The sequence below is a fragment of the Methylobacterium sp. E-046 genome (assembly GCF_022829625.1).
GTDB classification, from domain to species: domain Bacteria; phylum Pseudomonadota; class Alphaproteobacteria; order Rhizobiales; family Beijerinckiaceae; genus Methylobacterium; species Methylobacterium longum.
Genome location: NZ_JAKSYP010000277.1, coordinates 1 through 56680 on the forward strand (window position 1 = coordinate 1; position 56680 = coordinate 56680).

General features: G+C 66.2%; 52 protein-coding genes and 2 pseudogenes (1 of these 54 cut by a window edge). 35 read left to right on the top strand and 19 right to left on the bottom strand.

Annotated elements, in window-relative coordinates:
- The 3 genes and pseudogenes from MKK82_RS29830 to MKK82_RS29840 form a co-directional block, all read left to right on the top strand.
- Positions 1 to 125 (top strand): annotated as a pseudogene (locus MKK82_RS29830) (IS630 family transposase); the annotation flags it as partial.
- Positions 126 to 610: 485 nt separating this feature from the next.
- Positions 611 to 1843 carry an HWE histidine kinase domain-containing protein gene (locus MKK82_RS29835; RefSeq protein ID WP_243987700.1) on the top strand — a complete coding sequence of 411 codons (1233 nt, stop codon included), beginning with the start codon at positions 611 to 613 and terminating at the stop codon, positions 1841 to 1843.
- Positions 1844 to 1998: 155 nt separating this feature from the next.
- Entirely contained in the window at positions 1999 to 2460 is a 462-nt protein-coding gene (locus tag MKK82_RS29840) for a low affinity iron permease family protein (protein WP_243987701.1), read from the top strand.
- A gap of 17 nt (positions 2461 to 2477) precedes the next feature.
- Here MKK82_RS29840 and MKK82_RS29845 read toward each other — a convergent pair whose 3' ends face one another.
- On the bottom strand, positions 2478 to 3062 hold the full coding sequence (locus MKK82_RS29845) for a phospholipase A2 family protein (RefSeq protein WP_243987702.1): 585 nt from the start codon (positions 3060 to 3062) through the stop codon (positions 2478 to 2480).
- Positions 3063 to 3585: 523 nt separating this feature from the next.
- Here MKK82_RS29845 and MKK82_RS29850 point away from each other — a divergent pair.
- The 19 genes from MKK82_RS29850 (at position 3586) to MKK82_RS29940 (ending at position 16615) form a co-directional block, all read left to right on the top strand.
- A complete protein-coding gene (locus tag MKK82_RS29850; RefSeq protein WP_243987703.1) occupies positions 3586 to 5076 on the top strand; it encodes a PAS domain S-box protein in 1491 nt (496 codons plus the stop codon).
- Positions 5077 to 5204: 128 nt separating this feature from the next.
- On the top strand, positions 5205 to 5384 hold the full coding sequence (locus MKK82_RS29855; protein ID WP_243928206.1) for a hypothetical protein: 180 nt from the start codon (positions 5205 to 5207) through the stop codon (positions 5382 to 5384).
- A 90-nt stretch (positions 5385 to 5474) separates the two neighbouring features.
- Entirely contained in the window at positions 5475 to 5732 is a 258-nt protein-coding gene (locus MKK82_RS29860) for a GlsB/YeaQ/YmgE family stress response membrane protein (RefSeq protein WP_243987704.1), read from the top strand.
- 49 nt (positions 5733 to 5781) lie between these two features.
- A complete protein-coding gene (locus tag MKK82_RS29865; protein ID WP_243987705.1) occupies positions 5782 to 6768 on the top strand; it encodes a PhnA-like protein in 987 nt (328 codons plus the stop codon).
- The gene (locus MKK82_RS29870) at positions 6765 to 7271 is read left to right on the top strand and encodes a YsnF/AvaK domain-containing protein (RefSeq protein ID WP_243987706.1); all 507 of its coding nucleotides are present in this window, start codon (positions 6765 to 6767) and stop codon (positions 7269 to 7271) included. Before MKK82_RS29865 ends, MKK82_RS29870 begins: the two co-directional genes overlap by 4 nt.
- Complete coding sequence (locus tag MKK82_RS29875; protein ID WP_243987707.1) at positions 7268 to 8200, top strand: YsnF/AvaK domain-containing protein; 933 nt, start codon at positions 7268 to 7270, stop codon at positions 8198 to 8200. Before MKK82_RS29870 ends, MKK82_RS29875 begins: the two co-directional genes overlap by 4 nt.
- A gap of 51 nt (positions 8201 to 8251) precedes the next feature.
- Complete coding sequence (locus tag MKK82_RS29880) at positions 8252 to 8554, top strand: hypothetical protein (RefSeq protein WP_192710947.1); 303 nt, start codon at positions 8252 to 8254, stop codon at positions 8552 to 8554.
- A 51-nt stretch (positions 8555 to 8605) separates the two neighbouring features.
- Positions 8606 to 8905 carry a hypothetical protein gene (locus tag MKK82_RS29885; protein ID WP_243928201.1) on the top strand — a complete coding sequence of 100 codons (300 nt, stop codon included), beginning with the start codon at positions 8606 to 8608 and terminating at the stop codon, positions 8903 to 8905.
- Between the two features lie 40 nt (positions 8906 to 8945).
- A complete protein-coding gene (locus MKK82_RS29890; RefSeq protein ID WP_243987708.1) occupies positions 8946 to 9446 on the top strand; it encodes a YidB family protein in 501 nt (166 codons plus the stop codon).
- Positions 9447 to 9543: 97 nt separating this feature from the next.
- The gene (locus tag MKK82_RS29895; protein WP_243987709.1) at positions 9544 to 9741 is read left to right on the top strand and encodes a hypothetical protein; all 198 of its coding nucleotides are present in this window, start codon (positions 9544 to 9546) and stop codon (positions 9739 to 9741) included.
- A gap of 74 nt (positions 9742 to 9815) precedes the next feature.
- Positions 9816 to 10178 (top strand): CsbD family protein, encoded by a 363-nt coding sequence (locus tag MKK82_RS29900; RefSeq protein ID WP_243987710.1) that lies wholly within the window; start codon positions 9816 to 9818, stop codon positions 10176 to 10178.
- A gap of 82 nt (positions 10179 to 10260) precedes the next feature.
- On the top strand, positions 10261 to 10563 hold the full coding sequence (locus MKK82_RS29905; RefSeq protein ID WP_243987712.1) for a hypothetical protein: 303 nt from the start codon (positions 10261 to 10263) through the stop codon (positions 10561 to 10563).
- A 30-nt stretch (positions 10564 to 10593) separates the two neighbouring features.
- The gene (locus tag MKK82_RS29910; protein ID WP_243987713.1) at positions 10594 to 11766 is read left to right on the top strand and encodes a chromosome partitioning protein ParA; all 1173 of its coding nucleotides are present in this window, start codon (positions 10594 to 10596) and stop codon (positions 11764 to 11766) included.
- Positions 11767 to 12136: 370 nt separating this feature from the next.
- Positions 12137 to 12436, top strand: a complete 300-nt coding sequence (locus MKK82_RS29915; protein WP_243953213.1) for a hypothetical protein — start codon at positions 12137 to 12139, stop codon at positions 12434 to 12436.
- Between the two features lie 97 nt (positions 12437 to 12533).
- Positions 12534 to 13748, top strand: coding sequence for a transaldolase (tal, locus tag MKK82_RS29920; protein ID WP_243987715.1), 1215 nt, complete (start codon positions 12534 to 12536; stop codon positions 13746 to 13748).
- Between the two features lie 61 nt (positions 13749 to 13809).
- On the top strand, positions 13810 to 14187 hold the full coding sequence (locus tag MKK82_RS29925) for an acyl-CoA thioesterase (protein WP_243907806.1): 378 nt from the start codon (positions 13810 to 13812) through the stop codon (positions 14185 to 14187).
- 153 nt (positions 14188 to 14340) lie between these two features.
- Positions 14341 to 15624 carry a cation:proton antiporter gene (locus tag MKK82_RS29930; protein ID WP_243987717.1) on the top strand — a complete coding sequence of 428 codons (1284 nt, stop codon included), beginning with the start codon at positions 14341 to 14343 and terminating at the stop codon, positions 15622 to 15624.
- A 300-nt stretch (positions 15625 to 15924) separates the two neighbouring features.
- Positions 15925 to 16278, top strand: coding sequence for a hypothetical protein (locus MKK82_RS29935; protein WP_192710972.1), 354 nt, complete (start codon positions 15925 to 15927; stop codon positions 16276 to 16278).
- 52 nt (positions 16279 to 16330) lie between these two features.
- A complete protein-coding gene (locus tag MKK82_RS29940) occupies positions 16331 to 16615 on the top strand; it encodes a hypothetical protein (protein ID WP_192710956.1) in 285 nt (94 codons plus the stop codon).
- A gap of 485 nt (positions 16616 to 17100) precedes the next feature.
- Here MKK82_RS29940 and MKK82_RS29945 read toward each other — a convergent pair whose 3' ends face one another.
- The 4 genes and pseudogenes from MKK82_RS29945 to MKK82_RS29960 form a co-directional block, all read right to left on the bottom strand.
- Positions 17101 to 17571, bottom strand: coding sequence for a regulator (locus MKK82_RS29945; protein WP_243987719.1), 471 nt, complete (start codon positions 17569 to 17571; stop codon positions 17101 to 17103).
- A 76-nt stretch (positions 17572 to 17647) separates the two neighbouring features.
- Positions 17648 to 18826 (bottom strand): zinc-dependent alcohol dehydrogenase, encoded by a 1179-nt coding sequence (locus tag MKK82_RS29950; protein WP_243987721.1) that lies wholly within the window; start codon positions 18824 to 18826, stop codon positions 17648 to 17650.
- Positions 18827 to 19204: 378 nt separating this feature from the next.
- A pseudogene (locus MKK82_RS29955) lies at positions 19205 to 20010 on the bottom strand (transposase); the annotation flags it as partial.
- Between the two features lie 233 nt (positions 20011 to 20243).
- Complete coding sequence (locus tag MKK82_RS29960; RefSeq protein ID WP_243987723.1) at positions 20244 to 22529, bottom strand: FdhF/YdeP family oxidoreductase; 2286 nt, start codon at positions 22527 to 22529, stop codon at positions 20244 to 20246.
- A 1549-nt stretch (positions 22530 to 24078) separates the two neighbouring features.
- On the opposite strand from MKK82_RS29960, the gene MKK82_RS29965 reads away from it, so the two are divergent.
- From MKK82_RS29965 to MKK82_RS30005, 9 genes are all read left to right on the top strand, one after another.
- Positions 24079 to 25470 carry a sodium:solute symporter family protein gene (locus tag MKK82_RS29965; RefSeq protein ID WP_243941785.1) on the top strand — a complete coding sequence of 464 codons (1392 nt, stop codon included), beginning with the start codon at positions 24079 to 24081 and terminating at the stop codon, positions 25468 to 25470.
- Between the two features lie 60 nt (positions 25471 to 25530).
- Entirely contained in the window at positions 25531 to 26388 is an 858-nt protein-coding gene (locus MKK82_RS29970; protein WP_243987725.1) for a helix-turn-helix transcriptional regulator, read from the top strand.
- A 128-nt stretch (positions 26389 to 26516) separates the two neighbouring features.
- Complete coding sequence (locus tag MKK82_RS29975) at positions 26517 to 29492, top strand: xanthine dehydrogenase family protein molybdopterin-binding subunit (protein WP_243987727.1); 2976 nt, start codon at positions 26517 to 26519, stop codon at positions 29490 to 29492.
- Positions 29489 to 30352, top strand: a complete 864-nt coding sequence (locus MKK82_RS29980) for an FAD binding domain-containing protein (protein WP_243987728.1) — start codon at positions 29489 to 29491, stop codon at positions 30350 to 30352. The genes MKK82_RS29975 and MKK82_RS29980 overlap by 4 nt, the downstream gene beginning before the upstream one ends.
- Positions 30340 to 30873, top strand: a complete 534-nt coding sequence (locus MKK82_RS29985) for a (2Fe-2S)-binding protein (protein ID WP_243987729.1) — start codon at positions 30340 to 30342, stop codon at positions 30871 to 30873. The genes MKK82_RS29980 and MKK82_RS29985 overlap by 13 nt, the downstream gene beginning before the upstream one ends.
- Positions 30866 to 32419, top strand: a complete 1554-nt coding sequence (locus MKK82_RS29990) for an AMP-binding protein (RefSeq protein ID WP_243987730.1) — start codon at positions 30866 to 30868, stop codon at positions 32417 to 32419. The genes MKK82_RS29985 and MKK82_RS29990 overlap by 8 nt, the downstream gene beginning before the upstream one ends.
- 35 nt (positions 32420 to 32454) lie before the next feature.
- Positions 32455 to 33261, top strand: coding sequence for an enoyl-CoA hydratase/isomerase family protein (locus MKK82_RS29995; protein ID WP_243987731.1), 807 nt, complete (start codon positions 32455 to 32457; stop codon positions 33259 to 33261).
- Positions 33262 to 33435: 174 nt separating this feature from the next.
- Positions 33436 to 34785: an MFS transporter gene (locus tag MKK82_RS30000; protein WP_243987732.1), complete on the top strand. Its 1350-nt coding sequence runs from the start codon at positions 33436 to 33438 to the stop codon at positions 34783 to 34785.
- 31 nt (positions 34786 to 34816) lie between these two features.
- On the top strand, positions 34817 to 35284 hold the full coding sequence (locus MKK82_RS30005) for a TIGR02444 family protein (RefSeq protein WP_243987735.1): 468 nt from the start codon (positions 34817 to 34819) through the stop codon (positions 35282 to 35284).
- A gap of 7 nt (positions 35285 to 35291) precedes the next feature.
- Here the strand turns inward: MKK82_RS30005 and MKK82_RS30010 are convergent, their stop codons facing one another.
- Positions 35292 to 35864, bottom strand: coding sequence for a UbiX family flavin prenyltransferase (locus tag MKK82_RS30010; RefSeq protein WP_243987737.1), 573 nt, complete (start codon positions 35862 to 35864; stop codon positions 35292 to 35294).
- Between the two features lie 108 nt (positions 35865 to 35972).
- Positions 35973 to 36896 (bottom strand): LysR family transcriptional regulator, encoded by a 924-nt coding sequence (locus tag MKK82_RS30015; protein ID WP_243987739.1) that lies wholly within the window; start codon positions 36894 to 36896, stop codon positions 35973 to 35975.
- A 176-nt stretch (positions 36897 to 37072) separates the two neighbouring features.
- Here MKK82_RS30015 and MKK82_RS30020 point away from each other — a divergent pair, with 176 nt between their 5' ends.
- From MKK82_RS30020 to MKK82_RS30030, 3 genes are read left to right on the top strand one after another with little or no spacing between them, the layout of a single operon-like run.
- Positions 37073 to 38458: a UbiD family decarboxylase gene (locus MKK82_RS30020; RefSeq protein ID WP_243987741.1), complete on the top strand. Its 1386-nt coding sequence runs from the start codon at positions 37073 to 37075 to the stop codon at positions 38456 to 38458.
- A gap of 4 nt (positions 38459 to 38462) precedes the next feature.
- Positions 38463 to 40169 (top strand): GMC family oxidoreductase, encoded by a 1707-nt coding sequence (locus MKK82_RS30025; RefSeq protein ID WP_243987743.1) that lies wholly within the window; start codon positions 38463 to 38465, stop codon positions 40167 to 40169.
- Positions 40166 to 40960: an alpha/beta fold hydrolase gene (locus MKK82_RS30030; protein WP_243987744.1), complete on the top strand. Its 795-nt coding sequence runs from the start codon at positions 40166 to 40168 to the stop codon at positions 40958 to 40960. The genes MKK82_RS30025 and MKK82_RS30030 overlap by 4 nt, the downstream gene beginning before the upstream one ends.
- A gap of 734 nt (positions 40961 to 41694) precedes the next feature.
- Here the strand turns inward: MKK82_RS30030 and MKK82_RS30035 are convergent.
- The 5 genes from MKK82_RS30035 to MKK82_RS30055 all read right to left on the bottom strand — a co-directional run bounded on the left by MKK82_RS30035 (position 41695) and on the right by MKK82_RS30055 (position 47281).
- Positions 41695 to 41943, bottom strand: a complete 249-nt coding sequence (locus MKK82_RS30035) for a hypothetical protein (RefSeq protein WP_243987745.1) — start codon at positions 41941 to 41943, stop codon at positions 41695 to 41697.
- A gap of 118 nt (positions 41944 to 42061) precedes the next feature.
- Positions 42062 to 43363: an MFS transporter gene (locus tag MKK82_RS30040; protein WP_243987746.1), complete on the bottom strand. Its 1302-nt coding sequence runs from the start codon at positions 43361 to 43363 to the stop codon at positions 42062 to 42064.
- Between the two features lie 89 nt (positions 43364 to 43452).
- Positions 43453 to 44904, bottom strand: a complete 1452-nt coding sequence (phnY, locus tag MKK82_RS30045; protein WP_243987747.1) for a phosphonoacetaldehyde dehydrogenase — start codon at positions 44902 to 44904, stop codon at positions 43453 to 43455.
- Positions 44905 to 44909: 5 nt separating this feature from the next.
- Positions 44910 to 46160, bottom strand: a complete 1251-nt coding sequence (phnA, locus tag MKK82_RS30050) for a phosphonoacetate hydrolase (RefSeq protein WP_279603357.1) — start codon at positions 46158 to 46160, stop codon at positions 44910 to 44912.
- Positions 46161 to 46171: 11 nt separating this feature from the next.
- Complete coding sequence (locus MKK82_RS30055; protein WP_243987748.1) at positions 46172 to 47281, bottom strand: phosphonoacetaldehyde reductase; 1110 nt, start codon at positions 47279 to 47281, stop codon at positions 46172 to 46174.
- Positions 47282 to 47385: 104 nt separating this feature from the next.
- On the opposite strand from MKK82_RS30055, the gene MKK82_RS30060 reads away from it, so the two are divergent.
- Entirely contained in the window at positions 47386 to 48291 is a 906-nt protein-coding gene (locus tag MKK82_RS30060) for a LysR substrate-binding domain-containing protein (RefSeq protein WP_243987749.1), read from the top strand.
- A 740-nt stretch (positions 48292 to 49031) separates the two neighbouring features.
- Here MKK82_RS30060 and MKK82_RS30065 read toward each other — a convergent pair.
- The 7 genes from MKK82_RS30065 to MKK82_RS30090 all read right to left on the bottom strand — a co-directional run.
- Positions 49032 to 49769 (bottom strand): metallophosphoesterase family protein, encoded by a 738-nt coding sequence (locus MKK82_RS30065; protein ID WP_243987750.1) that lies wholly within the window; start codon positions 49767 to 49769, stop codon positions 49032 to 49034.
- Positions 49766 to 49891: a hypothetical protein gene (locus MKK82_RS34110; RefSeq protein ID WP_279603358.1), complete on the bottom strand. Its 126-nt coding sequence runs from the start codon at positions 49889 to 49891 to the stop codon at positions 49766 to 49768. The genes MKK82_RS30065 and MKK82_RS34110 overlap by 4 nt, the downstream gene beginning before the upstream one ends.
- A 550-nt stretch (positions 49892 to 50441) precedes the next feature.
- The gene (locus MKK82_RS30070) at positions 50442 to 51698 is read right to left on the bottom strand and encodes a D-amino acid dehydrogenase (protein WP_243987824.1); all 1257 of its coding nucleotides are present in this window, start codon (positions 51696 to 51698) and stop codon (positions 50442 to 50444) included.
- A gap of 13 nt (positions 51699 to 51711) precedes the next feature.
- Entirely contained in the window at positions 51712 to 52884 is a 1173-nt protein-coding gene (gene alr / locus MKK82_RS30075) for an alanine racemase (protein WP_243987752.1), read from the bottom strand.
- Entirely contained in the window at positions 52884 to 54590 is a 1707-nt protein-coding gene (locus MKK82_RS30080) for a Na/Pi cotransporter family protein (protein WP_243987754.1), read from the bottom strand. Before MKK82_RS30080 ends, alr begins: the two co-directional genes overlap by 1 nt.
- Before the next feature lie 79 nt (positions 54591 to 54669).
- On the bottom strand, positions 54670 to 55977 hold the full coding sequence (locus tag MKK82_RS30085; protein WP_243987756.1) for an aspartate aminotransferase family protein: 1308 nt from the start codon (positions 55975 to 55977) through the stop codon (positions 54670 to 54672).
- On the bottom strand, positions 55974 to 56680 hold the 3' portion of the coding sequence (locus tag MKK82_RS30090) for a putative 2-aminoethylphosphonate ABC transporter permease subunit (RefSeq protein WP_243987757.1). The gene runs 1018 nt beyond the window's last position; the window shows 707 of its 1725 coding nt (coding positions 1019-1725); the start codon falls outside the window, past its right edge; it ends in the stop codon at positions 55974 to 55976. The genes MKK82_RS30085 and MKK82_RS30090 overlap by 4 nt, the downstream gene beginning before the upstream one ends.

Genomic DNA, 56680 nt, shown 5'->3' on the forward strand with positions numbered 1-56680 from the left:
TGCTGCGCAGGGCCGCCGAGCGCACCGTTGAAGGGCTATGGTCGGCCATCGGACAGCTCATCGACACTGTCACCCCAGACGAGTGCGCTAACTTCTTCGCCGCGGCAGGATACGACCCAGATTAAACCGAAAACGCTCTAGGCGGCGGTGAAAGACATCCTTCGTAAAGCGTGACAGCATCCACACCGTCTAGCTGAGTCTGCGACGACGCAACGCGTGGTTTGAGAGTACCGCCAAATGATCATCAAGAGAGTCTGAGAGGAGACGCGATCTGGCAGCGCAGCGACGTCCGCTTTTCAGGTTTCTAGTCCGGAAGCGGACCAGCGGCGTTCGGCTAGTCCACGTCACGCCGGGTCCTCAGCGCGCACAGAACCGGACTTTCCACTTTGCGCCCAATTCAGCCATTCAGGGGCATCTGCCGACATCTCCGAAGCGGACATCGGCGCGGAGCGAGTCAGATGTCACAGTTACGTCGCTTCCGAACCTTCATCTGTGGCCAGCGGATGCTCGCTCGTGACCTGACGGTTATAGCGGATGCGGGAGGCAACCGGGCCTGCAGCAGCCTCGATGCGTGGGCCAGGCATGAGCGACACGCCGCTTGTTCAGTTCGATGCCCGATCTCAGTTACAGCCCCATGGCCACTCAGTTCGACGTCATCATCATAGGCGGAGGCCCGAACGGCGTCCGCCTAACCCCACGCAAGAGCTTCGAGGCGTGGCGCGAGGTCGTGCACGGCCGCTCGCTCCCCTGGACGGATGCCGAGGCCCGCACCGCGGAGGCGCTGAGGGTCACGCTCCTGGAGGTCATCCTCCGCCTCAGCGATACGGCCGAGCGCGAGCGCAAGGAGGCGCAGGAGCGGCAGGAGCTCCTCATCGCCGAGTTGAACCACCGGGTCCGCAACATCCTCAACCTGATCCGAGGCGTGGTCACCCAGAGCCGGGCCAGCGCTGGCGAGGCGGAGGACTTCACTGCCGTCGTTGGCGACCGCATCCAGGCGCTCGCCCGGGCCCACGACCAGGTCACCTCAGCCAACTGTGGACCCGGCTCGCTCGCCGAGCTCCTCACGGTCGAAGCCTCGGCCTACCTCGGCGCCAAGGCCGACCGCGTCGTCCTCGACGTCCTGCTCGAACCGCAAGCCTTCACCACGATGGCGCTCGTCGTGCACGAGCTGATGACCAACTCCGCCAAGTATGGGGTGCTCAGCGACAGCGGTGGCCGGGTCGACGTGCGCTGGGAACGGGACGAGTTCGACAGCCTCGTTATGCACTGGGCCGAAACGGGCGGTCCCGCCGTTAAGGCCCCGACCCGACGCGGGTTCGGCTCTACGATCATCGAGCGTTCCGTGCCCTACGAGCTCAAGGGCGAGGCCGAGGTTCGCTACGCGCTGACCGGCCTGACCGGGCGGTTCTCGATCCCGGCCGCGTTCGTCCGCGCCGCGCCGCCGCGGGCGGTCCGCGCCGTACAGTTTGAAGCGGTCCCGTCCTTTTCCTTCGGCGGGACGGCGCTGGTGGTCGAGGACAACATGATCATCGCCCTGGAGGCCGAAGAGGCGCTCACCGCGCTTGGGGCCGACACGGTCGACATGGCGGCCTCGGTCCGGGAGGCGCTCCGCCTGATCGATGTCTCGCCGCCGGACCGGGCTCTCCTCGACGTGAACCTCGGGTCCGAGACGAGCGTCGCGGTGGCGCGGCGCCTGGCCGAGCTCGGCATCCCGTTCGCGTTCGCGACAGGGTACGGCGAGAGCTTCCAGGTCCCGCCCGACCTCGGCGACGTGCCGGTGATCAAGAAGCCCTACGGGGCGGACAGCCTGCGGCAAGCCTTCGGCCGACCTCGGACCCATTGAACCCGAATGGTGGTGAGCGGACGCTGGGCCCGAGCCCTTGGACGCCTACGCGTTGAAGCCCTCGGGCTTGTAATGCAACGGTGCAGGCGGGTTCGCCGTATCCGGCGTGAGCCGGGGGGGCCTCCCGGAGGCGTTCGCGGACGGAGGCGAGAGCAGTGAGGACGCCGAAGGGTTTCGCCGAATTCTCTTCCCGGGTCGCCCGAGCGGCAGGGCGGCCTTCGACCTTTGCGATCAGCATCGGGCTGATCGTCGTCTGGGCGGTCACGGGACCCCTGTTCGGGTACTCCGACACCTGGCAGCTCGTGATCAACACCGGCACGACCATCGTGACGTTCCTGATGGTGTTCTTGATCCAGAATACCCAGAACCGGGACGGGGCCGCCATCCAGGCCAAGCTCGACGAGCTCATCAGGGCGAGCGCGGCGCAGAACCGCTTCATCGGCATCGAGAACCTGACGGAGGAGGAGCTCGACGATCTGCGCGCCCGCCTCGCGTTGCACAACGGTGCGAGCCCCGGCGCCATCGTAGAGGCGGCCGACCAGGCGGAGGCTGCGGCCGATGCCAAGGCCCGCGAGGCGGCGGCGCGGGTCGCAGGCGCCCCGAGCTACCCGAGCTGACGAGCCCGGCGCGCCGGCTACGGCGCGCGGCAGTCCATGGCGGCGATCGCCGCGACGACGCTCAGGGCCCGGCGCCGGACCTCCAGCGAGGCGGTAGAGCCATCCGCGACGACGGTCGCCTCGCGCTTGAGCGCCGCGTTGCAGGCGCAGGAATGGTCTCCGGCGGTGTCGTAGCAGGCGTCGTGGCGCATGCAGACGGCATCGAGGGCGTCGGTCGGGGGTAGGCCTTCACCGCGCTGGCCCTTGCCGCAGTAGCTTCCGTGGAAGAGCTCCTTGCTGGCGACGACTTGGCCGAGGTCGCCCTTCGGCGGGGCCGGCGCCTCGGCCCGGCCGCCGGGCTTGAGTTCGTTGGCCGGGCCGCCGGCCCGGGACCCGGAGGAGCGCAGAGCCTTCGGGATGCCGGATCGCTCGCCGGGCTCGTTCAGGGCCTCGCCGGCCTTGCTGTTCGGATCGAAGAGATCGGGCAGCGGCGGGGGAGGCCCCGGGCGGGGCTCCTCGACCTCGACGGTCTCGGCAGGCGCCTTCTGGACGCCTTGCGCCATGACGGCGTGCGGGCAGGCCACGAGGAGCAGCCCAAGCAGTGCGAGAAGAGATAGTTTCAACGACGACCTCTTGGTCAGCGGCCCTAAACTCGAAGCTCGGGTTTCCCGTTCCGGGTCGGGCTTCGCGACGCTTCCGGAGATCCTGCGGCGGCGGGAAGGCGCCGGAACAGGCCCCGGAGGATGCGGAACTGCAGGAAGCGAGCTTCAGGACGGCCCGGGCGAGCGGGACCGCCAGCAACGCGAGGACGGCCAGGAAAGTGTTGAGCACCGCCGACGACCACCGACGCCTGGCCCGGAAGGCCGACCGGGTCATTCGGAAGGGGGGATTCTTCCTATCGGACCTGGCGGATGCGGTCAGGCCGTTCGTCATGCCCGAGCCCGAAGTGGTCGAGAGCCGAGGGTCGGATCACAGGGGTGTCCAAGTCCGGAAACGCGTGTCAGGCCGAGGCGACGACCTTCCCGACGAAGGCAAGGATGTCGGCCGGCAATGTCCGGGGTACTGCCCGACCCATCGTTTGGGACGTTGGCACCCATGCGTGGTTGCGAGGCGGCCACTGACGCCCTTCGAACGAGCCGAGCCATCATGACCCAGTTCGAGCAGCGGCAACTGGCACAGGTCGTCGCCGGCCTCGCCGAGGGCGTGATCCTGATCGGGCCGGATCACACCATCGCCTACGCCAACGACGCCGCCCTCGCGATGCATGGAGTCGCCGAGATCGGCGACCTCGGAGCCACGGTCGCCGAGTACCGGGCCAACTTCGTCCTGCGCTACCGCAACCACCGCGAGGTCGGCCCCCTGCAGCATCCGGTCGAGCGCATCCTGGCCGGCGAGGCGTTTCGCGACGCGGTGGTCGAAGTCCACAATTTCCGGGATCCCGCGAGGATATGGACGCATCGGATGCGGGGACTGGTGACGACGAACGATGCCGGTGCACCGACCGGCCTCGCGCTTCTGATGCAGGACGCCAGCGACCTTTACGAGGCGGAGGAGCGGTTCGAGTGCATGTTCCGGGCGAACCCGGCCCCGGCCGTGGTCTGCCGGCTCTCCGACCTGCGCTACGTCAAGGTCAACCAGGGTTTCGTCGAGCTCACCGGATACGTACGCGACCAGGTCATCGGCCGGACATTCACCGAAGTCGACCTTCTCGGACAGGGCGAGCATCGCGCCTCCGCGGTCGAGCACCTCCATGCCGGCACGACCATCAGGCAGCGGGAGGCGTGCCTCTCGGTCCCGTCCGATGCCGAGAAATACGTCATCGTCGCCGGCCATCCCATCGAGATGCCGGGCGGCGAACGCTGCATGCTGTTCACGTTCGCCGACCTGGAGGACCGGCGGAAGGCGGAGGCCGAGCTCCGTCTCAGCGAGGAGCGCTTCGCCAAGGCGTTCGAGCTCAGCCCGATCCCGACGGTCCTCCTCAGCTCGGCCACCGACCTGCCGACCAGCGTCAACGACGCCTACGCCTCTACCTTCGGCGATGCTGAAAGCGCTTCCGCGATGCCCTGGGTGGAGGAGGCGGAGCGGACGCGCTTCAAACGGGAACTCCAGCGCTACGGCAGGGTGCGCGCCTTCGAGGGGCGCCTGCGCACGCGCGACGGCGACGTCCTCGACTGCCTCGTCTCCGCCGAGAAGGTCACCGTCGGCGGCGGTGAGGGCCTCCTCTGTGCCGTGCAGGACATCTCGTCCCGAAAGCGGACCGAGACCGAACTCATCTCGGCCATCGAATCCGTCATGGCTGACGCGTCGTGGTTCAGCCACGGCGTGATCGAGAAACTCGCCCTGCTGCGCAACCCGCCCAGGCCGGGCAAGCCGCAGGCGGTGGCCGAAAAGCTCACGACCCGCGAGGGTGACATGCTGGAGGGCATTTGCCGCGGCGACACGGACGAGGAGATCTCCAAGGCGCTCGGCGTCTCGCTGAGCACCGTGCGCAACCACGTCGCCAGCCTGTATCGCAAGATCGGCGTCAACCGACGAAGCGCCGTGGTCGTCTGGGCCAGGGAACGCGGCATAGGCGAGAAAACATCATTTGAGCATTACGGCAAAAATACAACGCGAAAACCAGGTCGAAAACACTAAGCGGCCTAAGCTGAAATACTTTTATGTAAATCGGCGGAACATCGATTCGATAGAATTATTCGGTGGGTGTAGCTCTGCTCGTTCCGGGCATCTCGACGACGGCTAAGCCGGACAGAGAGGTGCCGCGAATGGGCAAGGGCCGCAAGGTTCTGTCGAGCGATCACGCCCGTGCCCTGATCAAGCAGGCCATCGGCATGATCTTCGGGGACACCAAGGTCGAGGCGGAGGCCACGACCGAGATCGCGACGATTGAAGCGCGGCACACCACGGACAAGCCAACTCGACCCCGGCGCCCCGCGCGCACCTAGCCCCGGCCCCGTAGGCCATCGAGACCCATGCCCCAGCCCGCGCAGGCCATGCGTCGGGACCCTTCCGCACGCCGAAAACCGGAGCCCGTCATGTCTCTCCTCGCCTGGATCGTCCTCGGCCTGATCGCCGGCTTCATCGGCAGCAAGATCGTCAACAACACCGGCCAGGGCCTGCTCGTCGACATCCTGCTCGGCGTCGTCGGCGCGGTCGTCGGCGGGTTCCTGTTCAACCAGTTCGGCGAGCCCGGCGTGTCGGGGGTCAACCTCTACAGCCTGCTCGTCGCCATCGTCGGCGCCGTGATCGTGCTGTGGCTCTACCACATCGTCATGGGCCGCCGGGTCGTCTGACCCACCGCGCCCTTCCAGCTTACCGACCTCACAACTCAGGAATACCACCATGGCCACCGTTACCGAGCCCACCCCCGTATCCCCCAGTCGTCCGATCACGGATCGCACCGTCGTCGACCGCGACCAGCCGCAGACCACCATGGTCACTCCGGCCGAGGACATGCGCACGATGATGCTGCATTCCGTCTCTTGGGGTGCGGTCCTCGCCGGAGCCACGGTCGCGCTGATCTCGCAGGTCATCCTAAATATGCTGGGGCTCGGCATCGGCCTCTCGACGGTCGATCCGATGGGCGACGGCACCCCGGCGGCGAGTTCGCTCGGCATCGGTGCCGGCTTGTGGTTCGTCGTCTCCGGCGTGCTGGCGGCTGTAGCCGGCGGCTACTTCGCCGGACGCCTGTCCGGCAAGCCGTCGACCTCAACGGCGGGCTATCACGGCCTCCTCGCCTGGGCGGTCTCGACGCTCGTGGTGCTGTACATGCTGTCGTCGGCTGCCAGCGGCATCGTCAGCGGCGCCCTCGGCACCGCCTCCTCGGCCATCGGCGGGGTCGGCAACGCCATGGGCGGCTCCGCCTCGACCCTGGCGCAGGCTGCCGCCCCGTCGCTGACCAAGGTCACCGACCCGTTCTCGAACATCGAGTCCAATGTCCGCAACGGCACCGGGTCCGATCCGGCCGCGCTGAAGGACACCGCGGTGACCGCCATGCGCGCCGCCGTCTCAGGTGACGGAGCACAGCAGGCCGCTGCCCAGGAGAAGGCCGCCGTGGCCCTTTCCAAGGCGCAGAACATCTCGGTCGAGCAGGCCCGGACCCAGGTCGCGCAGTACACCCAGCAGTTCAAGGAGACCGTCACCTCGGCCAAGGAACAGTCCAAGCAGATTGCCGACGCCACCGCGCGCCGTGTCTCCCAGGGCGCGCTGTTCGGAGCCCTCGCGCTGATCTTCGGGGCGCTCGCATCCTTCTTCGCCGGCCGTGGTTCGGCCGTCGATCCGACCGTCACCCGCACCGCCCCGAACACCCTGACGCCGCGCCGGGCATGAGCGTCGGCGACCGCGCCGCGACCGAGCCCCGCGGGCTCGGGACGCCCTTCGGTACCGCGGCGGAGGTCGCCATCGGCGAGGAGGCGGTTCTCTCGCTGATCGAGGAGACCGCGCGCATCGAGAAGCGTGCGCTGGAGACCGAACGGGTCCGTGTCAGCACGCGAACCGACACCGTCGACCAGGTCCTGCGCGAGACCCTGCGCAGCGACATGGTCGGCGTGACCCGGGTGCCCGTCAACCGGACCCTCGCCGAGGGCGAGGTACTCCCGGTGGTCAGGACGGAGGCCGGGGTGACCATCATCCCGGTGCTGGAAGAGATCCTCGTCGTCGAGAAGCGCCTCTTCCTGAAGGAGGAGGTGCACATCCGTCGGACCACGGCGGACGAGGACGTCGAGATGCCGGTGACGCTGCGCAGGCAGCACGCCGTGATCGAACGCGTGTCCCCCGAGGGGCACGTCACGGAACAGGCCGCCATGCACCCGTCACAGGAGCCGACATCATGACCCAGACCATCACCGCCATGTACGACACTCATCCCGAGGCGGTCGCCGCCCAGGGCAAGCTCGTCGGCCTCGGCATTCCCGCCGGTGCCATCAAGCTCATCTCCGGCACCCAGGCCGGCGCGGCCGGAACCGCGATCAAGGCCGACGAAGGCATGTGGGGCTCGATCAAGGACTTCTTCATGCCGGAGGAGGACCGTCACGCCTACGGCGAGGGCCTGCACCGCGGCGGCACGATGCTGAGCGCCGAGGTTGACGACGCGCACGTCCACGCCGCCTCCGATATCCTGGAGGAGCACGGTTCGGTCGATCTCGACGAGCGCGATGCCGCCTGGCGCAAGGAAGGCTGGGACGGTCGTGCGACCGGTTCCACCACCGGGACCGCGCCGGTTGCCAACGCAGCGCTCGGTGAGGGTGCGATGTCGTCCGACCACGCCGCCACGACCCGCGACACCGGCCTGCACGCCGCCGCACCGTCCGAGGCCGTCGCCGCCCACGGTACCGCCACAGGCACCGATTACATCCCCGTGGTCGAGGAGCGCCTCAACGTCGGCAAGCGCATGGTCGATGCCGGCCGGGTCCGGGTTCGGTCCTACGCCGTCGAGAAGGATGTCAGCGAGAACGTCACCCTCCACGACGAGACGGTGAACGTCGACCGTCGCGTCGTCGACCGCGCCGTCACCCCGGGCGACATGGCGCTGTTCGAGGACAAGGTCATCGAGGCGACGGAGATGCGCGAGCAGGCGGTGGTGTCGAAGAACGCCCGCGTCGTTGGTGAGGTCGGCATCCGCAAGGATGCGGCCCAGCGGGTGGAGACCGTGACCGACAAGGTCCGCCACACCGAGGTCGAGGTCGAGGACGGTCGCGGGACGGTCAGCCGTACCGGCACCACCGGCACCTCCACGGAAACCACCCCGCGCAAGCCGCTCTGAAGCGCTCAAGTCCGGGACCGGTTCGAGCCGGTCCCGGCTCCGTACGATTCCATGTCCACCTATCGCGAAAGCCCCGTCGCCGTGACCAAGCTCCGCCACCTCGTCGTATTCGCGGCCCTCGCATCGTCATGCGTCCCGCTCGGCGCGCAGGCTCTTGAGAAGACCGGTTCAAGGGCATCGCTGAAGCCGTTCTGTTCGGCCGACTACGCCCGTTTCTGCAACGGCCTCGACCTGAACGGACCCGAGGTCGTCGCCTGCTTCCGCAAGAACGCCCGGGAGGTCTCGCCTGGCTGCCGGGCTGCCATTGCCGACTACGTCGTGACGGCCTCCGAACAGTCCGCCCCCTCGCGGTAGCGGTCGCTCGACTGCCCGGTCCGCATCCCATCCTAACCCGAAGGAAACCCCATGAAGATCCTCAACACCCTGTCCGTAGCGGCGGCGATAACGCTCCTTGGCGCCGGCATCGCCTCGGCCAAGCCATGTGCGGTCGGAACGACCACGAACAGCACCGGCCAGGTGGGCTCGGCCGACGCTTCCTCGAAGGTCGACGGTGACACGACCGCGAAGGTTTCGCCCGGTGCCAAGGCAGAATCCCCCGGGACGGTCGGCGCGATGAACAACGTCGGCTCGAACGCGACGCCCGCCACCAACGAGGCCAAGCCGCCCGAGGGCAAGGTCGTGAAGCCCGGCGACGACGATTGCTGATCGGCCCAAAGGTTTCATTGAAACGGAACGGAGACACCCGATGAGTGACGGCTTTCCCTCGATGACCGCGCTGCTCGGCCTGTTGGCCGTGGCGGGCTTCCAGAACCGGGACAAGATCCAAGAGATGCTCGGCGGATCTGGCCACGGTGGTCCCGCAACCGCAGGTACGCCCGCCGGACAGGGCGGGATCGCGGGACAGGATGGTCTCGGCGGCCTGCTCGGTAATCTCGGAGGCGCCCTTGGGGGTGCTGGTGCCGGTGGCCTGCTCAGCGGCGGCCTTGGCCAACTCGTTGACCGCTTTCGCGAGAACGGCCACGGCGAGGCGGCCGACTCCTGGGTCAACCACGGGCCGAACGCCGAGATGAAGCCCGATCATTTGAGATCGGCCATCGGTCCTGACGTCCTCGATAAGCTGTCGAGGCAGACCGGCCTCTCGCACGACGACCTTCTGTCCAGGCTCTCGCGCGAACTGCCTTCCGCGGTGGACCGCTACACCCCCGACGGCAGGCTTCCGTCCGCGGTCGCTGGCATGCCCGCCTGAGAAGCCACCCGGTCGATCCCGTTGGTATCGAAGCCGCAGAACCGACCGGCCACACGTTTGCACCGGGGCACGTAAATCCCCGTCACGGGAGGGACAGATGTCCGGAAGCGTGCACGCCAAGGCCGCCGAACACCACAAGGCGGCGGCCAAGTCACACCAGAAGGCCGCTCGCCACCTCGACGACGGCAACGAGAAGAAGGCCGCCAAGCACGCTTCGAAGGCCGACGACCGGGCGAAGAATGCCAACCAAAGCTCGATCAAGGCGCGACCCAGGAAGGCCGCGTCGAAGAATTAGTCAGCGCCTCGCATCGGCTCGAAGCGTGTTTTGCTTCGGGCCGGCTCAACTTTGAACCAAACGGAGATTGACCAGTGGACGAGAACCGCATCACCGGCGCCGAGAAGGAACTCGGCGGCAAGGTTCAGGGCGCCGTCGGCGACGTCACGGGCGACCGGGAGACCCAGGCCAAGGGTACGGCTAACGAGGTCAAGGGTGCCGCCGAGAACCTCGTCGGACAGGCCAAGGACGCCGTGCGCGACGTTGCCGGACAGGCGAGCGACCTCGCCGACAAGGCGATCAACCGGAGCCGCGACGCCTTCCCCGAGGCCGAGCGTGCCTACCGGCAGGGTGGCGATGCCGTCGCACAGTATGCGAAGGAGTCCCCGCTGGTGCTGGCGGCCATGGCCGGAGCCATCGGATACCTGCTCGCGATGGTCGTTCACGGCCGTCGCTGAACGGCCGTCGCCCACGGCTACGCTTCCGACGAGAGCGGTCCTCGGACGGGGACGAGACATGGCGGACCCTCCGATGCCACCCATGCGCACGCTGATCCATGACGGGTCGAACGACGACCGCTGGTACCTATGCCGCGGCGGCGACCCTGCCGACGTGTACGTCTTCCATGAACCGAACGGGCCATCCGGCGGGAGGCCGTCACGCATCGAGATCGCGGATTTCCTCGCCTCGGCGAACGGATCCCCCGAGCACCGCGCTCTCCTCGTCATGATCGGCTCCCTGGTCGGGGCGGGTCATGGCGGTCTCGCATCGAGTGTTTCCACCCCCGAGCCGGGGGCCGCCGGTGCCGAACCGACGCCTGGCGAGGCTGCCTCGTCGATCTGATCCGTTCCCTCCAACGCCCGCGAGAACGCCATGGCCATCGACTACCGTTCCGAACTTCGCAGGCCCCTTCCGTTCAGCCTCGCCGTCGTGGCGGTGGTGCTCCTGGTCTGGCTCGTCGTTGCCTCCGTTGCGGGCGCACGGCAGAGGACCGCCCGGGACCATCGCATCCAGGACCTGGAGACGCGGCAGGTCTCCCTGCAATCGGACCTCGATCAGCAGCGGGCGGCGGCGGGTACCCTCGACGGGCTCCAGGCGAGGATCGCATCGGCCCAGCAGCAGGAGCGGGATATCACTCAGGCCGGCGAACAGGCCAAGACGAAGGCGGCGAGCCTGGCGACGGAACAGCAGGAGGCCGAGCGCAAGGCCGGCGAGGCCAAGGCCACCGCCGAGGCCGAGACGACCAAGCTCACCGGGCTGCAGGCCCAGGTCACCCAGGCTGAGCAGAAGCTCGCCCCTATGAAGGAGGCCACCACGGCAGCCGAGCAGGCGGCGACCGCCAGGACCAAGGAACTGTCCGACGTCGGGCGCCGGCTGGAGGAGACGCGCCAGCAGGAGGCAAAGCTGCGGTCCGATATCGCCGCCATGTCCCAGGAGGCGACCGCTAAGACTGCCGACCTCGCCAAGGCCGAGGAGAGCCAGCAGAAGGCGCGCGAGGGCTCGGCTGCCGCTCAGAAGGAGCTGGCCGATGCCCGCGCCGCGACTGAGCAGGCGACGAGGCAGAAGGCCGAACTGGAGCGGGCCGTCGACGGTCTGACCGCCAATCGTGAAAAGCTGGCGAGCGACGTCTCGCAGGCTGGCCAGCAGGTGCAGCAAACCAAGGATGGGTTGGCTTCGACGCAGAAGGAACTCGCCAAGGCGCAGTCCGAGCGGGACAGTGTGATCTCGGAACGGAGCCAGGCTGAGCGGGCTGTCCAGAAGCTGGCTTCCGACCGCGACGGCGCGGCCTCGGCGGTAGAGGCGCTGCAGAAGCGGCAAGCCGACGCCCAGGCGCAGTTGGCGACCCTGACCGAGACGCTGGCCTCCCGCAACAAGGAGATGGCTGCCCTTGAGGACCGGCTGGGAACGACCCGTCAGGAGCTTGCCGCGGCCCAGGCTAAGCTCGCCGAGGCACGTCAGCAGCTATCGGACCAGCCTCCTGCCATGACGGTGCATCCCGGCCCATCCCAGCCGCAAGCGCCTGCCATCGCTCCCAAGTCCGAATGAATCCCGCGGGACGGGGGTCGAAGGGGGCTGAACCAGGATGAGCCCAGCCTCATCTGAGGCTGGGCCCGTTTTTTCGCCGGGCGGGGAACGGACAGGGGGCTGCAGATCGGCGGGATAGGGAGGAAGCGCTCTGACTGGCGGATTTCCGGACAGGGCGTCACAGACGCCCAGGGTGGGTGCTTGCTGCGATTTGAACCGCGGTGGTCAATGCAGCTTCGGATTGCATTGTGAATTCCACCCTCGCGTCCGTATTCACGGTTCGCCACCGGAACGGTCCCGCGCGCCGGCCCTTTGCCCAAGACGATGGAAGTCGATCCCGAATGTTCTTTCGAGGTCCTTCCGGACCCATCGACAATAAACCGGAGGCGACATGTCCAGGACGATCTCAGCCGATTTCAAATCCCGCCGGGATGCGGAGATGGCCGTCGAGCACATCGTGCAGGATCACGGCCTTGATCGGAACGCGGTGCAGGTCGGCCCTGCCTCGGACGAGAACACGGCTGGGACCGAGGCGGCGCGGGCGGATGTCGAGGACGGGCACCTGAAGGCCGGGAATGAGGGCGAACCCGCGCTGGCCGGCAAGGTCAGGGTTTCCGTCGCGGTCGACGACGCCATCGCCGAGAAGGTGCTGTCGTCCTTCGCGACCTTCCACGGTGACGTCGGCGGCTGAACCGGTACCCGACGGTCACCCACGGGGGTTCGTCGGCACGGCCGACGCCGGCCCACGGGGGACGGCTCCCACCCATCCGTCCTGACGGAAAGAACTGATGACCGATCCCCTCCATGACCTCGCAGCGGCCGGCGTCGCCATTTGGTTGGATGACCTCAGCCGGCCCATGATCGAGTCCGGCGCCCTTGCGGAAGCTGTTGAGCGCGATGGTGTCATCGGCATCACCACCAACCCGACCATTTTCGCCAAGGCCATCGGGGCCGGCGAGGGCTACGACGGCCACGTGCGCGACCTGGCGCTGCGTGGGACCGCCATCGGCGAGACGGTTCGGCTGCTGACCGCCTGGGACGTCCGGACCGCCTGCGACGTCCTCCGTCCGGTCTACGACCGTACCGGCGGCCGCGACGGCCGGGTATCCATCGAGGTCGATCCGCGCATCTCGGGCGATACCGAGCGCACTGTGGCCGAGGCGCGCGGCCTGTGGTGGCTGGTCGACAGACCGAACCTCTATATCAAGATCCCCGCGACAGATGCCGGGCTGCCCGCCATCTCGACCTGCCTGGCGGAGGGCATCTCGGTCAACGTGACCCTGATTTTCTCGGTGGCCCGCTACGAGGCGGTGCTCGACGGGTTCCTCACTGGACTCGAACGTCGGGCGGCCGCCGGCGAAAGCCTCGTTGGGGTGGAGAGCGTCGCCTCGTTCTTCCTCAGCCGCGTCGACATCGAGGTGGACCGCCGGCTGGCGGAGGGGGCAGGCAATGCCGTCGAACGCGACCGCGTCCGTGGCCAGGCGGCCATCGCCAACGCCCGCCTCGCATACGGGGTGTGGGATGACAGCGTCGCCTCCGCGCGCTGGCACGCCCTGAAGGGAGCACGGCCCCAACGCCTTCTGTGGGCATCCACCGGGGTGAAGGACAAGGCCCTCGACGACACCCGTTACGTCGTCGAGCTCGCCGGGCCCGAGACGGTCAACACCATGGCGCAGCCGACGCTTCGCGCCGTAGCGGACCATGGCCGTATCCGGCCGGACACGATCCATGCGCCCGCCGGCGCGGCCCAGGCCATCCTCAACGAACTGGAGCGGCTCGGCATCGACATGGCGGACGTCGCCACCACGCTGGAGGCCAAGGCCGTCGCCTCGTTCGAGGCGAGCTGGGACGAGCTCATCGCCTCGGTCACCGGACAACTCGAACGGGCCGGTGCCGGCGTCATGCCGGCCGGGGCGGTCTGCCCTGCATCCGGCCAGGACGCCCCGAAGGGTGCCCCGGCCGCGGCGGCCCCGGTGCGATCAGGGAACGGCGCTCGGACATGAACTTTTCCACGCCGATTGTCCGTTTTTCGACCCGACCGAAACCAGGGGCGAGGCATACGATATGAGCGACACGGTCCCGAACGTCTCCGATGGCCCACACCTGCGCACCATCGCCATGCCACGCGACACCAACGCGGCCGGCGCCATCTTCGGCGGCTGGACGGTGTCCCAGATGGACCTGGCGGGCGGAACCTTCGCCGCCCAGCGCACCAGGGGACGCGTCGCGACCGTCAGCATCGACGCGATGCGCTTCCTACGGCCGATTGCGGTCGGCGACGAGGTGAGTTGCTACTGCGCCCTGCAGCAGGTCGGCGAGACGTCGTTGGGCGTGAAGGTCGAGGTCTGGGTGCGTGATAGGACAGGCGGCGATCCCGAGAAGGTCACCGAAGGGGTCTTTACCTACGTCGCCCTGGACGACGATGGAAAGCCGCGGAAGTAGGAGGGGGACCGGCGGAACTGGACATGGCGATATCCGCGGTCCGTGGGCATTCCATCAGACTTGTCCGACCGGCCCGGTCGGCACGGACCCGTCGCCATCGTCGCGGATGGTTCGATTCATTGAACCGAGGTTTCCGAAATCACTTGAGTCCACATGGAAACCTATGTCGTCGTCGTCGCCGGGTTCGGTGTCCTGGTGCTTCTGACGGCTTGGTTGCCGATGGTGCTTCGGGCTCTGCCCCTGTCGCTTCCCATCTGTTGCGTCGGGATCGGCGCAGCCCTGTCGGTCATCCCCGCCATCGGTGAGCTCACGCCCCATCCTGGCTCCCATGCCAAGCTCATCGAGCATGCCACCGAGGCCGTGGTCGTGATCTCGCTGATGGGGGCCGGCCTCAAGATCGACCGCCTCTTCGGTTGGCGGAGCTGGTCGGTGACGTGGCGCCTCCTCGGCATCGGCATGCCCCTGACCATTCTCGCGCTGACCGCGCTGGGGTCGGCCCTTCTCGGGCTCGGTCTTGCCTCGGCCCTTCTCCTAGGGTCGTCCCTGGCCCCGACGGACCCGGTTCTGGCATCCGACGTCCAGGTCGGCCACCCCGACGAGGACCACGAGGACGAGCCGCGGTTCGCCCTGACCTCCGAGGCGGGTCTCAATGACGGCCTCGCCTTCCCGTTCGTGAACCTCGCCATCGCTCTGGCTGGTACCGGCGGCCTGGCCGGTTTTTCGTGGTCTCACTGGCTTGCCGTCGACGTGCTCTGGAAGATCGCCGTCGGCGCCGTCCTCGGGGCGGCGATAGGGCGGGCGCTGGGATGGCTGATGTTCCACTTGCCCAACCTGTCGAAGCTCTCCCGCACCGGCGACGGCTTCGTGGCGCTCGGCGTGACCTGCATCGCCTACGGCTGCGTCCAGATCGTCGACGGCTACGGCTTCGTTGGCGTGTTCGCGTCGGCCGTCGCGCTGCGCTCTTCCAGCCGCGGGCATGACTACCATCGCAAGATGCATGACTACGCCGAGGAGCTCGAACGTCTCCTGATGATGGTTCTGCTCGTCGGGTTCGGGGCGGTGCTCATCGGCGGGGGACTGCTAAACGACCTGACTTGGCCCGCCGTCGCCTTCGCGCTGGTCGCCCTCCTGATCGTCCGGCCCCTTAGCTGCTGGATCGGCCTGATCGGTAGCGGTCGGTCCACGGAGGACCGTGCCGTCGTCAGCTTCTTCGGCATCCGCGGGCTGGGGACGGTCTACTACTTGGCGTTCGCGACGGGTCACGCGTCCTTCGAGGGAACAGACCTTCTGTGGTCGACGGCCGGCCTCACCGTCCTGATCTCCATCCTCCTACACGGCGTCACGGTCACGCCGGTGCTGCGCGCCCTCGACCGCAGGATGGGACGGGACACGGAAAGCGCCCAGCTGGACCTGACCCTTCCCCGTCCCACGGCCTGACCGCGCGTGGCGAAAGGCCATTTCCTCGTGCCCCCCTCATCAATGGTCGATCAACGGCATACTGCCGGATGCCGATGGACCGGGGGAACAAGTCGACAGCGAACCGAGCTCGCCGACAGGTCGTCCGGCTCGGCGCCATGCCGAAACAAAATCTAGTCCCGCGCCTGATATTGCAGTGCAACAACACGCCTTCTCCGCCGTTGTACCGACGCTACCCTCGCAGTGCCGCGTGAGGGACGGCATCGAGTTAATCGCTCGTCGAGCGCAACTGCGATGCTGCCACCCTCCGAAAGCACCCCGATGCGCTTCGCACCCCTCCTGGCAACCCTCGGCCTCACAATCTCGCCGCTTCCGGCCCTGGCGTCCTCCTGCGCCGAGCAGATCGGCACCATCGAGCGCCGCCTCGACAGCGCAGGTGCGGTGCAGGTCGCTGGCCTGCAGGCCGGGCACTCGTTGCGGACGGGCTCGCCGCGCGGGGTGACCGCCGCCCGCAAAGACACGCCCAGCGACCCCGCTACGGTCTCGACGGCCGACCATGTCGTCGGCGCGCGGACCCTGATCCTGCGGGCGGGCGAGGAGGACCGGCGTGGAGACCAGCGCGCCTGCGAGAACACGATGACCGAGGCCAAGGGCATGATCGGCGCCCTGCCATAGGCACGCGTTCAGACGCATGGACCTGCCGACACCAGCATAGGGAAGCCCGGACATGATCGGACCTGCCGAGATCGATGACATGCGGCTGGATCTTCTAGCCATGAACGAGCGGGCACGGCTTTACGATGCCGCCCTGATCCCCCTGAACCGGCACTGGGCCGAGCGCGGCGCCGCCTCGGTCGGCAGCGTCAGCCAGATCTGCGAGCGCGTCTTCGCCCGGGCGGAAGACCGCCCGCTCTCGGACTGGAAGGCGGTCGCCACCGAGGCCGTCGCGGATGCCGGGTTCGGCATCGTCTGGAACGGCGACGCGGTGGCCTCGCTTGAAGCCCACAGGTGATCCGCCAGGCTTCCGTGGCGGTCTCGATCCCGACGCACCGCCGTCAAGCCGGCGCCGTGCACTCTTAACCAGAGGGGCAGATCCAGCCAGGTCCGACATCGGGATCTCGGCGACGGCGGACCTACGACCTGAGGGCCTCCAGGCGTAACGGCCGCCGGGGGTCGGCAGGAAGACTCGGGAGCATCCGTATGGCCGCAGGCACCGGAAAATCCGAGGCTGACCTCCGACGCTCTCGGACACCATCGCGCGAGGAGCGCGTTGAACGCGCTCTTACGTTGGAAGTCGGTGCGACAGGGCAGCCCTAAGACCGACGCCTCCGACCCGCGTCTCAGGATGCAGACCCCGTCCACGCAGTACGTGCAGCCGCCGTTCAACGACCAACGCAGGCAGGCGTAGGGCCTCACCTGCAGTTGGCCTTCCTATAAGCTCCGCGCGATAGGAGTCTCGCACGTGCGATCCAGCGCCCGGAGAGCGGTTTTAGTCGCTCAGGCGAGTCTTCCCTCGACCCTGGCATAGGTCCCGGAGGACACCTGCTCGGCAAGCTGTGCCTTGAAGTCCGCGATGCCGAGGACCTGCACCGGGTTTCCGCTGTCGTCGAGGAACTCGTAGAGCGCGTCCTCGATGTTGCGGTTGCTAAAAAACACGATGGCGTCCTCATCGCCGCCGCCCTCCAAGTGAGGCTCGCCGTTGGCAGCACCGGAGACGTAGCTTCCGGTCGGACGGACCTCCTTCATCTCCCCGTTCTCGCGGTAGAACCGAAGCTCGCCCTGCATCACCAGGGTGACGTAGGGGCACTTGTGCCGATGGAGCATCACCTTCTGGTTGGCCGCGAACTTGAACACGACGTCGACGATGCGGTTCTCCTCGTCGACCTTGTAGACGAAGAACGCGATGTGCGGGAGCCAGTCCAGCGTCCGCCAGGTGATGTTGCCCTCATCGAAAGCATAGTTCGGCATCGGCTGTCCTCCATTTATTATTGTTGTTTGGGGCCAGATGTGCTTGACGCACGTGCTCCGGCCCCGTCGGGGGTGTTCAGCCGTGCGGCTTGAACACGACCTTGGTGCAGTTGTCCTTCTTGTCCCGGAACATGTCGTACAGCGCCGGGCCATCCTCCAGGTTCGTGGAACGATGGCTGATGATGAAGGACGGATCGATGTCGCCGTTCTGGATACGCTCCATCAGCGGCTTCATGTAACGCACCATGTGAGTCTGGCCGGTCTTCAGGGTCAGGCCCTTGTTCATCAGGACGCCCAGGGCGACGGGACCCACGGGGCCGGCGAACACGCCCGGCATCGAGACGTTTCCGCCCGGACGGCAGGCCAGGATCGCCTGGTTGAGAGCGAAGGGACGCTCCAGGCTGACGGTGTGCTCCATGATGGCGGAGGACACCTTCTGCAGCGTAGTGTCGGCACCGTGGGACTCCATGCCGACCGCCTCGATGACCGAATCCGGACCCAGGCCGTGGGTCATCTCCATCAGCGTGTCCTGTACGTTCTCCTTCGACAAGTCGATGGTCTCGGCGCCGGCTTCGCGTGCTAGTGCGAGGCGCTCGAGAACGCTGTCGATGGAGATGACCCGCTTGGCGCCCAGCATCAGGCAGCACTTCACCGCGAGCACGCCGACCGGGCCGCAGCCCCAGATCGCCACCGTGTCCTCGGGGCCAATGTCGCAGTGCTCGGCGGCCTGGTAGGCGGTTGGGAAGATGTCGCTGAGGAACAGCACCTGCTCGTCGGTCAGGCCCTCAGGCACGACGATGGGGCCGACGTCGGCGTAGGGCACCCGCAGGTACTCGGCTTGGCCGCCGGCGAACCCCCCGGTGATGTGCGAGAATCCAAACAGGCCGGCGAGCGGGTAGCCGTAGGTCTCGGCCTGTAGCTTGCCGTTCGGGTTGGTGCGCTCGCAGCAGCTCCAGTTGCCCCACTTGCACTGGCGGCACTCGCCGCAGCAGATGGTGAAGGGTACCACGATGCGGTCGCCGACCTTAAGCTTCTGGTTGTCGCGACCGACCTCGATGACCTCGCCCATGGTCTCATGCCCGAGAACGTCGCCGCACTCCATCGTGGGCATGAAACCGCCCATGAGGTGGAGGTCGGAGCCGCAGATCGCGCAGGCGGTGACCTTGATGATGACGTCACGGCCGTGCTCGATCTTCGGGTCCGCCACGGTCTCGCACGAGATCTTGCCTCGGCTCTGCCATGTGAGTGCTTTCATCCGGCGACGCTCCTGGTTCGGGGTGTGCCGACAGGATGACCCCCACCGCTACCACCAAGGAGGTAATGTCCGACGCGCTTGCCTGATCCGGATGGGGGCGAAACTTCTCCACCTCCGGATGACCGTTGCGGAGCACTGGGATTTTTCTTCCAGTGGAGGAAATCTGAAGCTTTGGTACCCCGCTGCCGGGGCTGCTTTCGACCCAGGCCGTGTCAAAACTCGGAGAATGGGCGTCTGCCGTCAGGTGACGTCCCGGTCGTGCGAGAACGGGCCTTCCATCGCTTGGAGCAAGCTTCTGTGGTCGAGCGACGATCCGTTTGAGTGAAGGCGCCTTTGGACGGTCTTTCGGCCCCTCAGTGAGCGATCCGAGGCTTTCGCTCAGGCAGGGATCGCTGCCAAGAGCTTCCGGCTTTCCAGGATGTTGAGAACCCGCGTCAGATTGTAGGCCAGGACCTGGAGTGTCATCTCGGTCGAGACGCGCGGCAAGGTCTTGGTCAAGAAGTGCCTCGCCCCCATCCGCGCCTTCAGCGTGCCGAAGGTGTCCTCGACCGTCTCGCGCCGGACCCGCATGGTCAGCGGATCGCCGTCCAACCGGCGCTGCACGGCCTCCAGCACGTCCTCGTGCTCTCACCGGGTCACCCGGCGCTCCTTGCCTGTCGTGCAGGCTCCCTTCATGGCGCAGGCCGAGCAGACATTCGTCCAGTACCGATGCAGCGTCAGGCCATTTTCCACTGAGGTGTGCCGATAGCACAGCGTCTGACCCGCTGGACACAGGTAGGTGTTGTCCTGACGACGGTAGAGGAAGTCTTCGCTGCCGAAGCGTCCAGCGGCCTTGGCAACCGAGTTCATCGGGCGGGGCAGCGTCACAGCGATGCCGGCGCGTTCGCAGGCCAGGATCTGTTCACTGGAATAGTAACCCCGGTCAGCCACCGCATCGAGTGTGTCTGCTTCCAGAGCCTGCTTGGCCCGCGCGGCCATGCCGCTGAGCTGCGCCCGGTCCGAGCCGGCATTGGTGACCGCGTGTGCGGCGATCAGATGATGCTCGGTCTCGACCGCTACCTTGACGTTGTAGCCCACCACGCCCGATCCACGCCCGATCCACGCCCGCTGGTGGCCATCGATCGCGCATCGGGATCGGTCAGCGAGACCTGCCGGTCGGGCGCCGCCTTCTTCTGCTCCTCCACTCTAGCACAGCGATGCCGTGAGGGGGCGTCCACCCCTACGCTTTTGGCTTGCTGGACAGCATCCATTGTGAGGACGCAGATGCAGTTCGCCATGTCCCACAGGTGCGGGTCGTGCGGCGCACCGGGCACCGGGGATCTGGCCGAGGAGATGTCGAGCATCTCGTAGATCCTTTCGTGCGCCGCGTATCGGCAGAAGCCCCCCGCACTCCCGGGCGCAGCTCGGTCGATGGCGGCTACCGGGCACGCACACGAACGGGCACCGACTTCGCGGCCGGTACCTTGCTGCGCTCGGCGTGATGCCACAGCGGGATCAGAGGGTTGCACTCGGGGTAGTAGCCGCCGAGGCAGCCCTCCGGGATGTCGTAGGCCAGCACTCGAAAGCCCGTGACCTCACGCTCGACGCCGTCGTTCGCGGCCCCAACGAGATCGACGGTCTGCGCGTCGCGCAAGCCCAGGCGCTTGATGTCGGCCCGGTTCATGAACAGCACCATCCGCGTGCCCTTCACGCCGCGGAACCGGTCGTCGTAGCCGTAGATGGTGGTGTTGAACTGATCGTTGGAGCGCATGGTGATGAGCCGCATCACCTTCGGGTCGTCCTGCTCGGTGTCGGGATTGGCCGAGAGGCCGCGCGGCGTGACGAAGTTCGCCCGGCCAGTCTCGGTCTTCCACTGCCGCTCGGCGGCGGGGATCGGCCGACGGAAGCCGCCCGGCGTCCACATCCGCGCGTTGAAGTCTTGGAACTCATTCGGGTAGGTCGCCTCGATGGCATCGCGCACGCTGGCGTAATCCCCGCCCCAGCGATCCCAGTCGATGTAATGGTTTACCGGCAGTGTGGCCTTCGCGATTTCAGCGACGATGCGCGGCTCGGACAGGAGGTGCGGGCTCGCTGGCTCGGCGTACCCTTTCGAACCGTGGATGCAGGCAGTCGAATCCTCCATCGTCACTGCCTGCCGACCTCCGGGCTGGCGGTCGATCTCGATGCGGCCGAGACAAGGAAGGATGTAGGCGATTTCGCCGTGAACGAGGTGATTGCGGTTGAGCTTGGTCGATATCTGAACCGTGAGGCGTAACTTCCTCCAGGCCGCCTCCATCATCGCCGTCTCGGGAACGGCGCGGATGAAATTGCCGCCGAGAGCCACGAACGCTCGGATCGAGCCGGCGATGATCGCCTCACAGGCCTCGACCGTGTTGAGCCCCGTCTCCTTCGGCGGATCGAAGCCGTAGAGGGTTTTGAGCTTGTCGTAGGGGACGAGATCAGGCTTTTCGGTGATGCCGACCGTGCGCTGGCCCTGGACGTTGGAATGGCCACGCACCGGACAGATGCCGGCACCGGGACGGCCGATGTTGCCGCGCAGCAGCAGGAGGTTGACGAGTACCTGCACTGTCTCGACGCCCATGCGGTGCTGGGTCAGGCCCATGCCGTAGATGCCGATCGCGGCCTTGGATTCGGCATAGGTCCGGGCCACCTGTTCCAGCGCGGCGCGCGTCAGGCCGGAGTGGCGCTCCAGCTCGTCCCAGCCCTTTCCACGTACGGAAGCGGCGAAAGCTTCGAAGCCTTCGGTGTGCTCGGCGATGAATGCGACGTCGATCAGGCGCGGACGGCCGGTCTCGCCCGCCGCGTCGTCGGCTTCAAGCAGCGCCTTGCAGATCCCGTAGATCGCCCCGAGATCGCCGCCCGCCTTGACCTGAAGGTACTGTGACGAAATCCGCGTCTCGGACCGCGTCAGCATCTCCAGAGGGGCCTGCGGGTTGGTGAAGCTTTCCAGCCCGCGCTCACGGAACGGGTTGAATGTGATGATCGGCACCCCGCGCTTGCTCGCGTCCTGCAGCGGGTGAAGCATCCGGGGCGCGTTCGAGCCGGGGTTCTGACCGAAGAACAGGATGCAGTCGGTATGCTCGAAATCGTCCAGCAGCACCGTGCCGACCGTCGATCCGATACTCTCGGGTAACGCGACCGACGTCGATTCATGGCACATATTGGAGGAGTCGGGCAGGTTGTTGTTCCCGTACAGACGCGCCATGAGCCCCCACATGTACGAGGCTTCCAGGGACGCTCGACCGGAGGCGTAGAATACGGACGCCTTCGGCTCGACCGCCCTGAGTTCGGCGCCGATTTCAAGGAACGCCGCCTCCCAAGACACGGGGACGTACTTGTCGCTAGCGGCATCCCAACGCATCGGTTCGGTGAGACGCCCCTCTTCCTCGAGATCGTAGTCGCGCCACGTCTCTAGTTCGGTCACGGTATGTTTCGAGAAGAAGTCCGCGGTGACCCGCTTGCGGGTCACCTCCCAGGCTGTGGCCTTTGCGCCGTTCTCGCAATACTCAAACATCGCGGGCTTGGCCGGTTTCGCCCAGGCGCAGCTCACGCACATGAAGCCATCGGGCTTGTTCTGGTGCATCAGCATCGAGGCGCCCGACAGCGGGATCTGCTCGCGGAGCAGGATCTCGGTAAGGGATTTCGCCGAACCCCAGCCGCCGGCAGGACTGTCATAGGGCTTGATCGTGATAGGATCTGCCATGCCGATCTCCGAGAATGTGCGCAGAATCGATAATTAAGCCGGTTATTTTTCCGCGTATAGCGTCTTAAAAGCTTGATGCGGGAGCGATGGTAGCGAATATTTACTACGGTTCAGCTCTGTGTGGCGCAGAATACGAGCGAGACGGATCCAGCCCGACCCTCGCGCGCAGGGGTATGACATCGGACGACAGAGCTTGGTGAGGGACAGGATGCGTCGAAACGCCGTGCAGGCGCGCCCAGCGGTCCCCCGTTGTTGAACGGTGCAGCGAGGCACCAGCGGCGCACAAAGAAAGGAGCTTCGTGATCTGAAACCATATAAGGCGAATTACCGCGGATAATACACAAATCTACCCTTCCGTGACGTTTCGACACAATAATGTAAGATAGTTTTTACTTACGACATGATTTTTTTAATTTCATGCGTTCTCGGGTTATATAATCTGAGCGCCTGCTGGAGAGCGGCATTAATTTTTGTCGCGGTTACGAGCCATCGCTATATCGGCGCATCAGTGCTGCCGTGCCGATTTGCTGACCGGTTTGTCCTTACCGATGGCGAGTATGAATGGGTGTCGCCAGACCTGCTGCGTAGACCTGTCGTCGAACCGGCCTCGGCCTCTTGGCGCTCCTACTTCCGCAAACTCTGCCGCATCCACTTCGTGGCATCTTCCAGGGTATCGAACACGTCCGCTTTTTTTGCAAACCTTCTCCGAAGCGGACAGACGGCTTTCGGCCAGACTACGCCTCGCTGGACTGCCAATGAGCAGAAAACCAGTCGTTCGGCTTGGCGCCCATTGCTGCCACTCAGCCGAACCGGGCAGCAACCTAAAAGCAGACGTTCTATCGGCAGCTTAGCGATGGCCTGATTGTCGATGTATCCGACGGTGCATCGCCGTAGGGAGGCTTCGCAGGTGCCTTCACGAATTTCGCTCCGAGGCGCACAAGCCCCCGGTGGACCTTCTACGACACCATAGTTGAGGTCAGCCTCGCCCTCGCGCCGTCACTGACGGCCTACGCCCCTTCGTGCCCCAAGCTAAGCTGAGTTTGCTCAACTGCCGCAAAAGACCGCTATCGGGATGCGCCAACTCCGCCCGAGATGGCAGACATGGGTTGCGAGGAGTATGTTAGCTTTCTCGGCTAGCCTGCTACTCAGTGACTATCCCACGTAAGGTCGATACAAATGCGCTCTGATAACATTTTGACCCATTTGATCGTCTAATTTTGTAAGCGTTCGAGTACATAACGACCTATAACATCTATTTAGTCGGTAAAATTGATTTAATAAAAATCCAAATCAATATAAAAATGTTTCTTGACCTGCCGGGCCCTGCTAAAGGTGCGCTTTATATAGGTTATCGTGCTGAATAAGATAATCTGATGGTGCCGATCAAATCAAAATATTTGTCCGCTTCCTCTTCAAAATCTAGTTTCCCCCGTAATGGCCGTTGCTTCTCGCTCCTGCGAGGAAAGCTGCGGCCCCGAATGATTTCGGAGGAAACATGCTGGGTTCCCTTGGCGCCCAGGCGCTACGGCGTCGCCGTTAGGCCGCACCCATGCAGCCAAACTGGATCGTTCTCTCCCTGACCCTGGCCTACATGGCGGCGATGGGGCTGATCAGTTTCTCTGTGCGACGCCATGCGAAGAGCGCTGGAAGCTTTACCTCCGGCGGCACGCGCTATCCGGCGTTCCTGATCGGCTTTCTGTTGATGTCGGAATTCATCGGGACTGCCACGAGCGTCGGTACCACACAGACGGCCTACAGAGTCGGGGTGTCGGCAGCCTGGAACGTCCTCGCCCTCGCCGTCGGATTCGTTCTTTACGCCATCCTACTCGCGCCCCGTTTTAAGGAACTCGGCGAGAATACGATCTCCGGGGCGTTGAATAAGGCCTACGGTCGCCCGACCAAGCTCGCGACCTCGGTCATTATGATCTTCGCTCTTCAGATCGTCGCAGTCTCGACCTATGCGGGCGGCGGTACGATCCTGGCAGGTCTCCTCAATGTCGATCGGACCAGTGCCATCGTCATCACGGGTATCGTCGCGACGCTCTATGTCAGTGTCGGGGGGATGCGCTCGGTCATCTACACGAATGTCCTCCATGCCGTCGTGAAGTATCTTGGCATCCTCGCGGCCGTCGCCTTCGGATTGTCTCAGGTCGGCGGCCTCGCGAACCTGAGGGCCCGCGTGCCCGAAGCGATGTTCGCGGTCGATACGGTCGGCTGGTCACAGATCTTCGCGTGGATGGTCGCCGGCATCGGCGCGGTCTTCTCGACGCAATACGTGATCCAGGCCATCAATACCGTGCAGGACGGGCGCACGGCGCGGCAGGCCAGCTTTTATTGTGCCTTCCTGCTCGTGCCGTTCGGCATCGGCGCCGCCCTGGTCGGTGTCTGCGCGGCGGCGCTGCTGCCGGGAATCCCCGCGATCCAGGCTTTGCCGGGCCTGATCGCCCGGATGGACGATCTGCTGGCCGCCATCGTGGTGGCGGGATTGGCGGGGTCGCTGTTCGGCACGATCTCGGCCCTCAGCATCGGCGCCGCCACCCTGCTGTTCAAGGATTTCTATCATCCCCGCCGTCGGAGCGAGGATGGGACGTCGTCCCTGCGGTTCGTCCGCAGCATGACGGTGCTCGTGGGCCTGATCCCGATTCCCCTGGCGATCTTCGCGCCGGATATCCTGAAGGTGACCTTCCTCGCGAAATCCCTGCGGGCGACGCTGGCGGTCCTGGTCGTCTTTGCCTTCTACGCTCCGCGCTTCGGCACCCCGCGGGCCGCCGTCGTCAGCATCCTGGTTTCCCTCGTCCTGACGATCGGCTGGTTCCTCGCCGGCGATCCCGGGGGAATCGACAACGCCTATGTGGCCCTCGTCATTCCCCTAGCGGTGATGGGTACCGCCGAACTCCGGAAGAGGACCACGCTCCGGAACGAACCGGTTGCGGCGCCCTGACGGGACGGGGGTCCCGGCGGCGATCTAGCTGCCACCCGCGGACCATGCTAAATAGTGCAGATGTCCGAGGCTCTTGAGATCGCCCATGGCGCCTTCGGCCGCGTTGCGCTCCTCGACATGGACCGCAGCCTCGTCCGCCACGCGCACCCGCATTGCCACGTGCTCCTGAAGGTGGAGGGAGACGACACGCAGTTCCTCGTCGGCGATCAGGTTGTCGCGCTCACCGACGATCAGGCTGTCCTGATCAACGCCTGGGAGACCCACGCCTACCTGCACGATCCCCAGCGGGCCAAGGCGATGATCCTGGCTCTTTACATCGAGCCCGACTGGCTCGGCGCGTTCCGGCGGAATTGGGCTGCGAGCGGGGCGCCCGGTTTCTTCGGACAACCGTCGGGCGCCGTCACACCAACGATTCGCCGGCTCGCCCACGACCTCGCCGCCGAGATGGTCTACACGGCGCTTTCCTCCCACATTCAGGACGAGTTGCTGTCGAACCTGATGGTCGCCGTGATCGAGCGGTTCACGGCTTGGCGCGAGGAGCCCCTCTCCCTCCGCGCCGCCGCCCGGCGCAACGCTGGCGACTGGCGCATCCGACGCACAATCGCACGAGTGCGGGCAGAGCCCGGCGCCATGCTGGGCACCGAGGCGCTGGCACGCGAGGCGGGGCTCTCCCGCGCCCAGTTCTACCGCCTGTTCGAGCAATCCACCGGGGCCCCGCCGCATGTCTTCCTGAACGCGATCCGGATCGAGCAGGCCGTCGAGGCCATCGTGAGCAGCGAGGAGCCCATCACCGCGATCGGCATGCGCCTCGGCTTCGCCGCGCCCGCACATTTCTCGCGCTTCTTCCGGGACCACGTCAGCGTACCCCCAAGCATCTTCCGCGGTATCGTCCGGCGGGGCGGCCAGCCCGCTGCCTGACGGCGCCGTCATCAAAGAATGAGACGTTTCGGTAAGTCTCGAGACGCCTCGGCATCGCCGCACCCACACGGAGTCGCCATTCTCCCCGAGATACGGACCCCATCGAGAGGTCCGGCGGAGGAAGCGGCTTGGGCATCGTGTCATCGACCTATGTCGGACGATCGGTGGAGCGCGTCGAGGATGCCGGCTTGCTCTCCGGGCTCGGCCGCTACATCGACGACCTCGGCACGCGGCCCGGCACGCTGCACGCGGCGATCCTGCGCTCGCCCCACGCCCATGCGGACATCCTTGGCATCGACGTCCAGGCGGCCAAGGCGCTGCCCGGCGTCACCGCCGTGGTCACGGGCCGGGACCTCGACGCCGTCACGACCGGCCTCGTCCCGGCCTTGCGGGCGGCCGTCGATGCCCGCGCCATCGCGGTGGACCGGGTGCGTTATGTCGGCGAGCCCGTCGCCATCGTCGTCGCCCGCGACCGCTACCTCGCGGAGGACGGCTGCGACCTGATCGAGGTGCAGTACCGGGTGCGCCCCGCGGTGGTTGACCCGCTGTTGGCCCTCGCCCCCGACAGCGAGATCCTGCACGAGGGCGTCGGCGTCAATTGCGTCAGCGACCGCCGCTTCCGCTACGGCGAGCCCGAGGCGGCCTTCGCGGACAGCCCGCACAGCCTGTCCGTGACCGTGCGCTACCCGCGCAACACAGGCTCGCCGATGGAGACCTACGGCGTCGTCGCCTCCTACGATCCCACCGACGATTCCTACGACGTGCTGGCGAACTTCCAAGGGCCGTTCAGCATCCACGCGGTGGTGGCCCGGGCGCTGAAGGTGCCGGGCAACCGCCTGCGCCTGCGCACGCCCCCCGATTCCGGCGGCAGCTTCGGAGTGAAGCAGGGCGTCGCGCCCTACGCCGTGCTGATCGCCGCCACGGCGCGCCTCGTCGGCCAGCCGGTGAAGTGGATCGAGGATCGGCTGGAGCACCTCTCGGCCTCCGTCTCTGCCACGAACCGGGTCACGACCCTCCAGGCCGCCTTCGACGCAGATGGGCGCGTCACCGCGCTCGACTGGGATCAGGTCGAGGATTGCGGCGCCTACCTGCGGGCGCCCGAACCCGCCACGCTCTACCGGATGCACGGCAACCTCACCGGCGCCTACGCCATCCGCAATGTCGCCGTGCGCAACCGGGTGGTGCTGACCAACAAGACGCCGACCGGCCTCGTGCGCGGCTTCGGCGGGCCGCAGGTCTACTATCCGCTCGAACGGCTGATGCAGCGCATCGCGCTGACGCTGGGCCTCGATCCCTTCGCGGTGATCCGCCGGAATCTGATTCCGGCCGACGCCTTCCCCTATCGCACCGCGACCGGCGCCCTCTACGATTCCGGCGATTACCAGCGCGCCCTCGACGAAGCCGCCCGGGACGGCGGGCTCGATGAGCTGAAGCGGCGGCGGGATGCCGCCCGCGCCGAGGGCCGCCTCTATGGGATCGGCCTCACGGCGGCGGTCGAGCCCAGCGTCTCCAACATGGGCTACATCACCACTGTGCTGACGGCGGAGGAACGCGCCAAGGCCGGGCCCAAGAACGGCGCGCAATCGACCGCCACCATCACCCTCGATCCCGTCGGCTCGGTGACGGTGCAGGTCGCGTCAGTGCCCCAGGGGCAAGGTCACCGGACGGTGCTCGCCCAGGTGGTGGCCGACGTGCTCGGCCTCCCGATGGAGCAGATCCGCGTTACCGCCGACCTCGATACCGCCAAGGATGCGTGGTCCATCGCCTCGGGCAACTACGCGAGCCGCTTCGCTGCCGCCGTGGCTGGGGTCGCGCACCTCGCCGCCACTCGCCTGCGCGACAGGCTCGCGCGGATCGCGGCGGCGCAGCTGAACCTGCGTCCCGAGGACTTGCTCTTCGCGGGCGGTCGCATCGCCTCGCGATTGAACCCGGACGCGGGCCTGCCCTTCGCGCGGCTGGCCGCCACGAGCCACTGGTCGCCGGGCCTCGTGCCCGAGGATCTCGGCGCGGTGATCCGCGAGACGGTGTTCTGGACACCCCCGGAATTGACGGCGCCGGACGCCGAGGACCACATCAACTCCTCCCTCTGCCACGGCTTCATCTTCGACATCTGCGGCCTGGAGATCGACCGGGTCACCGGCAAGATCATCATCGATCGCTACGTCTCGATGCACGATTGCGGGCGCATCTTGCACCCGGGCATGGTCGAGGGGCAGGTGCGCGGCGGCTTCGCGCAGGCGCTCGGCGCGGCGGTCTTCGAGGAACTTTCCTACGGCGACGATGGCGCTTTCCTGTCCGGAACCTTCGCCGATTACCTGCTGCCCACCGCGACCGAGGTGCCGGATCTACGCATCCTGCACGTCGAGAGTCCGTCGCCCTTCACGCCGCTCGGCGCCAAGGGAGTCGGCGAGGGCAACTGCATGTCAACGCCGGTCTGCCTCGCCAACGCGGTGGCCGACGCGCTGGGCATCGAGGCCATCGACCTGCCCCTGACCCCCGCCAAGCTCGCTGCCCTCGCGGCGGGCGGGGAGGAACGAGCGCCCCCCGCCGGCCACTCTACCCCGAAGCCCGCCACGAAGGCGGGCGACCGCACCCTGCGCGGGGAGGGCTCGGCCGCCGTCACGGCTCCGCCGGAGACGGTCTGGGCGATGCTCCTCGACCCGGACGTGCTCGCCTCCGTCATCCCCGGTTCGCACGGGGTGCGGAAGCTCTCCAGTACACGGTTCCAGGCCGACGTCACCCTCGGCGTCGGCCCGGTGAAGGGCCGCTACAAGGCCGAGGTCACCCTCAGCGATCTCGATGAGCCCCGGGCGGTAACGCTCACCGGCACGGTGACGGGTGGCCTCGGCAGCGGCGGCGGCACCGGCCGCCTGACCCTGGAGCCCGACGGCGCCGGGAGGACGCGGATCGCTTACGTCTACGAGGCGGCGGTGGGCGGCAAGGTCGCGGCGGTGGGCGGGCGCCTCCTCGACGGGGCCGCGCGGGTGATCATCGGCGGGTTCTTCACGGCCCTGGCTCGCCGAGCCGGCGGGTCCGGCGAGCGCAGGCTCCGCCTCCCGGCCGCCCTGCGATGGCTCCTCGCGCGCCTGGGAGTGTCCGCATGAAGCCCGCGCCCTTCGCCTATCTGCGCGCTACGTCCCTGGACGACGCCTTGGAAGCCCTGCGCCAGCACGGCCCCGAGGCCCGGATCATCGCGGGCGGCCAGTCCCTGATGCCGATGCTCAACATGCGGCTGACGAAGCCCACCGTGCTCGTCGACGTGATGCGCATCCCCGCTCTCAAAGAGCCCCGTCTCGACAAGGGGGCTCTCGTCATCCCGGCGGGCGTGCGGCAGGCGATCTTGCTCGACCGGCCAGGGCTTGCCCGGGACCTGCCGCTGCTGGCCGCCGCCCTGCCGTGGGTCGGGCACATCCAGACCCGGGCACGGGGGACTCTGTGCGGCTCCGTCGCCCATGCCGACCCGAGCGCGGAAATCCCCCTCTGCCTCGTGGCGCTGCAGGGCGAGATTCACCTACGCAGCCGCCGGAAAGTCCGGCGCGTGGCGGCCGAGGACTTCTTCACCGGCATGATGGTCACCGACCGGGCCGACGATGAGATGATTGAGGCCATCGCCTATCCCCTCCGCCGGGAGGGCGCCGGCACCGCCTTCGCCGAGGTGGGGCGTCGGCACGGCGACTACGCCATCGTCGCCTGCGCGGCGATCGTGGACGGCACCCGGATGCGGCTCGCCGTCGGCGGCGTCGCCGACCGGCCCACCGCCCGTGACTTCCCCCACCTCGCCGGCTCGGCGCTGGACGATGCTCTGAACACCTTCGCCTGGGACCTCGGCGCGGGGGACGATCTCCATGGCACTGCCCGCTACCGCCGCGACCTCGTGCGGAGTCTCGGCCGCCGGGTGCTGGAGGAAGCGGCAAGGGCCGCAAGAGGCGACACCCATCAGGAGGCCGTGCCATGCCACAGCTAGACGCGAAGGGCCGTCACACGGTGGCCTTCACCCTCAACGGGCGCGAGACCACGGTCGAGGTCGAGACCCGCACCCTGCTGACCGACGCCCTGCGCCACGGGCTCGGGGCCACGGGCACGCATGTCGGCTGCGAGCACGGCGTCTGCGGCGCCTGCACGGTGTCCATCGACGGGGTGCCCGCCCGGGCCTGCCTGACGCTGGCCGTGGGGGTTGAGAACTGCGCCGTGCGGACCGTCGAGGGTCTGGCTCCGGAGCCCGGCCGGCTCGGAGTGCTGCAGGCGGCCTTCCGGCGGCGGCACGCCCTGCAATGCGGCTTCTGCACCGGCGGCATCCTGATGTCGCTCGATGCCTATCTCGTGCTTCGGCCGAACCCGTCGCGCCGGGAGATCACGGAAGTGATCGGCGGCCATCTCTGCCGCTGCACCGGCTACGCGCCGATCATCGAGGCCGCCCTGGAGGCGGCGGCGGAACTCAGGGGCGACATCCCGGCCCCGTCATCCCCGGAGGCCGCCCATGCTTGATCTCGGCACCAGCTTCCTTGCGAGCGTCTCCCGCGATCCCCGCGCCCTGGCCCTTGTCGATGGGCAGACCCGGCTGACCTACACGGAGTGGTTCGCGGTGATCTCCGCGACGGTCGCGGGGCTCGACCGGCTCGGGCTGAAGCCCGGCGACCACCTCGTCACGGTCCTTCAGAACCGGCACGAGGCGGCGACCCTGCACTGGGCCTGCCAGTTCGCGGGTATCGTAATCACGCCGATCAACTGGCGGGCCAAGGCCGAGGAGATCGATTTCGCGATCGAGAACGCGCAAGCCCGCGCCATCGCCTACGAACCGGTCTCGACCGGGAGCCTGCGGGATAGCGCGGCGTCGCAGCGGATCCCGCGCATCGCCGTCGGCACGCCACCCGGCCCCGGCGAGACCGCCTTCGCCGACCTCGCCGCCACCGAAGGCCCCCCGGCGACGCCCCGGGTCGACGCGGAGGCGATCTCGCTGATGCTCTACACCTCTGGCACCACCGCCAAGCCCAAGGGGGTCCCACGGCGACACCGGGCGGAGCGGGCGGCGGCGCTCGCCCACGTGGCGCAGAACCTCTACGGGCGTGGCGAGCGGACGCTCGGCGTCATGCCGCTCTACCACACGATGGGAGTGCGCTCGCTCCTCGCCATGTCGCTGATCGGCGGGACCTTCGTCTGCCTGCCGCGCTTCGACGTGGCCGGGGCGCTGCGGCTGATCGCGGCCGAGCGGATCACCAACCTCTACCTCGTGCCGACCCTCTATCACGACCTCGTGCACCACCGGGATTTCCCGGCGACCGACACGACCTCCGTGCGCAAGCTCGGCTTCGCCGGAGCGCCGATGACGGACGGCCTGCTCGCCCGCCTGACCGAGGCGTTCCGGCCGGATCTGTTCGTCAACCATTACGGCTCTTCGGAGGTCTACACCTTCACGATCAACCACGAGGCGGCGGTGAAACCCGGCTCGGCCGGGCGGGCGGGCCTCAACACCATGGTGCGTGTGGTGCCCATGGGGGACGACTTAGGCCGAACCGCCGCGCCGGGCGAGGAGGGCGAGATCGCCGTCATCGCCAAGGGCGACGAAGCCTTCGAGGGCTACTGGCATCGCCCCGAGGCCGACGCCAAGGCCTTTCGCGACGGCTGGTACTTCACCGGCGATACCGGCTTCGCCGACGCCGATGGCGACCTCTACGTCACCGGCCGGGTCGACGACATGATCATCACCGGGGGCGAGAATGTCTCGCCCGTCGAGATCGAGAGTCGCCTGTCCCTGCATCCGGCTGTGTCCGAGGTCGCCGTCGTGGGCTTGCCCGACGAGCGCTGGGGCCGGATCGTCGCGGCCTTCATCAAGCGGAGCGGTAGCACCGACGAAGCGGCGCTCGACGCCCATTGCCGGGCGGGCGGCCTGCCGAGTCACAAGCTGCCGCGCCGCTACGTCTTTGTGGACGAGATCCCGAAATCGCCGGTCGGCAAGCTGCTGCGCCGTCAGCTCGTGGCCGGCGAGTACGTGCCCGAGGCCGAGCCCCGCGCCGAAGGCCACGAGGCCGCCTGACACCCCCCAACGAATTTCAGCGAGAGCCCAGCCCCATGACGAGTTACACCCCCACCATCGACCCGCGCCTGACGAACCTCGACGGCTTCCGCGTCGAGATCGACGCCGAGCGCGAGCGTGCCGACGTGATTCTGGCGCGACCGCCGATGAACGTCATCGCGATGCCCCAGCGCGACGAGATCAGGAAGGTGTTCGAGGCGCTGGACGAGGATCCCCGCGTGCGGGTCATCGTCCTGCGGGCGGAGGGCGAGCACTTCTCGTCGGGGGGCTACATCAAGGGCTTCCTCGACGCCTCGCCCGAACACGTCTCGAAGCTCGCCTGGAACATGGCGGCGCCGGCCCGCTGCTCGAAGCCCGTCATCGCCGCCAACCGTGGATACACGTTCGGGGTCGGCTTCGAGATCTCGCTGGCCTGCGACTTCCGCATCGTCTCCGAGACCTGCCGCTATGCGCTTCCCGAACAGAAGCTCGGCCAGATCCCCGGTTCCGGCGGCTCGGCCCGGCTCCAGAAGATCGTCGGTATCACGCGGACGAAGGACATCGTGATGCGCTCGAAGCGCATCCCCGGCCGGCAGGCTCTCGACTGGGGCATCGCCACCGAATGCGTGCCCGACGCGGACCTGGAGAAGGCCACCGACGCCCTCGTGGAGGAGCTGCGCGCCTTCTCGCCCATCGCCCAGCGCACTGCCAAGAAGCTCCTCAACGACACCGAGGACGCGAGCCTGTCCATCGCCATCGAGCTCGAGGGACACTGCTACAGCCGCCTGCGGCAGGCCGACGACTTCCGTGAGGGCGTCGAGGCGTTTCACGCCAAGCGCGCCCCGCGTTTCACCGGCTCCTAAACCCACCGCGCCGGGGGGCTGCAGGGCAGCTCCCCACACCCCCGTGACACCCACGGCACCGCTTCGATCCCGCCCCGGCGGGACACGATGGCGCGCGCCCTAATGGCCCCCGTCCCGACCCAGAGCCCGAACCGGCCCCACTGCGGCAACGACCGCATCCCCCGGAGGAACCCCATGCAGACCGCCGCAACCTTCGCATCCGATCCCCCCGCTCACGCCAAGCCTACGGGCCGGCAAACGGCGACGGCCGCCATGGCCTCGCTGTTCGGCTGGGGGCTCGATCTCTTCGACCTGTTCATCCTGCTCTACGTGGCGCCCGTAGTCGGCGCCCTGTTCTTTCCGGCCGACAAGCCGATGCTGTCGCTGGCGGGAGCCTATGCCTCCTTCGCGGTCACGCTGCTGATCCGGCCCCTCGGCTCGGCCCTGTTCGGCTCCTATGCGGACCGGTTCGGCCGGCGCCGCGCGCTCATGGTGGCGGTGACCGGGGTCGGCCTGTCGACTGCGGTATTCGGCCTCCTGCCGACGGTCGGCCAGATCGGATGGCTCGCCACCGCGATCTTCCTGATCTTCCGCCTCGTCCAGGGCATCTTCGTCGGCGGCGTGGTCGCGGCGTCTCACACGATCGGGACGGAATCCGTACCGGAGCGGTGGCGGGGGCTGATGTCCGGGGCGGTCGGCGGTGGCGGCTCGGCCATCGGCGGCCTGCTTGCCTCTCTGGTCTTCTACATCGTCTCGCTCATGGCGCCGGGAGAAGCCTTTACCGAGTGGGGCTGGCGGCTGATGTTCTTCTCGGGTCTGCTGACCTCGGTGATCGGCCTGATCCTCTTCCGCAATCTCGAGGAATCCCCGATCTTCAAGGATCTCCAGGCCCGGAAGGCGGCGCTCCGGGAGGGTGCTCCGGCGGAGGGCTCTCCGATCCGCTCCCTGTTCTCGCCGTCCAACCGGCGAAGCTTCGTGGTCGCGACGCTCATCTCCTTCGGCGGCGGCGCGGCCTACTATCTCACGTCCGGTTACCTGCCGACCCTCCTCAAGCTCGTGAACGGCGTGCCGAACGCCACCGCCTCGATGATCCTGATCGGCGCCAACGTCGCGGCGGCGATCGGCGCCTGCGGCATGGGCGAACTGAGCCAGCATATCGGGCGCAGACGGTCGTTCCTCGTAATGGGCGTCATCCGCCTGCTCGCTTTTCCCGCCCTGTTCCTGACCATGGCGAACACGACGAGCCTCGTTGGGGTCGCGGCCTGCGCCTTCCTGCTGGCGCTCATTGCCAACGCCAGCTACGGGCCGCTGCTGATCTTCCTCAACGAAAAATTCCCGACGGCGGTGCGGGCCACGGGGACGGGCCTGACCTGGAACATCGGCTTCGCCCTCGGCGGCATGCTGCCGACGCTCGTCTCCCTCGTCGCCGACGGGCCGACGCAGATTCCGATGGTGCTGGCCGTCGTCATGACCGGCGTCACCCTGGTCTATCTCGTCGGTGCCTTCCTGACCAACGAGACGCAGGGCAATCTTGACCGGGCCTGACGATACGGTTCTGCGCGGGCGGAGGCCTCCCATGACGAGTGATCCCCTCTGGAGCTTCGCCTGCGCGTTCTACGGCCGGCCCGGCGTCGCCGCGGCCTGCCTCGCGCTCCAGGACGAGGGCGGCGCCGATGTGCCCCTGCTCCTGTACCTGATCTGGTGCGGGAGGACCGGACGAAGGCTGGACGCCTCGGCGCTCGCCGGAGCGGAAGCCCGGATCGGAACCTGGCGCGGACAGGTGATTATTCCCTTACGGGCGATCCGCCGGGCGATGCGGTCGGACCTCATGCCGGGCCAGGGGACGGAGGCGCTCCGGGAGCGGATCAAGCTCGCGGAGATCGAGGCGGAGCGCCTCGCCCTCGCGGCTCTCTTCGAGGCCGCGCCGGTCCCGGATATGCCGGCGAGTTCGGGCGGCGAGGCGCTGGCCCTCTATGCCGCTCATCTCGGCCGGACCTGGCCGGAGGCACCGCTGCGGGTTCTCGCGACGGCGCTGGAGGGCTGAGCGCCGGTCAGCCTTCTCCGCTCCGCCAACGCCGGACGCCGGGTGCGTCGATGTCGAACAGGTCGAGAACCCGCCCAATCGTATGGTCCACCATTTCGGCGAGGCTCTCCGGACGCGCGTAGAAGGCCGGAACCGGCGGGGCGATGATCGCCCCCATTTCCGAGAGCGCCGTCATGGTGCGGAGGTGGCCGGTGTGGAGGGGGGTCTCCCGCACCATCAGGACGAGGCGGCGGCGCTCCTTCAGGGTCACGTCGGCGGCCCGCGTCAGCAGGCCGGATGTGACGCCGGTCGCGATCTCGGCCTGGCTTCGCATGGAGCAGGGCGCCACGACCATGCCGCGGGTCCGGAAGGATCCGGAGGCGATCGAGGCGCCGATGTCCCCCTGGGCGTAGGTCTTGGCGGCCAGGGCGCGGACGTCGGCGACCTTGAGGTCGGTCTCATGGGCCAGCGTCACCTCGGCCGAGCGCGATATCACGAGATGGGCCGGGATCGCGAGGTCGCGCAGGATTTCCAGGAGACGGATCCCATAGATCACCCCCGAAGCACCCGAGATGCCGACCACGAGGGGCAGCGGTGTCATCGTTCCTCCCGGCCGCAACGGGCGCGGCGACGTTTCCGGTGACAGTATCGGGGTGTGCTCGCTCGTGTCGAATAACGTCGGCTGATCGCTGCCATCAGTCCGGGGGGCTCAACCGGTGATGATATGGGCCTGGAGTGCGGTCGCCGCCGCGGTCAACTCCTCCTCAAGGATGCCGATAAGGAGCTGCGCCGCGTGGCTGAGCGGTTTCTGCGGATGGTGAATGATCACCAATTCGCGGGCGATGCGCGGCGCGACGATGCGATAGGCCTTGAGGGACCCGTTGGCGAGCTGTCGGCTGACGGCGATGCTCGGCAGCACAGTGAAACTCGTCGAGCGCGCCACGAAGTCCGCGATCGCGGGGGGCAGGTCGAGTTCGAGCTTTGGGCACAGGATCACGTCCGCGGCGGCGACACGGCGGTCGAGTTCGACGCGCAGGCCGTGGCGGGTCGACGGCAGGATCAGGTTGAGGGCGGCGAGGTCCGCCATCCGGAGGGGTAGGGGCACCGGCAACGGTGTGTCGCGCCCGCCGACCACGACCATTTCCTCGTCGAGGAGGGGTGCCATGACGAGGCCGAGGCGTCGGGCCGGCCGGTTGATCACCGCGAGGTCGAGGGCGCCGCTGCCGACGCCCTCGATGAAGGTGCTGCTGTAGCCATCGGCCAGCGACAGCTCGACCTCTGGGTAGGCCGCCGCGAAGCGAGCGAGGACGCTCGGGATTACGCTCATCGACAGGGACGACAGGATGCCCGCCGTGACGCGGCCCGACACGGTTTGGGACAGGCGCGCCATGGCCGCCCGGGCCTCGGCGACATCCCGCTGGATCGGGTGGACCAGTTGGTGCAGCGTCCGGCCGGCGGCTGTCGGCACCATGGCCTTCGGCTGGCGGTCGAACAGGCGCTGGCCGAGTTCCCGTTCCAGCTTGGCGATCTGCATGCTGAGCGCGGGCTGGACGACGTTCATCCGCTGCGCGGCGCGGGTGACGCTGCCCTCCTCGAACAGGGCGACGAAGTAAGAGATCTGACGGAGATCCATACACGGGACCCGGGCGACACGAGCAACGCGCCAGAGGACCATGTGCGGGCTGGTCGGCGCAATTCAAACCGGCTGATGGGCGGCATCACCAATCGTTATTTTTCCCGCCTGCGGGAAGGCCTTAACGCTTCCTCCCCTGGCAAGCTTGGTTGAGATGACCCCGCCGTGAGGACAGCATGAACGCGCCCACTCCCGTTCGTTCCCTCCGCGACTGGCTCGATCGGCTGTCCGGGGATGGGCGCCTCGCCATCGCGCGGCCGGGAATCGGCTTGCGCCACGAGGCGGCGGCGGTGGCGAACCGCCTCGACGGCCGGCAGGCCAGCCTGTTTCCGCAGCCCGGGGGGCATCCGGGCACCATCGTCTCGGGCCTCGTGTCGAGCCGGGCCTGGATGGCGGAAGCCCTCGGCACCACGCAGGATCGCCTCGTCGCCCATTTCCAGCAGGCCGCCGCCCAGCCGCTCCCCTGGCACGAACGCAACTCCGCCCCCGCGCAGGAGGTCGTCCACCGGGAGGGACTCGACATCCTGAAGCTCCTGCCGGTGCCGACTTTGAACGAGCACGACAGCGGCCCCTACATCTCGGCGGGCCTGATGATCTCCCGGGACCCAGAGACCGGCCTGCAGAACGTCGCCATCCTGCGTTGCCAGATTAGCGGTCCGGACAGGATCGGCGTGCTGGTCCTGCCCCGGCATACCGACAATTTCTACCGCAAGGCCGAGGCCCAGGGCCGGGGCCTCGAAGTCGCCCTCGTGGTCGGCGTCGATCCCGCCTGCCTCCTCGCATCCCAGGCCATCGTGCCCCTCGGCCACGACGAGTTGGAGATCGCCGGGGCGCTCACCGGCCAACCCCTCGACGTGGTCAAGTGCCTGACGAACGGCGTGCGCGTTCCGGCGAACGCAGAGATCGTGATCGAGGGCCGCCTCCTGCCCGAAATCCGCGAACCCGAAGGGCCGTTCGGGGAGTTCCCGCAATATTACGGGGAGCGGGCCAAGCGGCACGTCATGCGGGTCGATGCGGTGACGCACCGGCGCGACCCGATCTTCCACATGATCGTCGGGGGCGGTCTGGAGCATCTGTTGCTGGGGGCGATCCCCCGCGAGGCCACGATCCTCGCGACCCTCCAGCGCAGCTTCCCCGGTGTCGAGGACGTGCATCTGTCCCTGGGGGGAGTCGGCCGTTACCACCTCTACGTCCGCCTGCGGAAGACGCAGGAGGGCGAGGCCAAGAACGTGCTGCTCGGGGCCTTCGCCGCCCACTACGACATCAAGCACGCCGTCGTGGTCGATACGGATGTCGACATCCACGCCCCACAAGAAGTTGAATGGGCGGTCTCGACGCGGTTCCAGGCGGACCGAGACCTCGTCGTCATCCCTCACGCCCAGGGCTCGAAGCTCGATCCCTCGGGCCGCGAGGGGGTCGGCGCGAAGATGGGTCTCGACGCGACCGTTCCGCTCGACGCGCCCCCCATGAAATTCAAGCGCATCCGTGTTCCCGGCGAGGCCGAGGTCGATCTCGACGCGGTGCTCGCGTCCGGCGCCGACTGGCGCGCGGCAATCGGCTGATCCCGTGAACGCCTTGCCCGAAACGGTCGACGTGTTGATCGTCGGCGGGGGCTCTGCCGGCTGCGTGATGGCCCACCGGCTCTCCGCCGACCCGCGGCGCCGGGTGCTCCTCGTCGAAGCCGGCATCGATACACCGCCGGGCCGGGTGCCGGCGGAGATCCTCGACAGCTATCCGATGCCGCTGTTCCATGGCGACACCTACATCTGGCCGGGGCTCGACGCGGCAGTCACCCGCGACTCCCGCGGTCGCACGCGGCGGCGGGCCTACGAGCAGGGCCGGGTGATGGGCGGCTCGTCCAGCATCAACGTCCAGGCGGCCAACCGCGGGCTGCCCCGCGATTACGAGGCCTGGGCCGCGCTCGGCGCCGAGGGCTGGGCCTGGGACGACGTGCTGCCGTATTTCCGCAGGCTCGAGACCGACCTCGATTGCGGCGGTCCGCTGCACGGCCATGATGGGCCGCTCCCGATCCGGCGCATCCTGGAGCCCGCATGGCCCCCCTTCGCCCATGCGGTCGCCCGCGCCTTCGATGCGACGGGGCTGCCCCGGCGCGTCGATCAGAACGGCGAATTCGAGGACGGGATCTTCCCGCCGGCCTTCTCCAACCGGGACGACGCGCGGGTCTCGGCCGCCGCCGCGTATCTGGACGTGGGGACGCGGGCCCGGCCGAATCTCACCATCGCCGCCGGCCTCGAGGTCCGTTCGCTGGTGATGGACGGGCGCCTCGCGACCGGGGCAGTGCTGCGGCGGGGCGACGGATGCGAGCAGCAAGTGAGCGCCGCCTCCGTAGTCCTGTGCGCCGGCGCTCTTCGATCGCCGGTGCTCCTCCTGCGTGCCGGGATCGGCCCGGGCGATGCGCTCTCCGCCTGCGGGATACCCGTCCGGCTGGATCGTTCGGGCGTCGGCGAGAACCTACGGGACCATCCCGCTTTGACGATGGCCCAGGTCCTTCCCCGCTCGCTCCGGCTGCCCGAGACCTTCCGGCGCGCGAGCTTGCTGGCCCTGCGCTATACGTCCTGCCATCCCGGAGGCTGCGCCTCCGATATGTATCTCACCGCCTCCGCCCGTGCCGGCTGGCACGCCCTCGGCGGACGCCTCGCGCTCTACTTCCTCTGGGTGAACCAGCCGCACTCGGTCGGGCGCCTGCGTCTCGATCCAGCGAACCCGTCCGGCCCGCCCGACATCGACCTCGGCCTGCTCTCGGATCGCCGCGATCTCGAACGCCTCGCCTCGGGGATTCGGCTGCTCCGCGACCTCGTGGTCTCGCCCACGCTGAACCCCCGCTCAGACGACCTATTCCCCGCGAACTATTCGCCGCTGATCCGCCGGCTGAGCGCCGTCTCCCCTCGCAACCGGCGGCTCACCGGCCTCCTCGCCCCCGTGTTCGATGCACCGGCCATGCTGCGCGCCCCGCTGCTGCGCGCCGTCTTAGGCGGCCACGCTTGGGCGACAGTGCTCCAGGACGATGGCGCTCTCGACGACTTTGTCCGGGACAACGTCTTCGGGGTCTGGCATGCGAGCGGTACGTGCCGCATGGGCCGGGCCGACGATCCCGGCGCGGTGGTCGATCCGGGGGGGCGCGTCATCGGAACCGAGAACCTGTCCGTCGCCGACGCATCGGTGATGCCCCGCCTTCCTAGCGCAAACACGAACGTCCCGACCTTGATGATTGCGGAAAAGATCGCGGAGAGGATGATGGTGGAGATGGGATGATCCCTCTCGACACGTTCGGCACCTTTGCGGTGGCCGACCTACGGCTGGAATACCGTTTCGTCGGTCCGCAGCCGGACTTGGCGCCGACGCTGGTGTTGCTTCATGAGGGTCTCGGTTCTGCCACGCAGTGGGGCTTGCTGCCGGAAATTCTGGTCGAGAAGACCGGATGCGGTGTCCTGGCTTTCTCGCGGCAGGGTTATGGGGCCTCGAGTCCGGTGCCTCTGCCCCGCCGGGCCGACTTTCTCGAACAGGAAGCCTGCACCATACTTCCCCAGGTCTTCGACCTCGCGGGACTGCGAAGCGGCCTGCTGATCGGCCATTCCGATGGCGCCTCGATCGCGGCCCTCGCGTTGGCGGAGGGCGACACCCGCGTGCGGGGCGGCGTCCTTATCGCGCCCCATTTCTTCGTCGAGGAGGCGACGCTGGCCGGGGCCCGACGGGCCCGGGACGCCTATGACAAGGGCGATCTGAAGGTCCGTCTCGGCCGTCGGCATACCGATGTCGAGGGAGCCTTTCGCGGCTGGAACGACGCTTGGTTGGATCCGGCTCGGCGCGGATGGACAATCGAGACAGCCCTCACGCGATGGACCGTCCCGGCAATCATCATCCAGGGGACGAAGGATGCTTACGGAACTAAGGCTCAGATTGCTGCCGCTCGCAGACTTTGCCCCGCCGGTCTGCTGAATATTTATGAGATGCCGAATGTTGGGCATCACCCACATCGCGAAGCGTTGGCAGAAACTGCCGACGTCATCGCCCGCTTCGTCACCCATGTCCTGAGCAGAGATTAAGTCTTCACAAGACAATGTTTGATTGGCCTTGAAACACACTGTCGCGAGGCCGGGTGCCGGCCCCTTTCCCGTGGGGAGGGGCAGGAGGCGGTGTCAGGTTCTTTGACAGGGTTATTTGGAATCACCTGCCTCCCAGGCCTCATCCAGATCGAGCTTTCCGAATCCGGGCGAGGACAAAGCCCAGCCGTGGTACTGGGCACGTTCGCCCACAATGCCGCCCGACAGCTTTCGGCAAATTCGCGTCCTCGACGGAATGACCGGATTGGATCGGGTAAGACGCTGTCCGTTTTTCCAGCAAGCCCCCTCCAAAGCGGACCGGCCGCTTTCGGCCAGACTACGCCACACCGGATCGGCATCGCGTGCAGGACCAGACATTCGGCTTGGCGCCGATCCCGGTCATTCAATCAGCCTTACCCGCTCCCACATAGCGGACATTCATCGTCACCGTTGCCCTGCCGGCCTACTCGCATAAGGGCTGGCTATGGAGATCGGGACGATCGGACAAAACTGCATAAGGCCCAATCACTCTGTTGGGTACACAGCCATACGCCAGTGATAGACAAGCTGCGCCGCCTTTCTCGGGGAGCACACTTTCTTTTCGGTCCTCAGAAGGCCGGCTCCAAATATGTGGCGATCACCATACCTTAGGTCAACAAGATTATAGTGGGGATAACGGCCTTAGTCGCATAGGTAGAGCAAACTATGATCGTCAAGCGCACCTGCGATCGCCCCAACTAAATTTCGATGACTACTTGCAGAGCCTGAAGTGCCTCGATGAATTGCTGACGCGTTTCCGCATCAGCACAGCGCAATTTTTCCATCATCAGATCAAGCAACACCGCCTGCTCGCGAAGGCCAATCTCTGTCGCAGCAGGACCCGAGGGGTCGAACGCACGGATAGGAACGTTCAGCGCGCAAGCGATGCGGGCGAGGGTACGCTTTAAGCCTGCCGACCCACCTGAGACGTCTGGATCCTCCATCATGCGCATACCTTGATTTAGTTACAACAGCGGTCACTTAAAGCAGGAGCACCGCCCCGTACGCTGGGACGATGCTTCTTAGAGCTGTAGGTCAAACGTCCGCAAAAAGGGGCGATGCCACTCAGCGGCGAATGAACAATGACACTGTGGCACTCGCCGCGCTGGCAGCAGCCACGATCAGGAACACAAGTGACGTGTCGTTGTGGGTATCCATGAACCCGCCGATCAAAGGCTCGCCGAGACCGGCAAACAGATAGGCGAAAAAGTTCATCACGCCGATCGCCGTACCGGCTCGCTTGTGGCCGACGAGGTCCGGGCAAAGCGCCCAGAACGAGGACTGTGGGCCATAGACGAAGAAGCCGCACAGGAAGAGCACTGCGAGGCCGAGATACACCTCTGACGTCGGAATCTTGTACATACACAGCGACATAACCGTCGCGCATGCCATGTACAGCACGATCGCCAAGTAGCGCTTGGAACCGAAGATCTTGTCCGAGATCCAGCCGTTAGTAGCCGCGCCGAAAGCCATGCCGACGGGGAGCGCGACGCTAATCCACTTCGGGTCGATCACTGCAGTCTGTGCACTTGCCTTCGCCCAGTTTGCGCCGAGAAAGTGCACAGGCACCCAGACGAGCAGACCGTAGCGGGCTGCATTTTGAAAGCCAATGGCGAGACCGCCGATCAGAAGTCTCCAATTCTTAAGGACACCCTTGTAGCGCTCGAAGGAGGTCTCATCGTCAGCGACAGGAGCCACGCTTTCGTCGACTGCGTCGTCGTGGGGCGATGAGAAGCCCATGTCCTCCGGACGCTCGCGGACGACGAGGTAGAACGTGATGCCACCGACTAACAGCAGCAGCACTGGGATGCGGAAGATCCAGCGCCAGTCGAGATGGAGCTGCTGCACGATGATGAGCGACGTGACGTAGGACAGGACTGAGGCCATGCCGGCCGCGAACGTGTAGCAGCCGAAGACTTTGCCGCGCTCGTGGCGTCCCCACCAATTCGACAAGAGGCTACTGCCGGGCGCCCATCCCATCGCCTGGAAATAGCCGTTCACGCCCCAAAACGCGCCAAGAGTAAAAATCCCCGTAGAGAAGCTGGTTGCCCAGTTCATCGCGCAGGACAGGATCGCGCCGGCGCTCATGACCCGCCGACCGCCAAACTTGTCGCCGAGATTGCCATTGATGGCTTGGCCGATCGCGTAGGCCCACAGCAGGCAGGCGCTGACCCAACCAAGTGTTTCTTTAGTCACGCCGAACTCAGCTTGAATACCGGGAATGGCAAAGCCAAAAGTCTGCCGCCCGGTATAGAAGAAGAAATAACAGAACATCGTCGCCAGCAGCATACGCCACTGCGCGCGACGGAACGAGATTTGTACTGGGGTTGTGGCAAAGCCTTGCACCCCCACCTGTGCGGTGGTCATCGACGTTCCCTCCCTGGGACAGTAAATGAAGATGTCGCCGAGCACTGGTCGTTTTTATTGATCCAAGTGCCCGCGATTTTAGCGGCGCTTTATTGATGCCAGGGCGTCGACCATGTCCTGACATTTGTGAAGCTCTTCATGGCTTCTACGACACCCTCTTTGTAACCAAGGCCCGAGTCCTTGATCCCACCAAAGGGCGACATCTCAATGCGGTAGCCCGGGACTTCCCAGACGTTGACCGTGCCGACTTCAAGTTCGGCGACGAAGCGACTGACGTAGTCGAGGCGATTGGTGCAAACACCCGATGACAGGCCGTAGGCAGTCGAGTTCGAGATCTGGATGACCTTGGCGATGTCATCTGGACAGCGAATGATCGGGATCACCGGACCGAACGTCTCCTCGCGCACTAATTCGCAGTCGTAGGGCACTCGGTCGACCACGGTCGGCGCAAAAAGTGCCCCCTGGCGCGGAGCGCCGGAGAGAAGCTCGGCCCCGTGCTGGATTGCATCGTTCACGCGCTTCTCGAAAAGGGTGGCGGAGCGCTCGTTGATGACGGTGCCAACATCCGTTTCAGGATTTGACGGGTCTCCGCACTTCAGGCGCTTCGCCTTCTCAACCACGAGCTTGGAAAACGCGTCAGCCACGCTCTCCACCACCAGGATGCGCTTTACCGCCGTGCAGCGCTGGCCAGAGTTCTTCGTGGCTCCGGTCACCGCAAGTTCGGCTGCCTTATCGAGATCGGCATCCTCCATGACGATCAGCGGGTCATTGCCGCCAAGTTCGAGCACGATGCGCTTATAACCGGCCGTATTGGCGATGTGCTTGCCGACGTGGACCGAACCAGTGAAGGTTACGAGGTCGGCATCCGGATCATTGATCATGGAGTCGCCCATCGTGGATGGATTGCCGGTGACCACGGAGAGCATCTCCGGCGGCAGCCCTGCCTCGTACAACACGTCGGCCAGGGCCAAGGCGGTCAAAGGCGTCAGCTCAGTCGGCTTCAGCACCAGCCGGTTGTTGGTAGCAATGGCTGGCGCCAGCTTGTGGCTGACCATGTTGAGCGGATGATTGAACGGGGTTATGGCCGAGATCACCCCAAGCAACGGCAGGCGGGTTGTGTAGATCTTGCGGGCCTTGCCGTTCGGCGAGACGTCGCAGGAGTAGATCTCACCGTCATCCTTGATCGTCAGCTGCGCCGCAAACGACCAGACATCGTAGGCGCGGCTGGCCTCATAGAGCGAGTCCTTCCAGCATAGCCCGGACTCGGCCGTAATAAGAGCGGCGAAGGTCTCTTTGCGATCGCGCAGCATCTCGGCCGTGCGTTGCAGGATCTGCTGGCGCTCGTAGCGGGTGAGCCTCGGCTTGAATGCTCGGGCCTTGGCAAAGGCCTCTCGGACGTGCTCGGGGCGCGCCGCCGGCACGAGGCCGACGACAGAGTTGTCGTAGGGGTTGCGGACCTCGACCTGGTCGTCGGTTTGGACGAGCTTGCCGGCGATCCGCATGGCCTCGCGGCGTACGGGTGGTTTCACGTTCGCGTTCATGAGCATCACCGCACGAGGTTCAGGGCGACGTCGAAGACGTCGAAGTTGCGCAGCGTGCGGCCTTTAGGGATCGCGATCTGCCGATTGGCGATCATCGGCACCACCTGCTCGGTGAGACCACCGTGGGAACGCAGAGGCTCGGTCAGACCGGACAAGTCGTGTTTGACTGCGGCTGTGCCGAGGACCTTGTGCCGGCCCGAGAGAACCACGACGTCGCCGATCCGGTCGGCTGGCAGTTCGAAACGCTGGCAGGCCTCCTCGGCAGGGATGGCAACGGTAACGCCTGGGATGTTTCTGGTGACCGCGATGACGGCGTCGAGCTTGTTTGCATCGACGTAAACCGTGGCAAACGAGCCCAGGGCCCCGTGATGTGCAACGTAGGGATCAGTGATCGGTAGAATTACACGCGTCGTACCGGCGCCGAGTTCCTTGTCCAGGATCTCCTGTAGGTAGATTACGTCCGGCTGGCCGTCTGCGAGGTGCTTATCGTTCATGCCGTGATCGGCAGTCATCACGAGCGTGCAGCCTGCCGCGTCGAGTTCACCGACATAGCGGTCGAACATCGCGTAGAAGCTATTGGCTACCTCTGTGCCCGGAGCCGCCTTATGCTGCACGTAGTCGGTCGTCGACAGGTACATTACGTCCGGCCGGAATGTCTTGAGCAGCTTCACGCCGGCGGCAAAGACGAACTCGGATAAGTCGGCTGAGTAGACCTCCGGAAGTGGCAAGCCGACGAAGTCGAGCACATTATCGATGCCGTTCTCAGCCTTGTTGGCCTTGTCTGCCTTCTCCGACGAGAAAGCGATTGCGGTGCCAGTAGTGAAATCAAGTCCCTTGCCAAGTAGGGTGCGCAGCTTGTCCTTGGCGGTGACCATTGCGACCTTCATGCCGGCCTTCTGGAACTCGGCCAGGATGGTCGGCGCGCGCAGGAAGCGCGCGTCGTTCATCATCACTTCGACGCCCGCGTCGCGGTCATAGAAGAAATTTCCGGCGATGCCGTGCCAGGCGGGCGGGCGCCCAGTGATGATCGATAAGTTATTGGGGTTGGTGAAACTCGGGATGACCGACAGCGCAGTCATGTTTGCACCGGTTTCCATTAAGCGGCCGAGGTTCGGCGCGAGGCCGTTCTCGACGGCCGCCTCGATGTAGCCCGGTTCAGACCCATCGATGCAGATGATCACAACCGGATGGTCCGGCCGCCGATACGCGCGGTCATTGGCAACGACGTCCGCGCCGACATTGGTATGTATGTTCATCGCGTCCTCCCTTAGGCTGCCGCCGCCAACACAGCCTCTCGGCTGCCAATAAAGTTGCGGCCGCGCTCGCCCAGCAGGGCGTCATCAATGGCACCGATCCAGTCTTCGCGCGTAACCCCGTAGTCGGTGGCACGGGTCGAGACGCCGAGGTCGGTCAGGAAAGCTTCGAGCCTATCCGCACCGGCAGCTAAGTCTTCGCCAAAGATGCGTTTAAGCGCAGCGTCACAGTTCGCATCGCGCCCGATCACGCTGCGCATGACCGCCGGGAGGCTGAAGGAGCAAGCGATGCCGTGGACGGTGCCGTGGTGCAGCGTCAGGTAGTAAGATAGCGAGTGGGCGAGGGCTGTCTTTGTGTTAGAGAAAGCAAGCCCGGCGAACAGGCTCGCACGGGCGATGCGGCTGCGGAGCTCGACGTCATCGAGGCGATCCAGCAAGAGTGGCAGGCCCGAGAGGACTTCTGTCGCCGCCATTACCGCATGGTTGACGGAGACCGGGTTGGCATTAACATTCCAGATGCTCTCCAATGCGTGTGACAGGGCATCCAGGCCGGTCGACATCGTCAGACCGCGCGGCACGGCTAGCGAGGTGCGCGGATCGAGAATGGCGTGCTCGGGGTAGAGGTTGGGGCGGTTGAGCGAGTACTTTTGCTTGACTTCAGTGTCCCAGACGGTCGCCCAGGAGGTTACCTCGCTGCCAGTACCAGCTGTGGTGGGCACCGCAATGATCGGGGTGGCGCTCAAGAATTGCGGCCCGGTGCGTCCCTCCAAGAATTCTTGGACGATGGAGAAGTCGTTGCCGGAGGCCGCCAGCACCTTGGCGGTGTCGATGACCGAACCACCACCAAAAGCAACGATTACCTCGGGTTGGATACCGGTCTTGCCGTAGGAATTACATGCAATTCGAAGACCGTTGAAGCTTGGATTAGGCTCAACATCTCGGACGATGACGGACGGATATCCAACTTCTTTTTTAATCCTCTCGACCATGTGGTCAAAATACGGATGATCATTGTACGTCAGAAGGCAGAAGCTTCGGCCCGCTAGCTTGGCACGAATTGCTACTGTTGCTTCTTCGCCGAAGGTCACGGTGACCGGGTTCGCATAAGTCCAGGACTTCGCCATTTCCGCCTTTCTCCCAAGGTTATTGTTTTTGCTCCAGGATTAGGAACCATAATGCAGCTCACGGGGCGAATTGATAGTTTTTGCCGTTCCTATAGAAAAAACCTATGAGACATACCCAACTCCGCGCCTTCCACGCCGTGGCGTTTACCGAAAGCGTCACCGCGGCGGCGCATCAGCTCAACGTCAGTCAGCCGACGCTAACGACGCAGATCCGATCTTTGGAAGACGAGTACGCGATCGAGCTGTTCGTGCGCTCAGGCGGCCGCATGCGTCTCACCGATGCGGGGCGGCAGCTTCAAACGATCACACGGCGCCTATTTGCCGACGAAGCAGAAGCACGGCATTTCCTGGTCGAGAGCCGTGAGCTGCGCACGGGTCATCTGCGGGTTGGCGCCGTAGGGCCCTTTCACGCTACCGAAATGCTGGTGGCGTTTCATGCGCACTATCCGCAGATCGAAATCTCAGTTTCGGTTGGCAATTCTCAGGTGGTGCTGCAAAATCTTCTAGATTTTCGCTCAGACGTCGCCGTCCTGGCCTATGTCGATGATGATCCGCGGCTCTGGGTTTCGGAGTACAGCAAGGATGCAATCGTCGCCTTTGGCAGAAAAGATCACCCGCTCTTCGTTCAGCGCCGACGGGGTATGCGGTTGTGCGATCTGCATGGCCAAGCAATGGTCGCGCGTGAGCACGGTTCTAACACTCGACGAGCAAGCGACGCAGCCATGGCGGCGGCCGGCGTCATCCCACAAGTCGTTATGGAGATTGGAAGTCGTGAAGCTCTCCGTGAAGCAGTTGCGAGTGGGGTTGGGTTCGGCTTCGTATCACAAGCGGAGTACGTCGAGGACAAGCGGATCACCAGCCTGCCGATCATCGACGCGGAGATCTACAATTACGCGCGGATCGTCTGCCTGCGCGATAGGCTCTCATCTCGCATGATCTCAGCTTTCTTGAGTGTGACGAAAACCCTGAAAGGAAACACACAGCCTCCTAAAGATCACCTTTCGATGTAAGCAAAAAACGTCCGCGGACCAATCCGTACGCGCACGAGCCTCTGTCCCTATTCGGACGCAACGACAAGTAGCGCGGCTGATTATGTCGGCAATTCGGTCCCACTCTCGACAAGGCGCTTGTGACAACTGGAAAGCTCCCAGGAAGACTTAGATTCTGCTAGGAAAGCATGTCCGCTTGTCAAGCGGTGGTAAAGCGCTGCCGTGACCGGCAACATCTGGTTTTAGCCATCGCATGTTAGAAAGTAGACCGACGGCTTTCGGCCAGATCCCGTCGATGCTGATAGTCCGTATGAAAGTTTGTCGTGGGTGGATTTCGGCTGGTCCGAATTCGGGAGCAAAGTCGAGAAAGCGGACGTTCGCTCACTTCGCGACGCATGACGGATTTTCGCCCATCCCGGTCATTTAGCGGGCTGTGCGACATCCCATAAGCGTGTGTTCAACATCGCCGTATAGGCGCCATCGCTGGAGCCAAGCGCCATGTCGTTGGCTCAGAGCGCCTGCAACACTGGCTCGGCGTCCGGGCCTTCGTCGTATTCCGCGACGGGCGGTAGCGCTGGTTCGCGATGCGCGTCGATGGCGAAGGCGCCGAGGTGGACGAGTGTGGGCGGTCAAAGGGGGGCGCCTGAATTCTGCGACCGGCGGTGGGAGCAGTTGGCCGAGCTTTTTCTATCCTCGTGCCGGACAAGCGTGCGATCTACTACAGGCTTGCGAGCGAGTTCGCCCGCTTCGGCGCCTGACCGTCAGCCGCCGGGCGCAAGGCCGGTCCTCAGCGAGTAAGCCCAGTCGTCACGGCCGTACTCTTCGGCGCGCTGCGCCGCGCGGTCCCAGTCATACGAGACCGCGAGCAGTTCGACGTCGAGCGGCCGTGTCGCCAAATCGACGACCGCAAAACGTGCGTGGGGCGATCCAACTTCCGAGACATAGGCCGGATCGACGTTCCGGTAGGCCGGCCAGCCGACGCTGCCAGGATTGACAACCATCGGTCCTCTTGCGAGCGCGAGCAGACCCGGAACGTGGCTGTGCCCACAGAACACCGTCCGCCAGTCCTGCCCGCCGAGCCGCGCGACGACCTCGTCCTCGCGGGCTGCCACAAGCCGCTCCTCGACAATTTCTTCCAGTAGGAACGTCTCGTCGCTTCCAGGTGCGCCGTGAACGAAAAGCGCGTCCGCAAGTTCGACGCGTTCGGGCAAACCGTGCAGCCAAGCCCGCGCCGATGGGTCCAGCGCGCGCCACGTCGTGCTATCCGATCGGCCGAGCCTGCCGTCCAGTGATCCGCCGACCTGCCGATCGTGGTTGCCACGGACATGCAGCCATGGCGACGCACGCAACGTCGCCACCGTTTCAGCCGGCCACAGCGGCCCCGAGGCGCAATCGCCGAGATTAACGACAAGGTCGACCGACAGCGCCTCGATGCGTTCGCCGACCGCCGTAAGCGCCGGTAGATTGCCGTGAATATCTGAAACGACCGCTAGTCTCATCCGCCCGCGCTCGCGTTCCGCAGCAACTGCGTGACGTCGAGGAATGCCGAGACCATCCGTGACTGGACCCGGTCCTGCAAGCACACGATGTGCGAGTAGTCGGAGATCCTCACATCGGCCATTGGCAGGGTCCCAGTGGACTCGTTGCGGATATAACCGGCGCTCGACACAAAGCGGAACCTGACACCGCCCAAGACCGCTCCGCAGACCGCCTCTCGGCCTAGATCAGCGGTTTCGACGCATGGTACAAGAAGGTGGCGACCGTTAGCGTAGACAATTTCGTGAGCTCGATCTACAGGTCGGCGACGCGGTCAAGGTCCCGGTCGACTTCGACCAGGATCTCCGCGTTCGCCTTGACCGCATGGACGTCGCCCGCGTGCCCGAGATCTGTAAGCACGCCGCTTATGAACGCACGAGCTAACGAGGCTCCATCAAAACGGGAAACGCGATCTCGACGACGAATTTGTCGTAAAGGTGACAATGGTTCAGGGTGCTCGTGTGACACGTAATTAAATCTAAGATTCCGCGCGCAAGACAAATATGTGATATTATTTAAGGTAAATTATAGATCTCATCCAGAATTTACTCCTAAACTAGGCTAAATATTATATAGATTTATATAATTACACTGCTGTACTAATTCGATTTAACCTCACGTTGCGTATTCGTTGATTAAGCCGCATAACGAGCCTGAGCCAGATCACGATGGTCTATGTCCGGTGCACGGCCCGAGATGAGATCCGCAAGCAATCGCGCAGAGCCGCAGGCCATCGTCCAGCCGAGCGTGCCGTGACCGGTATTTGTGAATAGGTTCGGAAGGCTCGTCGCACCGACGATCGGCGTGCCATCCGGTGTCATCGGCCGCAGCCCTGTCCAGAACGACGCCTCCGACAGCTTGCCGCCCCTTGGAAACAGGTCACCGACACTGCGCTCAAGAGTGGCCCGACGCGGTCCGCGCAAGGTTTGGCTGAAGCTTGCGAGTTCCGCCGTGCCGCCGACTCTGATCCGGTCGCCGAGCCGCGTGATCCCCACTTTGAAGGTCTCGTCCATCACCGTCGAAATCGGCGCAGCGTCGGGGTCGCTCACGGGGAGCGTCAGCGAGTAGCCCTTCACGGGATAGACCGGCAGGCGGATCCCGTGAGGTCGCAACAGGGCGGGCGTGTAGCTTCCCATTGCGGCGACGTAGGCGTCCGCCCGGAAGCGTTCCAGGCCGGCCCGCACGGCGGCGACCCGGCCGCCGTCCACCTCGAGGTCGTCGATGGTCACGCCGTAGTGGAAGACGACGCCAAGCCCTTCGCAGAGCGCAGCGAGCTCCCGGGTGAACAGATGCGCATCGCCGGTCTCGTCCCCCGGCAACCTCAGACCGCCGACGATCTTCTCGCGAACGGCGCCCAGCGCCGGCTCCGCCGCGACGCATCCGGGGCGATCGAGGACCGCATACGCCACCCCGTAGGCGTCAAGGACGCGGGTGTCGTCCCCGACATGATCGAGCTGCTTCTGCGTCCGGAAGAGCTGCAGCGTGCCGCGCTCGCGGTGATCGTAGGCGATGCCCGTATCGTGGCGCAGGTCGCGCAGCACGTCGCGGCTGTACTCCGCAAGACGGACCATGCGCCCCTTGTTTCGGGCGTAGGCCTCCTCGGTGCAGTTGGCCAGCATGCGCGCGAGCCAGCCGTAGAGGCGCGGTTCGAGCAGGGGCCACAGCACGAGGGGCCGGTGGCGCATAAGCAACCACTTCATCGCCTTGACGGGGATGCCCGGGGCAGCCCAAGGCGCGGCGTAACCAGGCGAGACCTGCCCCGCATTGGCGAAGCTCGTTTCCCGTCCGGGCCCCGCCTGCCTGTCGATGACCGTCACCGCGTAACCAGCCTTGGCGAGGTAATAGGCGGAGGTGACGCCGACGACACCGCTGCCGAGAACCAGGATACGCATCGTTCGGTCCTCCTCAGCCAAGATAGCGGCGGGCATAGCGTCGTCCGAGGCTGGTGAGCACCTCGTAGCCGATGGTGCCCGCCTCCTTCCCCACGCCGTCGACCCCGTTGGCCGGTCCGATTAGGTCCAGGAAGTCGCCGTAGGCGACGGTGCCGTCGGGGGCCCGACTCACGTCCACGACGATGCTGTCCATCGAGACGCGTCCGACCACCGGCAGCCGCAGGCCATGGAGCCAGGCGGAACCGCGCCCGGAAAGGCTGCGCGGAAAACCATCGGCGTAGCCCACCGCCAGGGTGGCAAGGCGCATCGGACCGGGCGCCCGGGCCGCGTGCCCATAGCCGATCCCGGTACCCCCGGGCACGGTCCGCACCTGCACGACCCGGCTTTCCAGCCGCACGACCGGGGCCATAGGGTTCGCGTTGCCGGGGACTGGCGATACGCCGTAAAGTGCGGCCCCCGGCCGAACGAGGTCGAGATGATAGCTCGACCCGAGAAAGATCCCCGATGACGCCGCGAGGCTGAACGCCGCCCTAGGAAAGATCGGCCGCAGCGCCATTATCGCATCACGCTGTGCCGGGTTGGCCGGATCCCCCGGGGTATCGGCGCAAGCGAGATGGCTCATGACGAGCCCGACCGTCATGTCCGACTGCGCGATCCGCGCCGACAGACGCTCGGCATCGGAGCGTGCGAAGCCGAAACGCGCCATTCCGGTGTCGAACTGGACCGCGCAAGGTCCGCGAAAGCCGGCGATGCGCGCCGCGCGCGACCATGCCTCTAACGCGTCCCAGCCGTTCAGAACCGGTTCCAGGCGATGGGCAAGGCAGGCCGCTTCCGCTCCCGGAGCGGCACCGTTCAGGACGAAGATCCGGGCCATCGGGAGGTCACGCCGGAGGTCGATGCCTTCCTGAACCTGAGCGACGAAGAAGGTGTCGCATCCCACCGCCGCGAGCACGGGCGCGACCCGTCCGGCACCGAGCCCATAGGCGTCGGCCTTGACGACCGCGGCGACACGTGCGCCCGGGGCTTGCGCGGTCAACGCTTGGTAATTGCGTACGATCGCGCCGAGGTCGATGGTAAGGCGGCCGCCGCAGGTCGCCTCAACCAAGGCGATTTCAGAATACCCGTCGTCGATCTCGTGCGAGGCGATGTCCGGGCGGCAAGGGGACGGATCGATTGCGCACTCCATCATCGCACACCCGCGACCGGGGCCGGCGGAGGCGTCAGCGCGGACAGGCGGGACGGGGCCGCGGCCGGCACGGTGATCCGCAATCGGCTGTCGAGGAGTTCACCGCTATGGCGCAGGATCGGGTAGGCGGCGGCGGCGATCAGGTGGTCGTTGATCCGTTTGAGGTCGCGCATTAGGTCAAGACCGACGGTCCATACAGCATCGTCCCGGGCCGGCTCTTCGCGAAGCCACGCGACATGGGCGAGGACGTGAGCCTCTTCCATCGCCCGAAAAGCCCGCTTCTCGGAGGCTAGGCGACGCGCCGCGCGGTCATCCTCGGTGACGAGCAGCGATGCCGCATTGCGCAGGTTGACCGACAGCCGATCGAGGAGGCCGGCTAGGTCGAGGGAATCGGCGGAGGCCGCGCCGAGCTTGCGCCGCCTGCCGATCTGCGTCGCAACGTTTCGCGCCAAGACGTCCGCAGCATGGCCGATCTGGATCGTGAAGCTCATCAGGCCAGCGAGACGGCGCTCCTCGGCCTCGTTCAGGGTGTCGGCATCGAGCCGGGCGAGGTAGCGCTGCAACTCGGCGCCAAGGCCCTCGATCTCCCGTTCGGCGGCTCGCATCCGCTCGGCGGCAAACCCATCGCCCCGCAGCAGGCGGATGGCGTCGCGCAGCATGCCCTCAAGGATGTCGACCATGCGCAGCGCGTGGCGGGAGGCGTCACCCAGCGCCATCGAGGGCATCTCCGCGTGGTCCGGGACCAGCGGCATGCCGCGGCCGCTGCCGGGCGCCACCTCCACCTCCGGCAGCAGCCGGCGGAGCAGTCTGGCAAGCGGCCCGAGCAACGGCAGGGCAACGAGCGCAAGGACCGCGTTGAACGCGAGGTGGAAATTCGCGACGGCGGCGTGGGAATCTCCGGTCATGGCGTTGACGATCGGTGTGAGCCGGCCAAGCAGCGGCAACGCGATCAGGCATCCGGCGAACCGCACCAGGAGGTTTCCGAGCGCCACCCGACGGCCAGCGGGCTCGCGGGTCGCCATCAACGGATTGAGGGCGCTGCCGAGGTTGGCCCCCAGCACCAGGGCGAGAGCGGTCTCGGGTGGGACCATGCCCTGCCCTGCGAGTGCGGCGACAAGCAGGATCACCGCGACACTGGAATGGGCCACCCATGCGAACAGCGCGGCGAGCAGCACGGTAATGACCGGATCGGCCGCGACGATGCCGAGGATCGCCTGCAGCCCGGGCGTTTCGCCGTAGGGTGCGAGCGTCTCCACCATCCGCATCAGGCCCAGCAAGACGAGGCCAAGGCCGATTGCGATTCGCCCGATCGCCTTGCCTTTCGCGCCCGATGCCCGGCGGAAGGCGACCGCTCCGACGAGGACGAGCACGGGCGCCACCATCGCGACATCGAACGACAGGGCCTTGACGATCAGCGCTGTCCCGATGTTGGCCCCGAGCATTACCGCCAGGGCCGGCATCAACTCCACCAGGCCCCCGGCTGCGAACGCCGTGGCCATCAACCCCGTCGCGGTGCTGCTCTGAAGCAGCATCGTCACGCCGAGGCCGGCGAGCATCGCCTTGACCGGGTTATTCAGACTTGCCCCAAGCACGCGCTGGAGATCGCCGCCGAACGCGCGCTGCACCCCGGTGCGGATCATGTGGATGCCCCAGAGCAGGAGCGCGACCCAACCCGCGAGGTCGAGGAGCAGCACCGTTCCGGTCATGTCCGGCGCCCGCGTTCCGCGCCCACTATGGCCGCCTCGACGATGTCGAGAGCGTTCGTCATCTGGCTCGGCGTAACGGTCAGGGGGGCGTCAGGGTCAGGACGTTGCCCATGGTGGTCTTGAACGAAAGGCCGGCATTGAGCGCCCGATAGAGCACCGCCTCGGCCAAGTCGGCATCGGGTTCGCGCGTGTCGCGGTCACGGACCAGTTCGATGCCGATGAGGCAGCCCCTGCCGCGCACGTCACCGATCGCTGGGCAGCGTTCCATCATGGCGCCGATCCGTTCGAGGGCCAGCGCGCCCACGCGCGCGGCGTTGCCGACCAGATCCTCCTCCTCGATGATCCGGATCGTCTCTAGCGCGGCGCGCGTCGTCACCGGATTTTTCTCGTGCGTGTAATGGCCGAAGGCCCACGCGCCGCCAACGTCGAGGCGCGGGTCGGCGATCACCGCCGCTATTGGAAGAATGCCGCCGCCGAGCGCCTTGCCGGCCACCAAGATGTCGGGGGCCACGCCATCGTGCTCGCAGGAGAACATCCGTCCGGTTTTGCCGAGGCCGGTGGGGATCTCGTCGAAAATCAGCAGCACACCGTGCCGGTCGCAGATGCGACGAACCTCCGCCCAGAAGCCCGGTGGCGGAATATAGGGCACCGCCCGCGTCGGCTCGGCGACAAGGGCCGCAACGTCGGGGTCCCGGGTCAGCACGTAGTCGATCATTCGGGCGCAGGCCTGGCCGCTCGCCTCCGCGCTGTCGGTGCCGTGGGGGCAGCGATAACCGCCGAAGGGGGCAACTTGGAGCGCGCCGGCCACCAGTGGCCCCGCGGGACCGGAGCGGAACAGCATCTCGCCCGACATCGCCGCTGAACCGGTGCCGGCACCGTGGAAGGAATCCCAGAACGACAGTGTCTTGTGGCGGCCGGTTGCCGCGCGCGCGACCTTCACTGCCACCTCGACCGCGTCCGACCCCCCGGTCGTGAACAGCACCTTTGAAAGGTTGCCCGGCGTGATCGCGGTAAGCTTTTCGGCAAGCGACACGGCAGGTTCGCAGGCATAGCGGCGGGGTGAGAAGGGCAGCGCGTCCATTTGCTCGGTGATGGCCCGCTTGAGGCGCGGATGACCGTAACCAATGTGGTGAACGTTGTTGCCGTGAAAATCCATGTAGCGGCGCCCGGCAACGTCCTCGATCCAGATGCCCTCCGCTCGCACGATCGCGTTGAGGCAGGGTGTCGAGACCGACTGGTGCAGGAACGCGTCCGAGTCCCGCGCGAGCAGCTCTCGCGTCGTCGCGTCGAGGCTCTCAGCCTGCCACGCGGCGCGGCGATCGGTGCGATTGGTGTCGCCCTCGGACTCGGCGACTGCCGCGGCTCGTATCATCGCGCCGGGGGTCATGCCGTCACCTCGCGGCGGCGCCAAACCTGGGTGCGGGCGATGACGAGGCGGTTGACCAGCGCCAGGGCGAGGCGTGCCGCGAGTGCAGTGGCCATGATCACGCTTGCCATCGCGGCGGCGGCGGCGGTCGTGCCGGCCTCGTCCATGTGGACGATGGCGATGGCAGCGAGCTTGGTGCTCGGCCCGTACAGGAAGATCACCGCCGAGACCGTCGTCATCGCGTTGACGAACAGGTAGACCGCCAGCTCCATCACCGTCGGCATGCAGATGGGCAGGCTGACCCGCCGGAGCGTCTGCCAGAACGGCACCTTCAGCGAGGCCGATACGGCCTCGAACTCCGGGTCTATCTGCTTCAGGGCCGTCGTAGCCGTCACGTGGGCCACGGTGTAGTAATGCGCGAGCGTGTTGATCGCGAGCAGCGCCAGGGTCCCGTAGAGGACGTTCAGCGGGTTCCAGGGCGCGTTGAAGAAGAACACATAGCCGAGGCCGAGCACGAGACCGGGGACGGCGAGCGGCAGCATCGCCAGGAGCTGCGCGAAGGCGCGGCCGGCGGGAAACAGTTTCAGCTTCTCGATGAGGTAGGCACCGCAAAACACGACCACCGTGCCGATGGCGGCGACCGAGAGCGCCATGACCAGCGAGTTCCAGTAGGGCGACCAGCCATCGGCGTCGGCGGCCGCGAAGTCGTAATGATCCAGCGTCA

What these genes read in the sequence shown, in the direction of transcription:
- MKK82_RS29885 (WP_243928201.1), top strand. Translation starts at nt 8,606, where the DNA reads ATGAAGATCCTCAACACCCTGTCCGTAGCGGCGGCGATAACGCTCCTT.
- tal (WP_243987715.1), top strand. Translation starts at nt 12,534, where the DNA reads ATGACCGATCCCCTCCATGACCTCGCAGCGGCCGGCGTCGCCATTTGG.
- MKK82_RS29890 (WP_243987708.1), top strand. Translation starts at nt 8,946, where the DNA reads ATGAGTGACGGCTTTCCCTCGATGACCGCGCTGCTCGGCCTGTTGGCC.
- MKK82_RS29985 (WP_243987729.1), top strand. Translation starts at nt 30,340, where the DNA reads ATGCCACAGCTAGACGCGAAGGGCCGTCACACGGTGGCCTTCACCCTC.
- MKK82_RS29935 (WP_192710972.1), top strand. Translation starts at nt 15,925, where the DNA reads ATGCGCTTCGCACCCCTCCTGGCAACCCTCGGCCTCACAATCTCGCCG.
- MKK82_RS30055 (WP_243987748.1), bottom strand. Translation starts at nt 47,281, where the DNA reads ATGGCGAAGTCCTGGACTTATGCGAACCCGGTCACCGTGACCTTCGGC.
- MKK82_RS29865 (WP_243987705.1), top strand. Translation starts at nt 5,782, where the DNA reads ATGGCCACCGTTACCGAGCCCACCCCCGTATCCCCCAGTCGTCCGATC.
- MKK82_RS29980 (WP_243987728.1), top strand. Translation starts at nt 29,489, where the DNA reads ATGAAGCCCGCGCCCTTCGCCTATCTGCGCGCTACGTCCCTGGACGAC.
- MKK82_RS30000 (WP_243987732.1), top strand. Translation starts at nt 33,436, where the DNA reads ATGCAGACCGCCGCAACCTTCGCATCCGATCCCCCCGCTCACGCCAAG.
- MKK82_RS30020 (WP_243987741.1), top strand. Translation starts at nt 37,073, where the DNA reads ATGAACGCGCCCACTCCCGTTCGTTCCCTCCGCGACTGGCTCGATCGG.
- MKK82_RS29855 (WP_243928206.1), top strand. Translation starts at nt 5,205, where the DNA reads ATGGGCAAGGGCCGCAAGGTTCTGTCGAGCGATCACGCCCGTGCCCTG.
- MKK82_RS29905 (WP_243987712.1), top strand. Translation starts at nt 10,261, where the DNA reads ATGCGCACGCTGATCCATGACGGGTCGAACGACGACCGCTGGTACCTA.
- MKK82_RS29960 (WP_243987723.1), bottom strand. Translation starts at nt 22,529, where the DNA reads ATGGCAGATCCTATCACGATCAAGCCCTATGACAGTCCTGCCGGCGGC.
- MKK82_RS30060 (WP_243987749.1), top strand. Translation starts at nt 47,386, where the DNA reads ATGAGACATACCCAACTCCGCGCCTTCCACGCCGTGGCGTTTACCGAA.
- MKK82_RS30030 (WP_243987744.1), top strand. Translation starts at nt 40,166, where the DNA reads ATGATCCCTCTCGACACGTTCGGCACCTTTGCGGTGGCCGACCTACGG.
- phnY (WP_243987747.1), bottom strand. Translation starts at nt 44,904, where the DNA reads ATGAACGCGAACGTGAAACCACCCGTACGCCGCGAGGCCATGCGGATC.
- alr (WP_243987752.1), bottom strand. Translation starts at nt 52,884, where the DNA reads ATGGAGTGCGCAATCGATCCGTCCCCTTGCCGCCCGGACATCGCCTCG.
- phnA (WP_279603357.1), bottom strand. Translation starts at nt 46,160, where the DNA reads ATGAACATACATACCAATGTCGGCGCGGACGTCGTTGCCAATGACCGC.
- MKK82_RS30015 (WP_243987739.1), bottom strand. Translation starts at nt 36,896, where the DNA reads ATGGATCTCCGTCAGATCTCTTACTTCGTCGCCCTGTTCGAGGAGGGC.
- MKK82_RS29880 (WP_192710947.1), top strand. Translation starts at nt 8,252, where the DNA reads ATGTCCACCTATCGCGAAAGCCCCGTCGCCGTGACCAAGCTCCGCCAC.
- MKK82_RS29970 (WP_243987725.1), top strand. Translation starts at nt 25,531, where the DNA reads ATGTCCGAGGCTCTTGAGATCGCCCATGGCGCCTTCGGCCGCGTTGCG.
- MKK82_RS29950 (WP_243987721.1), bottom strand. Translation starts at nt 18,826, where the DNA reads ATGAAAGCACTCACATGGCAGAGCCGAGGCAAGATCTCGTGCGAGACC.
- MKK82_RS29895 (WP_243987709.1), top strand. Translation starts at nt 9,544, where the DNA reads ATGTCCGGAAGCGTGCACGCCAAGGCCGCCGAACACCACAAGGCGGCG.
- MKK82_RS30080 (WP_243987754.1), bottom strand. Translation starts at nt 54,590, where the DNA reads ATGACCGGAACGGTGCTGCTCCTCGACCTCGCGGGTTGGGTCGCGCTC.
- MKK82_RS34110 (WP_279603358.1), bottom strand. Translation starts at nt 49,891, where the DNA reads ATGGCCGATGTGAGGATCTCCGACTACTCGCACATCGTGTGCTTGCAG.
- MKK82_RS29860 (WP_243987704.1), top strand. Translation starts at nt 5,475, where the DNA reads ATGTCTCTCCTCGCCTGGATCGTCCTCGGCCTGATCGCCGGCTTCATC.
- MKK82_RS30035 (WP_243987745.1), bottom strand. Translation starts at nt 41,943, where the DNA reads ATGATGGAGGATCCAGACGTCTCAGGTGGGTCGGCAGGCTTAAAGCGT.
- MKK82_RS29870 (WP_243987706.1), top strand. Translation starts at nt 6,765, where the DNA reads ATGAGCGTCGGCGACCGCGCCGCGACCGAGCCCCGCGGGCTCGGGACG.
- MKK82_RS30065 (WP_243987750.1), bottom strand. Translation starts at nt 49,769, where the DNA reads ATGAGACTAGCGGTCGTTTCAGATATTCACGGCAATCTACCGGCGCTT.
- MKK82_RS30085 (WP_243987756.1), bottom strand. Translation starts at nt 55,977, where the DNA reads ATGACCCCCGGCGCGATGATACGAGCCGCGGCAGTCGCCGAGTCCGAG.
- MKK82_RS29940 (WP_192710956.1), top strand. Translation starts at nt 16,331, where the DNA reads ATGATCGGACCTGCCGAGATCGATGACATGCGGCTGGATCTTCTAGCC.
- MKK82_RS29945 (WP_243987719.1), bottom strand. Translation starts at nt 17,571, where the DNA reads ATGCCGAACTATGCTTTCGATGAGGGCAACATCACCTGGCGGACGCTG.
- MKK82_RS29875 (WP_243987707.1), top strand. Translation starts at nt 7,268, where the DNA reads ATGACCCAGACCATCACCGCCATGTACGACACTCATCCCGAGGCGGTC.
- MKK82_RS30005 (WP_243987735.1), top strand. Translation starts at nt 34,817, where the DNA reads ATGACGAGTGATCCCCTCTGGAGCTTCGCCTGCGCGTTCTACGGCCGG.
- MKK82_RS29965 (WP_243941785.1), top strand. Translation starts at nt 24,079, where the DNA reads ATGCAGCCAAACTGGATCGTTCTCTCCCTGACCCTGGCCTACATGGCG.
- MKK82_RS29850 (WP_243987703.1), top strand. Translation starts at nt 3,586, where the DNA reads ATGACCCAGTTCGAGCAGCGGCAACTGGCACAGGTCGTCGCCGGCCTC.
- MKK82_RS29835 (WP_243987700.1), top strand. Translation starts at nt 611, where the DNA reads ATGCCCGATCTCAGTTACAGCCCCATGGCCACTCAGTTCGACGTCATC.
- MKK82_RS29930 (WP_243987717.1), top strand. Translation starts at nt 14,341, where the DNA reads ATGGAAACCTATGTCGTCGTCGTCGCCGGGTTCGGTGTCCTGGTGCTT.
- MKK82_RS29995 (WP_243987731.1), top strand. Translation starts at nt 32,455, where the DNA reads ATGACGAGTTACACCCCCACCATCGACCCGCGCCTGACGAACCTCGAC.
- MKK82_RS30040 (WP_243987746.1), bottom strand. Translation starts at nt 43,363, where the DNA reads ATGACCACCGCACAGGTGGGGGTGCAAGGCTTTGCCACAACCCCAGTA.
- MKK82_RS30070 (WP_243987824.1), bottom strand. Translation starts at nt 51,698, where the DNA reads ATGCGTATCCTGGTTCTCGGCAGCGGTGTCGTCGGCGTCACCTCCGCC.
- MKK82_RS30010 (WP_243987737.1), bottom strand. Translation starts at nt 35,864, where the DNA reads ATGACACCGCTGCCCCTCGTGGTCGGCATCTCGGGTGCTTCGGGGGTG.
- MKK82_RS29990 (WP_243987730.1), top strand. Translation starts at nt 30,866, where the DNA reads ATGCTTGATCTCGGCACCAGCTTCCTTGCGAGCGTCTCCCGCGATCCC.
- MKK82_RS29915 (WP_243953213.1), top strand. Translation starts at nt 12,137, where the DNA reads ATGTCCAGGACGATCTCAGCCGATTTCAAATCCCGCCGGGATGCGGAG.
- MKK82_RS29910 (WP_243987713.1), top strand. Translation starts at nt 10,594, where the DNA reads ATGGCCATCGACTACCGTTCCGAACTTCGCAGGCCCCTTCCGTTCAGC.
- MKK82_RS29925 (WP_243907806.1), top strand. Translation starts at nt 13,810, where the DNA reads ATGAGCGACACGGTCCCGAACGTCTCCGATGGCCCACACCTGCGCACC.